The 57671-nt window shown below is 37.7% G+C and carries 53 protein-coding genes, 1 tRNA gene and 1 riboswitch (1 of these 55 running past the window's edge); of the genes, 26 read left to right on the forward strand and 28 right to left on the reverse strand.

Translation table 11 applies throughout. The features are described from left to right. The 3 genes from LX80_RS14465 to LX80_RS14470 form a co-directional block, all read left to right on the forward strand. Positions 1 to 182 (forward strand): hypothetical protein (locus tag LX80_RS14465; protein WP_170120415.1); only part of this gene is annotated, 182 nt, incomplete at its 5' end. Further along, positions 179 to 328 carry a cysteine peptidase family C39 domain-containing protein gene (locus LX80_RS08365; protein WP_111295207.1) on the forward strand — a complete coding sequence of 50 codons (150 nt, stop codon included), beginning with the start codon at positions 179 to 181 and terminating at the stop codon, positions 326 to 328. The genes LX80_RS14465 and LX80_RS08365, both read left to right, overlap by 4 nt. Before the next feature lie 149 nt (positions 329 to 477). Beyond that, on the forward strand, positions 478 to 654 hold the full coding sequence (locus LX80_RS14470; RefSeq protein WP_170120416.1) for a hypothetical protein: 177 nt from the start codon (positions 478 to 480) through the stop codon (positions 652 to 654). Positions 655 to 667: 13 nt separating this feature from the next. Here LX80_RS14470 and LX80_RS08370 read toward each other — a convergent pair whose 3' ends face one another. The 4 genes from LX80_RS08370 to LX80_RS08385 are packed head-to-tail and all read right to left on the reverse strand — an operon-like array spanning position 668 to position 4546. Further along, positions 668 to 1672 (reverse strand): vWA domain-containing protein, encoded by a 1005-nt coding sequence (locus LX80_RS08370; RefSeq protein ID WP_111295209.1) that lies wholly within the window; start codon positions 1670 to 1672, stop codon positions 668 to 670. 2 nt (positions 1673 to 1674) lie between these two features. Next, complete coding sequence (locus tag LX80_RS08375) at positions 1675 to 2649, reverse strand: DUF4381 family protein (RefSeq protein WP_111295211.1); 975 nt, start codon at positions 2647 to 2649, stop codon at positions 1675 to 1677. Next, positions 2646 to 3512 carry a DUF58 domain-containing protein gene (locus tag LX80_RS08380; RefSeq protein WP_111295213.1) on the reverse strand — a complete coding sequence of 289 codons (867 nt, stop codon included), beginning with the start codon at positions 3510 to 3512 and terminating at the stop codon, positions 2646 to 2648. Before LX80_RS08380 ends, LX80_RS08375 begins: the two co-directional genes overlap by 4 nt. Before the next feature lie 35 nt (positions 3513 to 3547). Beyond that, entirely contained in the window at positions 3548 to 4546 is a 999-nt protein-coding gene (locus tag LX80_RS08385) for an AAA family ATPase (protein WP_111295215.1), read from the reverse strand. Between the two features lie 205 nt (positions 4547 to 4751). On the opposite strand from LX80_RS08385, the gene ubiE reads away from it, so the two are divergent. After that, positions 4752 to 5498: a bifunctional demethylmenaquinone methyltransferase/2-methoxy-6-polyprenyl-1,4-benzoquinol methylase UbiE gene (ubiE, locus tag LX80_RS08390; protein WP_111295216.1), complete on the forward strand. Its 747-nt coding sequence runs from the start codon at positions 4752 to 4754 to the stop codon at positions 5496 to 5498. Further along, entirely contained in the window at positions 5471 to 6190 is a 720-nt protein-coding gene (gene porT, locus LX80_RS08395) for a type IX secretion/gliding motility protein PorT/SprT (protein ID WP_111295218.1), read from the forward strand. The genes ubiE and porT overlap by 28 nt, the downstream gene beginning before the upstream one ends. On the opposite strand, the gene LX80_RS08400 is transcribed toward porT, so the two are convergent. After that, on the reverse strand, positions 6187 to 7869 hold the full coding sequence (locus LX80_RS08400) for a hypothetical protein (protein ID WP_146250435.1): 1683 nt from the start codon (positions 7867 to 7869) through the stop codon (positions 6187 to 6189). The two genes, porT and LX80_RS08400, sit on opposite strands and share 4 nt — an antisense overlap. Before the next feature lie 37 nt (positions 7870 to 7906). On the opposite strand from LX80_RS08400, the gene LX80_RS08405 reads away from it, so the two are divergent. The 9 genes from LX80_RS08405 (at position 7907) to LX80_RS08445 (ending at position 18998) form a co-directional block, all read left to right on the forward strand. Further along, entirely contained in the window at positions 7907 to 9286 is a 1380-nt protein-coding gene (locus LX80_RS08405; RefSeq protein ID WP_111295222.1) for a dihydroorotase, read from the forward strand. A gap of 39 nt (positions 9287 to 9325) precedes the next feature. Further along, complete coding sequence (locus LX80_RS08410; RefSeq protein ID WP_111295224.1) at positions 9326 to 10639, forward strand: MutS-related protein; 1314 nt, start codon at positions 9326 to 9328, stop codon at positions 10637 to 10639. Between the two features lie 112 nt (positions 10640 to 10751). Further along, on the forward strand, positions 10752 to 12302 hold the full coding sequence (locus LX80_RS08415) for a YifB family Mg chelatase-like AAA ATPase (RefSeq protein ID WP_111295226.1): 1551 nt from the start codon (positions 10752 to 10754) through the stop codon (positions 12300 to 12302). 85 nt (positions 12303 to 12387) lie between these two features. After that, on the forward strand, positions 12388 to 12756 hold the full coding sequence (locus LX80_RS08420; protein WP_111295228.1) for a hypothetical protein: 369 nt from the start codon (positions 12388 to 12390) through the stop codon (positions 12754 to 12756). Positions 12757 to 12959: 203 nt separating this feature from the next. Then, positions 12960 to 13754 carry an MbnP family protein gene (locus tag LX80_RS08425; protein ID WP_111295230.1) on the forward strand — a complete coding sequence of 265 codons (795 nt, stop codon included), beginning with the start codon at positions 12960 to 12962 and terminating at the stop codon, positions 13752 to 13754. A gap of 5 nt (positions 13755 to 13759) precedes the next feature. Then, the gene (locus tag LX80_RS08430) at positions 13760 to 14782 is read left to right on the forward strand and encodes a cytochrome-c peroxidase (protein ID WP_111295232.1); all 1023 of its coding nucleotides are present in this window, start codon (positions 13760 to 13762) and stop codon (positions 14780 to 14782) included. Positions 14783 to 14793: 11 nt separating this feature from the next. Next, positions 14794 to 15714 carry a transporter family protein gene (locus tag LX80_RS08435; RefSeq protein ID WP_111295234.1) on the forward strand — a complete coding sequence of 307 codons (921 nt, stop codon included), beginning with the start codon at positions 14794 to 14796 and terminating at the stop codon, positions 15712 to 15714. Positions 15715 to 15808: 94 nt separating this feature from the next. Next, positions 15809 to 17098, forward strand: a complete 1290-nt coding sequence (locus tag LX80_RS08440) for a metal-dependent hydrolase family protein (RefSeq protein ID WP_111295236.1) — start codon at positions 15809 to 15811, stop codon at positions 17096 to 17098. A gap of 112 nt (positions 17099 to 17210) precedes the next feature. After that, positions 17211 to 18998, forward strand: coding sequence for an ABC transporter ATP-binding protein (locus tag LX80_RS08445; protein WP_111295238.1), 1788 nt, complete (start codon positions 17211 to 17213; stop codon positions 18996 to 18998). 78 nt (positions 18999 to 19076) lie between these two features. Here the strand turns inward: LX80_RS08445 and LX80_RS08450 are convergent, their stop codons facing one another. Next, complete coding sequence (locus LX80_RS08450) at positions 19077 to 21593, reverse strand: TonB-dependent receptor (protein WP_170120418.1); 2517 nt, start codon at positions 21591 to 21593, stop codon at positions 19077 to 19079. A 53-nt stretch (positions 21594 to 21646) separates the two neighbouring features. Then, positions 21647 to 21991: a hypothetical protein gene (locus tag LX80_RS08455; RefSeq protein ID WP_146250437.1), complete on the reverse strand. Its 345-nt coding sequence runs from the start codon at positions 21989 to 21991 to the stop codon at positions 21647 to 21649. A gap of 216 nt (positions 21992 to 22207) precedes the next feature. On the opposite strand from LX80_RS08455, the gene LX80_RS08460 reads away from it, so the two are divergent. The 4 genes from LX80_RS08460 (at position 22208) to uvrC (ending at position 26702) form a co-directional block, all read left to right on the forward strand. Beyond that, positions 22208 to 22756, forward strand: coding sequence for an RNA polymerase sigma factor (locus LX80_RS08460; protein WP_245898024.1), 549 nt, complete (start codon positions 22208 to 22210; stop codon positions 22754 to 22756). Between the two features lie 11 nt (positions 22757 to 22767). Further along, positions 22768 to 24225, forward strand: coding sequence for an outer membrane beta-barrel protein (locus LX80_RS08465; RefSeq protein WP_111295246.1), 1458 nt, complete (start codon positions 22768 to 22770; stop codon positions 24223 to 24225). Positions 24226 to 24286: 61 nt separating this feature from the next. Then, positions 24287 to 24880 (forward strand): hypothetical protein, encoded by a 594-nt coding sequence (locus tag LX80_RS08470; RefSeq protein WP_111295248.1) that lies wholly within the window; start codon positions 24287 to 24289, stop codon positions 24878 to 24880. Position 24881: 1 nt separating this feature from the next. Then, positions 24882 to 26702 carry an excinuclease ABC subunit UvrC gene (uvrC, locus tag LX80_RS08475; protein ID WP_111295250.1) on the forward strand — a complete coding sequence of 607 codons (1821 nt, stop codon included), beginning with the start codon at positions 24882 to 24884 and terminating at the stop codon, positions 26700 to 26702. A 213-nt stretch (positions 26703 to 26915) separates the two neighbouring features. On the opposite strand, the gene porN is transcribed toward uvrC, so the two are convergent. The 7 genes from porN to LX80_RS08510 all read right to left on the reverse strand — a co-directional run bounded on the left by porN (position 26916) and on the right by LX80_RS08510 (position 36025). Continuing rightward, positions 26916 to 28055, reverse strand: a complete 1140-nt coding sequence (gene porN / locus LX80_RS08480) for a type IX secretion system ring subunit PorN/GldN (protein WP_111295252.1) — start codon at positions 28053 to 28055, stop codon at positions 26916 to 26918. An 11-nt stretch (positions 28056 to 28066) separates the two neighbouring features. Beyond that, positions 28067 to 29602 carry a type IX secretion system motor protein PorM/GldM gene (porM, locus tag LX80_RS08485; protein WP_111295254.1) on the reverse strand — a complete coding sequence of 512 codons (1536 nt, stop codon included), beginning with the start codon at positions 29600 to 29602 and terminating at the stop codon, positions 28067 to 28069. Positions 29603 to 29658: 56 nt separating this feature from the next. Further along, the gene (porL, locus tag LX80_RS08490) at positions 29659 to 30426 is read right to left on the reverse strand and encodes a type IX secretion system motor protein PorL/GldL (RefSeq protein WP_111295256.1); all 768 of its coding nucleotides are present in this window, start codon (positions 30424 to 30426) and stop codon (positions 29659 to 29661) included. Between the two features lie 125 nt (positions 30427 to 30551). Further along, positions 30552 to 31844: a T9SS ring complex lipoprotein PorK/GldK gene (gene porK / locus LX80_RS08495; RefSeq protein WP_111295258.1), complete on the reverse strand. Its 1293-nt coding sequence runs from the start codon at positions 31842 to 31844 to the stop codon at positions 30552 to 30554. Between the two features lie 167 nt (positions 31845 to 32011). Beyond that, complete coding sequence (locus tag LX80_RS08500) at positions 32012 to 34054, reverse strand: thioredoxin domain-containing protein (protein WP_111295260.1); 2043 nt, start codon at positions 34052 to 34054, stop codon at positions 32012 to 32014. Between the two features lie 78 nt (positions 34055 to 34132). Next, positions 34133 to 34936, reverse strand: a complete 804-nt coding sequence (locus tag LX80_RS08505) for a uroporphyrinogen-III synthase (RefSeq protein WP_111295262.1) — start codon at positions 34934 to 34936, stop codon at positions 34133 to 34135. 33 nt (positions 34937 to 34969) lie between these two features. Further along, positions 34970 to 36025 (reverse strand): DUF4271 domain-containing protein, encoded by a 1056-nt coding sequence (locus LX80_RS08510; RefSeq protein ID WP_111295264.1) that lies wholly within the window; start codon positions 36023 to 36025, stop codon positions 34970 to 34972. A gap of 120 nt (positions 36026 to 36145) precedes the next feature. On the opposite strand from LX80_RS08510, the gene hemW reads away from it, so the two are divergent. Continuing rightward, positions 36146 to 37282: a radical SAM family heme chaperone HemW gene (hemW, locus tag LX80_RS08515; RefSeq protein WP_111295266.1), complete on the forward strand. Its 1137-nt coding sequence runs from the start codon at positions 36146 to 36148 to the stop codon at positions 37280 to 37282. Here hemW and LX80_RS08520 read toward each other — a convergent pair whose 3' ends face one another. The 6 genes from LX80_RS08520 to LX80_RS08545 all read right to left on the reverse strand — a co-directional run bounded on the left by LX80_RS08520 (position 37283) and on the right by LX80_RS08545 (position 44621). Beyond that, positions 37283 to 38287, reverse strand: a complete 1005-nt coding sequence (locus tag LX80_RS08520; RefSeq protein WP_111295268.1) for an NAD(P)H-dependent glycerol-3-phosphate dehydrogenase — start codon at positions 38285 to 38287, stop codon at positions 37283 to 37285. Positions 38288 to 38399: 112 nt separating this feature from the next. Further along, positions 38400 to 39746, reverse strand: a complete 1347-nt coding sequence (locus LX80_RS08525) for an efflux RND transporter periplasmic adaptor subunit (RefSeq protein WP_111295269.1) — start codon at positions 39744 to 39746, stop codon at positions 38400 to 38402. A 48-nt stretch (positions 39747 to 39794) separates the two neighbouring features. Next, positions 39795 to 41255 carry a TolC family protein gene (locus LX80_RS08530; RefSeq protein WP_111295271.1) on the reverse strand — a complete coding sequence of 487 codons (1461 nt, stop codon included), beginning with the start codon at positions 41253 to 41255 and terminating at the stop codon, positions 39795 to 39797. A gap of 128 nt (positions 41256 to 41383) precedes the next feature. Beyond that, positions 41384 to 42571: a trans-sulfuration enzyme family protein gene (locus tag LX80_RS08535; RefSeq protein WP_111295273.1), complete on the reverse strand. Its 1188-nt coding sequence runs from the start codon at positions 42569 to 42571 to the stop codon at positions 41384 to 41386. Positions 42572 to 42582: 11 nt separating this feature from the next. Next, positions 42583 to 43923, reverse strand: a complete 1341-nt coding sequence (locus tag LX80_RS08540; protein WP_111295275.1) for an APC family permease — start codon at positions 43921 to 43923, stop codon at positions 42583 to 42585. Positions 43924 to 44024: 101 nt separating this feature from the next. Continuing rightward, the gene (locus tag LX80_RS08545) at positions 44025 to 44621 is read right to left on the reverse strand and encodes a TMEM175 family protein (protein WP_111295673.1); all 597 of its coding nucleotides are present in this window, start codon (positions 44619 to 44621) and stop codon (positions 44025 to 44027) included. 60 nt (positions 44622 to 44681) lie between these two features. After that, positions 44682 to 44880, forward strand: a riboswitch (cobalamin riboswitch). Between the two features lie 132 nt (positions 44881 to 45012). On the opposite strand from LX80_RS08545, the gene LX80_RS08550 reads away from it, so the two are divergent. The 7 genes from LX80_RS08550 (at position 45013) to LX80_RS08585 (ending at position 50359) form a co-directional block, all read left to right on the forward strand. Then, complete coding sequence (locus tag LX80_RS08550; protein WP_111295277.1) at positions 45013 to 46947, forward strand: TonB-dependent receptor plug domain-containing protein; 1935 nt, start codon at positions 45013 to 45015, stop codon at positions 46945 to 46947. 11 nt (positions 46948 to 46958) lie between these two features. Then, positions 46959 to 47567 (forward strand): DUF6580 family putative transport protein, encoded by a 609-nt coding sequence (locus LX80_RS08555; RefSeq protein WP_111295279.1) that lies wholly within the window; start codon positions 46959 to 46961, stop codon positions 47565 to 47567. Positions 47568 to 47616: 49 nt separating this feature from the next. Next, entirely contained in the window at positions 47617 to 48564 is a 948-nt protein-coding gene (locus tag LX80_RS08560; RefSeq protein ID WP_111295281.1) for an ABC transporter substrate-binding protein, read from the forward strand. Further along, entirely contained in the window at positions 48551 to 48766 is a 216-nt protein-coding gene (locus LX80_RS08565; RefSeq protein ID WP_111295283.1) for a cysteine-rich CWC family protein, read from the forward strand. Before LX80_RS08560 ends, LX80_RS08565 begins: the two co-directional genes overlap by 14 nt. A gap of 6 nt (positions 48767 to 48772) precedes the next feature. After that, positions 48773 to 49483: a Dph6-related ATP pyrophosphatase gene (locus LX80_RS08570; protein ID WP_245898025.1), complete on the forward strand. Its 711-nt coding sequence runs from the start codon at positions 48773 to 48775 to the stop codon at positions 49481 to 49483. A 63-nt stretch (positions 49484 to 49546) separates the two neighbouring features. Further along, positions 49547 to 50125, forward strand: a complete 579-nt coding sequence (locus tag LX80_RS08575) for a MarC family protein (protein ID WP_111295285.1) — start codon at positions 49547 to 49549, stop codon at positions 50123 to 50125. A 162-nt stretch (positions 50126 to 50287) separates the two neighbouring features. Continuing rightward, a tRNA-Arg gene (locus LX80_RS08585) sits at positions 50288 to 50359 on the forward strand. A gap of 72 nt (positions 50360 to 50431) precedes the next feature. Here LX80_RS08585 and LX80_RS08590 read toward each other — a convergent pair. The 8 genes from LX80_RS08590 to LX80_RS08625 all read right to left on the reverse strand — a co-directional run. Further along, positions 50432 to 51442: a YncE family protein gene (locus tag LX80_RS08590; RefSeq protein WP_111295289.1), complete on the reverse strand. Its 1011-nt coding sequence runs from the start codon at positions 51440 to 51442 to the stop codon at positions 50432 to 50434. 129 nt (positions 51443 to 51571) lie between these two features. Next, positions 51572 to 52738, reverse strand: a complete 1167-nt coding sequence (locus LX80_RS08595) for a lycopene cyclase family protein (protein ID WP_111295291.1) — start codon at positions 52736 to 52738, stop codon at positions 51572 to 51574. Next, complete coding sequence (locus tag LX80_RS08600) at positions 52735 to 53244, reverse strand: sterol desaturase family protein (RefSeq protein ID WP_111295293.1); 510 nt, start codon at positions 53242 to 53244, stop codon at positions 52735 to 52737. Before LX80_RS08600 ends, LX80_RS08595 begins: the two co-directional genes overlap by 4 nt. Beyond that, positions 53241 to 53927 carry a carotenoid biosynthesis protein gene (locus tag LX80_RS08605; protein WP_111295295.1) on the reverse strand — a complete coding sequence of 229 codons (687 nt, stop codon included), beginning with the start codon at positions 53925 to 53927 and terminating at the stop codon, positions 53241 to 53243. Before LX80_RS08605 ends, LX80_RS08600 begins: the two co-directional genes overlap by 4 nt. A gap of 12 nt (positions 53928 to 53939) precedes the next feature. Further along, positions 53940 to 55439 carry a 1-hydroxycarotenoid 3,4-desaturase CrtD gene (gene crtD, locus LX80_RS08610; protein ID WP_111295297.1) on the reverse strand — a complete coding sequence of 500 codons (1500 nt, stop codon included), beginning with the start codon at positions 55437 to 55439 and terminating at the stop codon, positions 53940 to 53942. Positions 55440 to 55448: 9 nt separating this feature from the next. Further along, entirely contained in the window at positions 55449 to 55979 is a 531-nt protein-coding gene (gene idi, locus LX80_RS08615) for an isopentenyl-diphosphate Delta-isomerase (protein ID WP_111295299.1), read from the reverse strand. Positions 55980 to 56061: 82 nt separating this feature from the next. Further along, the gene (locus tag LX80_RS08620) at positions 56062 to 56898 is read right to left on the reverse strand and encodes a phytoene/squalene synthase family protein (RefSeq protein ID WP_111295301.1); all 837 of its coding nucleotides are present in this window, start codon (positions 56896 to 56898) and stop codon (positions 56062 to 56064) included. 38 nt (positions 56899 to 56936) lie between these two features. Further along, positions 56937 to 57671, reverse strand: partial view of a phytoene desaturase family protein gene (locus tag LX80_RS08625; protein WP_111295303.1) — the 3' end only. Its footprint extends 741 nt past the window's final position; 735 of the gene's 1476 nt are visible here — the last part of the coding sequence; the start codon falls outside the window, past its right edge; the stop codon is at positions 56937 to 56939.

Genomic DNA, 57671 nt, shown 5'->3' on the forward strand with positions numbered 1-57671 from the left:
CTCATTTAATTGCAAACAAAAATTTAATAGATAATCTACAAGAGAAGATATACGGTAAAAATTCATTTGAAATTCCTCGCTATATCATCGTCAACGAAAATGGTCAAATTCTAAATTTAAAGGCAGAACGCCCTTCTTCCGGTGGTAAGCTAATTGCAGAATTGAATAATTATTTTAAATGAAAAAATCATCTTTCCCATTCATTCACCAACTCAATCAAATGGATTGCGGACCAGCTTGTTTAGCTATGATTGCAAAATATTATGGCAGAAATTTAGATGTAAATGAAGTTAGAACCAAAACACAATTAAACAAAGAAAGACTGTAAGATAAAGACAATTAAGAAATTTTTTGACGTGAATGTGTGGACGCTAAAAGAATAGATTAGAAAGTGCTTATTAGAGTGGATGTATGGATTAAAGGGAAAAGAGGAGAAATACAATAATACCAATTATTAAAATTAGGCACTCTTCACATGTGAAAAAACAAGATAGTTTGGACACCTCAAACAAAACAGATATTGAATTGGGTGTACGCAATCTATTCAACAACAACTATTTGGTTAGCACCAATATTAATGCTTACTATACGGTACAATCAGGTATGTTCATGCGTCCCAGGCAAGTTACTGCTGCTATTCGATATACATTTTAAGGCTGGCAATGCATTATGGAAATTTACGTAGTAGTGTTAATCGCAACAATACCTCTAACACCACCAATACCAATGCAGCTAATACAAACCACTGAAATTGCTCGGTATAACGCTTATAGGTAGTAACGGTAATATTGCTTTTTTCTAACCCATCAATACTTTTATAAATATTTTGTAAGGCAGCATTATTGGTAGCGTGATAATATTGTCCACCGGTTTCGGCAGCTAGTTGTTTTAATAATCCTTCATTAAAATCTAACGGACCTGAATTGCTGTTATTAATGATATTATGGTTATCATCTACCCGATTGGCATTACTGCCTACGCCTATTGTATAAACTTTAATGCCATATAACTTTGCCATATTAAGGGCCACATCAGGTGGTATTTGCCCGCCGAAATCCACTCCATCGGTTAATAAAATAATTACCTTGCTTTTGTTGGTGCTATTGCGTAATCTATCAACACTGGTAGCTAATCCCGAACCAATAGCCGTTCCTTCTTCTTGCAAATAACCGTTTTGAATATTGTTAATTTGACTTAATACCGCATTATGATCAACCGTTAATGGGCATAACGTAAAACTTTGACTACTAAAAATTACAACGCCTATTTCATCACCGGGCCTGTTTTCAACAAACTCGGCTGCTACTTTTTTAGCGGCCTCTAATCGGTTAGGTACAAAGTCTTGTTCCGTCATACTACCACTAATATCAATACACAATATTATATCAATACCTTTTCCATTAATTTGTTGTTTGGTAAACTGTTGTCGTGGACGTGCTAAAGCAATAATAATAGCACTGAGCGCTAATAAGCGTAAAACAAAAGGCAGATGTTTTAAATTAGATTTTATACCGGCTGTTCCCTTTAAAAAATGCGTGGTAGTAATACGAACGGCAGGTATTTGACGATGAAAAGTTTTTATATACCAATATATCAAATACGGAATAATGAGTAACAGGGGTAACACCCATGGATAAGCAAATTCAGTATGTTGAAGCCACGATGACAGCATGTTTACTTGGGTTGAAATGAAAATTGTTGTACGGTTTTAGCCATTTGTTTACCGGCATCAATGGCTGCATTCACCTCATTTTCCGCAGGTTTATATTGTGCAAACTTAACGGCATCGGCCAAACGAAGCATTTGAAAATAAGCATTTTGCACCGGCTCGTTACCTATTTTATTTTTAATAACAATCATATACTCATCGGTAGTATAACTTTGGGTGTTTTGCTGATAGCATAAATCGGTAAAACTTCTGCACAATTCAACTAATTCAGTAAATAACAGTCGGGTGTTACCGGATGAATAAGGGTACTTTTCTTTTAACTGCGCTAGGGCTTCCAGTATCTGTTCTTTCGTTTTTGGCGAACTAACGGGAATGGGTTTCTGTTTGCTACGCTTTCGTGCCCATTGTATAATGATCAATACTATAACTACAACGGTAATGGCAGCTGCAATTATCCACCAGGGGAATGGTTTAGGCGGTGGGGTAACTGAAATAATATCCGTAAAGCCATTGTAATCATTCATACCCGATACATTAGCCGGCAAAACCGTTAAAACAGGTGTATTTTTATTGGCTACTGTTTGTTTGTTGAGAAACACAACCGATAATGCAGGTATCTTCCAACTGCCAGAGTCGAATGAGGTAATGGTTATTTTCTGTGAAAAAATAGTATTTCCATCAACAGTAAAAGTATCAATGGGTTCCCGCTTCACCACTTGTATATGTGCAAAGGTATCGGGCAATTGTAACCATTGCTGAATGCCACTAGGGTTTTTTTGAACATTTTCAACTTGAATAGTTAATTGCGTCTGATTGCCGATTAAGATTTTATCGGGGTTCAGCTTTACTGTAATTTGTTGGCTAAATGTTAGTAGGGGCAAACAAAACAGCAGCAAGCCAAACCATTGTTTACGCTTGAACAATGAGATATGGTTAATAACGGTACACAATTGCTGTATATAATAATAAAATTGACTCATGCCCTTTGAATAAAGAATTGCTGCAGAATTTTAACGTAATCTTGTCCGGTAGCTATTTGTAGCAAATCGGCACCGGCGGTTTTGAATACTTTTTTTACATCGTGTTGTATTTTGGAAAATTGTGCGGCATATTGTTGACGCACGGCTTTACTGGCGGTATCTAACCATAATTGTTCGCCTGTTTCGGGATCTTCAACCACTACTAATCCCATATTGGGCAAGGCTACATCCAATGCATCATATACCTGTACCCCAATTACATCGTGCCGGCGGGCAGCTATACGTAAGGCCTCTTCATAACCTTCATCGGCAAAATCGCTTAATAAAAAAACAATGCTTTTATGGCGTGTAATATTGTTTAAATATTGCAAGGCTTTTACAATATTGGTTTGTTTATGCATGGGTTGCAATGACACCAATTCGCGAACCATGAACAATGCATGTTGTCTTCCTTTTTTAGAGGGGATAAACTTTTCAACCCTGTCGGTAAAAAATAATAATCCGGTTTTATCATTGTTGTTCAGTGCACTAAAAGCCAATACAGCAGCCATTTCGGTAATTAAATCTTTTTTAAACTGTTGCTGTGTGCCCATTAAGTTACTGGCACTGGCATCTACCAGAATAAACACTTCCAGTTCGCGTTCTTCTTCAAAAACTTTAGTAAATGTATCATTCATGCGGGCACTAACATTCCAATCAATAAACCGAATATCATCGCCTGCGCTGTATTCTTTCACTTCTTTAAAAGCCATTCCTCTGCCTTTAAATGCCGAATGATATTCACCCGTAAATAAGCGATTGGTTAACCGCTTACTTTTTATTTCCAGTTCACGTACTTTTTTTAATAATTCGGCTGCTTCCATACTCAATATTTAACAAACAGATGAGGGTTTACATACTAGGGTACCTGAATGGTAGCCAACATGGTATCAATAACTGATTCGGTAGTGGTATTTTCAGCTTCAGCCTCGTAAGTTAAACCAATACGGTGACGCAACACATCTTTAGCTATTGCTTTAATATCATCGGGAATAACGTAGCTTCGTTTGTGTAAAAAGGCAACTGCTTTAGCCGCCAATGCTAAATTGATGCTGGCACGTGGCGAACCACCATAACCAATCATGGGTTTTAATTTACTTAAGCCATATTGTTCGGGATAACGGGTTGCAAACACTAAATCGAGAATGTAATTTTCTATTTTTTCATCCATATAAACCTTCCGAACTAAATTACGGGCAGTTAATATTTCTGAAACATCTACCACCGGTTGAATAGTAGGTAATTCCATGCCTTGCACTTGCTGGCGTATAATAAGTTGTTCTTCCTGTTTATCGGGATAACCCACCATTACCTTCAACATAAAACGGTCAACCTGTGCTTCGGGTAAAGCATAGGTACCTTCTTGCTCTAACGGATTTTGAGTAGCCAACACCAAAAAAGGCGATGGCAGTGGATATGTTGTTTCGCCAATGGTTACCTGTTTTTCCTGCATGGCCTCTAACAAAGCACTTTGCACTTTAGCAGGGGCGCGGTTAATTTCATCGGCCAAAATAAAATTGGCAAATATGGGCCCTTTGCGAACCAGGAATTCATTTTTGGGTTGGTTATAAATCATGGTGCCAATAACATCGGCAGGTAAAAGGTCGGGGGTAAATTGTATGCGGCTAAACTGGCCATTTACCGCTTGTGCCAGCGACTTGATGGTAAGGGTTTTGGCCAGGCCGGGAACCCCTTCTAACAACACATGACCATTGCTGAGTAAGCCAATCAATAGTCGGTCAACCATATATTGTTGGCCCACAATCACTTTTGCCAGTTCTACTTTAATACGATCGATAAATTGGGCGTGTAATTCAATTTGCTGATTCATTTCCTGAATGGATTCGGGTGTGTGCATGGGCTATTTTTATGAGGTGAAAATACAAACTGCCCCGCATAAGGGCATGATTCCTATTTTTAATTGTGAATATTTTAGGGCAATACGGTACATTGGCTTCAAATTTAATTGTAAATAGGCATGCATCAAACATAAAAATCATGCCATTTGTTAAGGTTATATCCTATTTCATAAACACATGAATAATTAAATATCTTCGCAGCCTATGCCTACTGAATTTGCGCACGACAAGATTGTTCCCGACCAGCAAAGTACCCTGCATAAAAAAGAACAGGTAGCTGAAATGTTTAACAATATTGCGGGGAAATATGACTTTCTGAACCGTTTTTTAAGTGGTGGAATTGATATTATTTGGCGTAAAAAAGCCATTCAACAATTAAAAGCCCTGCAACCTCAAACTATTTTAGATGTAGCAACCGGCACTGCCGATGTGGCTTTAATGACCTATGCAAGACTGAAACCCCAAAAAATTATAGGGATTGATATAAGTGAGGGAATGTTAAACCTGGGCAAACAAAAAATTGAAAAAGCCGGCCTTTCCAATAACATTATTCTACAACAAGGCGATAGTGAACATATTGATTTTGAAGATAATAGCTTTGATGCCATTACCGTTTCGTTTGGGGTACGCAATTTTGAAAATTTGTTAAAAGGTTTACGGGAAATGCACCGGGTATTAAAACCTGGCGGTAAAATTGTAATACTGGAATTTTCAAAACCCCGGTGGAAACCGTTTCAAATGATTTATAATTTATATCTTAGCATAATAGCACCGGCATTTGCACAATTATTTTCGAAAAATAAAAAAGCGTACAAATACCTGAACAATAGTGTTCGAGCCTTTCCGGAAGGTAAACAATTTTTAACCATTATGCATGAAGCAGGATTTACCCAAACGTATTTAAAACCCCTTAGTTTAGGTATATGCACCATTTATTGCGGTTCAAAATAATTTTTTATTTTCTGCCGGTCTTCTTTGTATTACAGGCTTCGGCCCAAAGGGAAATTTATCGTCCTTACCACGATGATATGCCCTATTATTTTGGTTTAACGTTGGGCTATAATTCCTCTTATCTGCATCAGTTAAAATCAAGCCACTTCATGGCGAATGATAGTGTGTTAACCGCTGAACAAGGTTCAACCGGCGGTATTTCATTGGGCTTGCTGGCCACAGGCCGCCTTAGCGACCACTTTCAAATTCGATTTAACCCAACACTTTTTTTGGGGGGTTCACGTTATTTTTCCTACACATTAGGCAGTACGCAACCTAACGAAGCAAAGGAACAAAAACAAACCTTACCTACTACTATAGTAAGTATGCCCGTACATTTTAAGTTTAACTCTGACCGTATTGATAATTTCAGAACTTATTTATTATTTGGCGTTAAGTTCGACACGGATTTATCGAGCAACTCTGCACTGCGCAATGTGCCAGACATTATTAAACTACGCAAAAACGACTTTGGGCTGGAAGGCGGCTTAGGTTTTAATTTCTTTTTGCCTTTTGTTACCATATCGCCCGAAATAAAATTTAGCTATGGCTTAACCAATTTGCTGATTCCGGACCCCAACTTAAAATACGCCAGCGTTTTTCAACAACTGCAATCACGCATGATTGTTTTCTCCATTCATTTTGAAGATTAAAAATCGAATGTTCGTCGGGCTAAATTCCAACGCATGCCCAGCATTATGATGTTTGAAGTAAAATCGGGTTGGTTCACAACTTTGTACTTTCTAATAGTGCCGGTAACATCAAAAAACAAATTGGGAATTAACTCATATGTAACCGTTGCAGAAACCATAGCAGTTTTGGCCAATAAACCACTACCAATGTGGAAACCATAATCGCTAATACGATTGGAGGTATAAAATTCAAAGGGATTAGCACCAAAGTTATAACCTGCAGAATCCAAGCCCTGTTCAATATACATGGCTTTGGCAGTAAGTTGTAAACGATTAATGGGTTGATATTTAATAACCCCTAAAAACTCACGCAAATTGGCACCTAAAGGATGTGCCAGTGGCTGATTGTAATGTGTAAAAGAACCAACTGAATCGTAATGCGAATACACAAATGGCCTAATTAAATTTACCTCACCCTGTACATCTAAATTTTTTATTCCAAACACATCAATTGATTTAAAGCCTAATTGCAATGCTTGTTTATTGGCATAGTAACCATCCCTATACCTTAACACTTCCTTCATTACAAATTCATTAATAATGATTTGGCTATACAATTGAGTGTTTTTAAATACATTGGCCTTAATGTTTCCACCCAAAGTAACCTTATCGGGGCTACCCAACTGTTGCTCAACAGAACGATAAAAAATAATAGGGTTCAAATAATTCAAATCGAAGCCCGAAGAACGACCAAACATTACATCTTCAAACAACCCAATATTTAACCATTTGGTAGCTTGAAAATCTAAGTAGTGCAAAGTCATATACTTCTGCGGACGCAAATAATCGGGACCACGCTGGTAACTGGAAACAAGTTGTGCAAACAAATTATAGTATTGGAATTTCCAGAAACGGGTATTGATTTTTAAGAATAGCATATCGTTGCTACCATCACTTAAAATTAAACTGCGAATACCATTGCCTATAAATACTTTATCGTATGCAAATTGAAAATCGATGGACTTACCGGCTTTAAACATAATACCCCCACGTGCATCAAAATAATCGAACCCATCGGTTTGATAATTTTTATAATAACCGGCACCGGGCACAGCCTGGTATTTTTGTGCATATTGCTGCACATACAAAGGATCACGTTCCTGATTGGTGGTAAAATAAGAATAATAACCAATACCTTTTGAAAGCGTACCACGCAAATAAAAACCACGCCTATTCATGAATAATGGATGATTTAAATTGTTATCGTGGCCAAGTTCTAAATCTAATAAAGGAGAAATGTATGCAGAAAAATCGCCCCGCTTCACCCCTATATAAGCAGGATTATTTTTAATGGAAGAAGTGAACAAGTTTTTGAGTGGAATTGTTGTATCACCTAAGCCGGGACGCCAATCGAAATTATCTTTTAGTACCAGGTTTAAATTATATTCATCTACCTTAGATAAGTGAATTTTTCCGGCAGCAGCTAACGCTTGAATATAATATAATCTATCGGTAACGGTTTTGCGTTCAAAGGGTTTTACGGCCGAAAAGTTTAAAACTGAATCGGTACGTAATTTTAATTCTAAGCGAGTTAACAAATCGTATTGGCGGCTACCCAAGGGAACATAATCGGATTGCGACCAAGCATTGATAACACACATCAATAGAAGGGGCAGGGCTACATAACGCAAACATTTCATAATCTTGCTGAATTATTTGAAACAAAAATAATGGAACATGCACACATACCTTATTAAAAACGGCTATATTATTAATGAAGGCAGAAAATATTATGCCGATTTATTGATAAAAGACGGAAGAATTGAAAAAATAGCGCCAAACATTGATACGAAGTTTGCCGTAAAAGAAATTAATGCGGAAGGCTTATACGTTTTACCGGGATGCATTGACGACCAGGTACATTTTCGGGAACCGGGATTAACCCATAAAGCGAATATACAAACGGAATCAACCGCTGCTGTGGCCGGTGGTGTTACCAGTTTTATGGAAATGCCGAATACCAATCCCCCTGCATTAACGCAGGAATTGTTAGAAGAAAAATACATGATAGGCAGTCAACATGCATTAGCCAATTACTCTTTTTTCATGGGTACCTCAAACGATAATTATGATGAGGTAATGAAAACCAATGAAAAAAAACAATCTATTTGTGGCATTAAAATTTTTATGGGTTCATCTACCGGTAATTTATTGGTCGATAATCCATTAACGCTTGAAAAAATATTTAGCGGTTGCGAAGTATTAATAGCCACCCATTGCGAAGAAGAAAAAATGATAAAAGAAAACTTACAGGCTTTGCAACAACAAAAAACACTTACGGCAGCCGATCATCCTATCATTCGCAATGATGAAGTTTGTTTTGAATCATCATGGAAAGCCATACAATATGCCCAAAAATTTGGTAGTCGATTACACATCCTACATATTTCAACAGCCAAAGAGTTGCAACTATTTACCAATTTAATTCCGCTTAAAGAAAAGAAAATAACGGCTGAAGTTTGTGTACACCATTTGCATTTTACTGCTGATGATTATGAACAAATGGGCAATTTAATTAAATGCAACCCCGCTATTAAAGCACCTCATAATAAAGCAGCATTATGGGAAGCATTATTAGATAATCGGTTAGATGTGATTGCCACCGACCATGCCCCACACACCTTAGCAGAAAAAGGATTTATGCGCGATGCACAAACCGGAAAGCTGGTTTGCAATAATGCTGATTATTTGCATGCACATGCCGGCTTGCCATTAGTTCAACACAGTTTATTGTTAATGCTATACTATGTTCAGCAAGGAAAAATTAGTATTGAAAAAGTAGTGGAAAAAATGAGTCATGCAGTAGCCGACTGTTTTCAAATTAAAGAACGCGGCTATTTACGGGAAGGATACTTTGCCGATGTTGTATTGGTAAACCCACAACAAGGCATTACCGTTACAAAAGATAATTTGCTGTATAAATGCGGATGGAGTCCACTGGAAGGTACCACTTTCCCAATGCAAATAGATAAAACTTTTGTAAACGGACACTTGGTTTATGCAAATGGCAGCATTGATGCATCTGTAAAAGGTATGCGTTTGGCATTTAACCGTTAACAAACCATGAAAACCTAAAATTTTCCCTAACTTTCACCTATGCAGGTAGATGATATAACTTTACGCGACCTAAGTATTATAGGTAACAATGATACTATTGCCATTTGGCAACAATTGAATTTTACGCACACGGATGGTGGAAGGATTCTATTAAAGAAAATTTTACAACAACCATTAGGCAGTATTGGTGCCATACAGGACACACAAAACACCATACAACAATTGGTTAAAATTAGCGGACAATGGCCAACCACCATTACCAATGGAACAATTATGGTGTTAGAAAAATTTTTTGAAACACCGGTAGATAGTTTTAACCCTAAACCCGATGCCTTTTCTGCCTGGATGTATGCTACTTTTAAAAAGCCTGATTATTCCCTCATAAAATATTCTGTTGAACATAGTATTCATTTTTTGCAGGGGTTGCAACAAATTGTTACCCTGCTATCACCTGCCACCAGCAAGCAACTACAAAAATGGATAGAGAAAATTAACTTGCACCTTAGCAAGCCCATGGCACAAGAAATGTTGCTGTTCAACAATGAAAAGCCATTAGGAAAAGCTACTATATTAAGTTACGGTTACTTTGTGCAACACCATTTTAAAAATGCATTAGATGAGTTAATTGAAATTTATAGTCAGTTAGATGCCTACCTAAGCTTAGCTATAGCCACACAACGTTATCAATTGCACTTTCCTGAATTTAAATCCATGAATGGGCCCTTTATACAGGCTACTGATTTATTTCATATACAATTGCCTACCCCCGTACCTTACAATGTAACCATTACCCCACAAAGCAATTTTGTTTTTTTAACCGGCGCCAATATGGCCGGTAAAAGCACTTTTATTAAAGCAGTGGGTTTATGTGTATATTTAGCACATTTAGGCATGGCAGTGCCTGCCGCGTCAATGCAACTCAGTTTCTTTAATGGATTAATCAGCAATATTAATTTAACAGATAGCCTTACACAAGGTGAAAGTTATTTTTTTAAAGAAGTACAACGCATTAAAAATACCATTGAAAAAATTACAGATGGACACAATTGGTTGGTGTTAATAGATGAATTGTTTAAAGGTACCAACCAGCAAGATGCCGTAAAGTGCAGTATTTCAGTAATAGAAGGCCTTCGAAAAATTAATAATTCACTCTTTATTTTATCCACTCATCTTTATGAAATTGGGGAAGAACTCAAAACCTATCCTAATATACAATTCAAATATTTTGAAACCAGCATAGAAAACGAACAACTGATTTTTAGCTATCAGTTAAAAGACGGCATTAGCAACGACCGATTGGGCTATTTAATTATGCGTAAAGAAGGAGTTGTTGATTTATTGAATAAGTTGTAACAGGTATTGATTTTTGTTTTAAATTAGTTTCCGAAAAATTAACATATATTGAAAATATAGTGTGAAGCAATTAATCATGGTTGCGTAAACCACTACCAATACCCTGTTGTATATGCTGGTAAAAACCTATGGAAGCGCCGTTTATGGTGTTGATGCCATCACCATCACCATTGAAGTAAACATTAGCAGTAGCGGCGAAATAAAATACTTTATTGTGGGGCTACCCGACAATGCCGTAAAAGAAAGCTTACAACGTATTGAAAGTGCTATTAAAACCAACGCATACAGAATGCCCCGTATGCGCTTGGTGGTAAATATGGCCCCCGCCGATATTAAAAAAACAGGTGCAGCATTTGATTTACCTATTGCCATTGGCGTTTTAGGTGCTACGGAACAAATAATTAATCCCGACGCACTTAAAGATTATATCATAATGGGGGAATTAAGTTTGGATGGTACCATTCAACCCATTAAAGGCGCCTTACCCATTGCCATACAAGCCCGCAAAGAAGGATTTAAAGGGTTAATTGTTCCATTAGCCAATGCTCGTGAAGCGGCTATGGTGAATCATTTACAGGTATATGGTGTACAGCATATTAATGAAGTAGTAAATTTTTTTAATGAAAACAGCAATGCAAAACCGTTAGTTGTAAATACCAGAGATGATTTTTTTACGGAACAAAATAATTTTGAATTTGACTTTAGTGATGTAAAAGGCCAGGAAAATATAAAACGGGCATTAGAAATTGCTGCAGCAGGTGGCCACAATGCCATATTAATTGGCCCGCCAGGTGCAGGAAAAACCATGTTGGCTAAACGCTTGCCTACGATACTGCCCCCTTTAACCTTACAAGAAGCTTTAGAAACAACGAAAATACATAGCGTTGCAGGTAAATTACCGGAACATGCATCTTTAATTTCGCAAAGGCCATTCCGTTCACCACACCATACCGTTAGTGATGCTGCCTTGGTGGGTGGTGGTGGAAATCCGCAACCCGGCGAAATTTCATTGGCACACAATGGCGTATTGTTTTTAGATGAGCTGCCCGAATTTAAACGTACGGTTTTAGAAGTAATGCGTCAGCCAATGGAAGAAAGAAAAGTAACGATTTCAAGAGCAAAAATGGCGGTTGACTTTCCTGCAAATTTTATGCTGATAGCCTCTATGAATCCTTGTCCCTGTGGATTCTATAACCATCCCGAAAAAGAATGCACTTGCGCACCCGGAGCAGTACAAAAATATTTAAACAAAGTATCCGGACCTTTATTAGATAGAATTGATTTGCATGTAGAAGTTACACCGGTTGCTTTTAATGAATTAAGCAAACAAAACCACACTTCTGAAAACTCTGCTACTATTCGGCAACGTGTAATAAAAGCAAGAAATATACAAGCTGAACGTTATAAAAGTTTGCCGGGCATTTATGCCAATGCACAAATGAATACCAAAGCATTAAGAACATTTTGCATGTTGAATAGTGCAAGTGAAGCATTAATAAAAAAAGCAATGGAAAAATTAAATTTATCGGCAAGAGCGTATGATAGAATTATTAAAGTTGCTCGCACCATTGCCGATTTGGAAAACAGTGTAAATATAGAAGCACCGCATATTGCAGAAGCTATACAATACCGCAGTTTAGACCGCGAAGGTTGGGCAGGATAACTTGATATTAAATTTTTGAAATGCTGCTTTAAATCATATTTTTTAAATGATTTTAAAATAACTTTGCCAAAAATTAAGTATTTCGTTGAAGCAAATTGGTGCTATATTGCTTTTAATACCCTTCCTGCTGCAAACTTTTAATCGTTTGCTCATTGTTGCCGACTATTATGTAAACACCAACAGTTTTGCTATACACTGCGAAAACAAAGACAAGCCCATGCTGCATTGTAATGGTAAATGCCAAATGATGAAGCAACTATCTAAAGCAGAAAAAAACGAACAAAAAAATCCTGAACAAAAACTCAATAATAAAGAAGAAGTTTCAATTTTCAATCAACATCATTTAACTCTCTCTATTCCAAATACTACTGCAACAAAACAAAATTTTTGTTCCATAACACAAATCGGGCATCCTGTTAAAATGGCCCTTGCAATTTTTCATCCGCCCGGATAAACCTACACACATACTACTTTTTGTATTCAATTGAAAAATTGAGTTAGGCATCTTTTTACTTATCAAAAAGGTTCAAACAAAGATGAATGCTTTGTAATGGCAATGCTTTGCTTAAAAGCCAAGTATTCCAAAGTATAGGTCATGCTATGTAAAAGAATAGCAAAAGCCATTTATTTTAATCAAACAACTTATCGTATTATATTATGAAAAAAATATTATTTCTATTTTCAGCTTTAACACTCATCATTACATCCTGTAAAAAAGAAGTTGCACCGGAATACAATACATCAGCTACAGGACAACTATCCATAGAATTTGATAATGTAGTAGGCAATCAAGATTTACAACTCAATACCGGCACTTACACTAATGCCAGCAATGAAAGTTTTAAAGTAACCTTGTTGAAATACTTTGTCAGCAATTTTGTATTAACTAAATCAGATGGTACAACGGTTACCATACCGCAGGACAGTTGTTATTTTTTAATTGATGAAAGTATTCCCAACTCTACCATTCCCAAATTAAAAGTACCTGAAGGCGAATACACCAAATTAAGTTTTGTGGTTGGTGTGGATAGTTTAAGAAACACTATGGATATTAGTAAAAGAACAGGAGTATTAGACCCGGCGGGAACAGCAGCAGGTATGTATTGGAGTTGGAATAGCGGCTATATATTCTTTAAAATGGAAGGCACTTCCCCTGCTTCTACACAAAACGGAAACATCTTTCAATATCATATAGGTTTATTCGGTGGATACACCACACCCACCATTAATAACTTAAAAACCATTACACTCGATTTAACTGCACGTGGCACGGCTAAAATAAAAAATAATAAGCCCGCTAATATTCATTTATTGGTTGATGTTTTAAAAGTGTTTAATGGAACCACCAACATCAGTATTGCAAAAAATGCGGTAGTAATGGTAAGCCCATTCAGTGCCAACATTGCAAATAACTATGCAAATATGTTTTCACACAATCATACTGAAAACTAAACTGTATGAAATTTAAAATTATTGGGTTAGTATTCTTTCTTGCAGGTATTATTGCCTGCAAGAAAGAAATAACACAGGCATTTACAGGATTTTCATCACCGGATTATTTTCCAACACCGGTTTATAATTTCAATAATAATCCTATAACGGAGGATGGATTTGTGTTAGGAAGAAAATTATTTTATGATGCGTCGCTTTCAGCCAACAATACCATAAGCTGCGGCTTTTGTCATATACAAACTTCTGCTTTCACACAACATGGGCATAGCGTTAGCCATGGCATTTTCGACAGTTTGGGAACACGCAATACACCACCAATTATGAATTTAGCCTGGAGTCCGTCATTCATGTGGGACGGCGGTATTGCTGATTTGGATTTGCAACCCATTGCCCCTATTACCAACCATGTTGAAATGGGTAATACCATGGATAATGTTTTAAAAACATTACGTAATTCCCCTGTATATCCGCAATTATTTCAAAAAGCTTTTGGTACACCTGAAATTACCACAACGCGTTTACTGAAAGCATTATCCCAATTCATGCTAATGTGTATAAGTAATCAATCAAAATATGATAGCGTAATGCGGCATCAGGCAACATTTACAGAAACGGAAAATGCAGGCTATGCTATTTTTAAAAAGAATTGTTCCGGCTGCCACAAAGAACCTTTGTTTACCGATTATTCATTCCGTAACAATGGCTTATCACCCAATAATATAAATGATGTTGGCCGATATGACATTACCTTACAAGATAATGATCGTTATAAATTCAAAGTACCATCACTTCGCAATCTTTATTATACTGCACCATATATGCACGATGGGCGATTTTTAACGTTAGATGGTGTAATTGACTTTTATACCGGCCAGGTTACCGATGCAGCAAACTTAGACCCACTACTTAAACAGAATGGCCATTTGGGTTTCTCTTTATCTAACACGGAAAGGCAACAATTACTGGCTTTTTTACAAACACTTAACGACAAAAATTTTGTTGAAAATAAAATGCTAAGTGAACAATAAACTTTTTAAGAATGAAAAAAATTACCCTTAGCTGTTTATTGATGATACTCAGCTTTTCTTTCAGTTATGGCTGCGATATATGTGGTTGTGGCTTAGGCAATAACTATTTAGGTATTCTGCCGGAATTCCAAAAACATATTATAGGCTTTCGCTTTAGATACAATAGCTTACGTACCCACCTTGGCGTAGGTGGAACTACCAGTTACTTAACCAACACAGAAAGTTATGCAACAGGAGAATTATGGGGAGGATGGAACTTGCATCAAAATTTACGTTTAATGTTTAACCTACCCTATAGTTTTAATACCAGAGAAAATACTACTACGCACATTCAAAAAAATGGATTGGGCGATATGAGTGTACAGTTATATTATGCACTAATACAGCAACGAAAAACCTTACACCATCATTTATTCGTACAAAGCTTGTGGGTTGGTACAGGTATAAAATTACCTACAGGTCAATACAATCCGGCAGATAAAAATAGCAGTACTCAAAGTACTAACTTATTTCAATTAGGAACCGGCAGTACTGATTTTACGATGAATATAATGTATGATGCCCGTTTACAAGATGCCGGCATAAACATCAGCGCCACCTATAAAATAAATACTACCAATACATATGGATATAGGTATGGCAATAAGTTTTCTACAACAGCGCAACTATATTATAAATTTAGAATAGCCAATTCATTAACATTGGCACCCAATACCGGCATTCAATACGAAAACAGCAGCTTAGATACTGATCAAAATTTTTCGGTGGATGTATCGGGTGGTAAATTACTATTGGGAACAGTAGGTGCTGAAGCCAACATAAAAAAAATTGCATTGGGTGCTAACTGGCAAACACCCTTAACACAAAATTTGGCCAATGGTTTTGTAAAAGCAAATAACAGAATAATGGTACACGTAGCTTTTATGTTTTAAAAAACATGACTTATAAAAGTAATTTACAAGGAAGATAAAGGCATACACTTTTTAATATACAGAATTTACTAACTTAGGCAATAAAACCAAATTTATGCTTAAGAAAAACTTGCTGTTGCTAGTGGCATTGCTTTTTACAGGCCTTGCATTTAGTCAAAGAACTACTGCCATACAATGCGGAAAGTTATTAGATGTTAAAACCGGTACCGTTAGTGATAATCAGGTAATTGTAGTTCGAGATAATATTATTCAAAAAATTGTACCTAAAGCAGACTTTAAGGATAAAGTAGACAGCATTATTAATCTTTCCAACTATTTTGTTTTACCCGGACTAATTGATTGCCATACCCATGTATTATTACAAGGCGATATTACCAGCGATGATTATGCTGCGCAATTATTAAAAGAATCTATACCCTACCGCACGCTACGTGCAGCCCGCAGTGCTGCCATTGCTTTGAATAATGGATTTACTACTATTCGCGATTTAGAAACGGAAGGAGCAATGTATGCGGATGTAGATGTGAAAAAAGCCATTAACAATGGGGTAATTCCCGGCCCCAGAATGTTTGTAGCTACACGTGCTATTAATACGGTAGGCCACTATCCCATTAGCCCTAAAGAATATAACTGGGAATTAGACTTACCTAAAGGCATTCAAGAAGTGAATGGTGCAGATGATGCCCGAAAAGCAGTACGTGAACAATTGGCACATGGTGCAGATTGGATTAAAATTTATGCAGACAGAGGTTACTACCAATTACCTGATGGCAGCTTTAGAAGTTTACCCAATTTTACCAAAGAAGAAATAGAAGCCATTGGTGATGAAACTTTAAAGAGCAGAAAAAATTTTGCTGCACATGCTATGACCAGAGATGGCATTTTAGCTGCAATTGCTGCCGGTTGCAGAAGTATAGAACATGGAAGTGGCATGGATGAAGAATGTGCTAAAACAATGGCCGAAAAAGGTGTGTACTGGTGTCCCACCATATTTGTGAATGATTATGTGGCAGATGGAAGAGCCAAGGAAGGAAGTATGATTAATCAACAATTCAGGGCTGCTGCGCCTAAAATATTTCAAACAGCGCTTAAAGCAGGTGTAAAAATTGCCTATGGAACTGATATTGGTGGCTACGATTGGAACTTACCTGAAGCCAAAGACTTTGAATTTATGGTAAAATATGGGCTAACCCCATTACAAGCTATACAAACAGCTACTACCACTGCTGCTGAACTTTTACAACAAGACGGTAAGATTGGCGTAATTGCACCGGGTGCCTATGCTGATATTATTGCCGTAAAGGGAAGTCCACTCAGCAATATTCAATTACTTGAACAAGTACAATGGGTAATGAAAGATGGTAAAATATGGAAATCGCAGTAAGCATTTGCTGACGTTTCGGCATGGCAACTAAATTGCACGGTTATTGTTATTTGAATAGTTATTTACATTCATTAACACACTAACTGTTTTTTATTGCCACAACATCATATTCATGAAATTACTATTACAATATCTTAAACCTTACAAATGGCTAATTGCATTGGCCTTACTGTTGGCTGCCATCAACCAGGTATTTTCCATGTTCGACCCTTTACTGTTTGGTAAATTAATTGACCGATACTCGAACCATCCCCATTTTTTTGACCGTGCCAAAACATTACCACGTACCGAATGGCAATATATTTATGGTGTATTAGGGTTTTTAGGTTTAATGGTAGGTACAGCTATGGTAAGCAGAATTGCCAAATCATTTCAGGATTATGCCGTGAACGTAATTATACAAAAATTTGGTGCAGCATTATTTACCGATGGCTTAAAGCATAGCATGCGCCTGCCTTATCAAGATTTTGAAGACCAGCGCAGTGGTGAAACCCTTTCCATTTTAACAAAAGCAAGAGCTGATTGTGAAAAATTTATAGGGTATTTTATTAATGTATTATTTGGCATATTGGTTGGTGTTATTTTCGTTTCAGTTTATGCCTTTCATATTCATTGGAGCATTATGCCCACATATGTAATTGGCATTGCCGTTTTATCATGGCTAACCAACAAACTAAGTAATAAAATAAAAACCATTCAAAAACGTATTGTTCGCGAAACAACCACCTTGGCTGGTGCTACTACAGAAAGTTTAAGAAATATTGAATTGGTAAAAAGTTTGGGGCTAACCGATCAAGAAATAAAGCGCCTGAACAACAATACCTATAAAATTTTGGGGCTTGAATTAAAAAAAGTAAAAAGCATTCGTACCATTGGTTTTATACAAGGCACATTTGTAAACCTGCTTCGGCAAATTATTATGTTGGTATTAATGTGGTTGATCTTTAAAGATATACTAACTACCGGCCAGCAAATAACTTTACAGTTTTACAGCTTTTTTATTTTTGGCCCATTACAAGAAATTGGCAATATTCTTTTAAGCTATAGGGAAGCTGAAGCATCCATTAATAACTTTCATCATTTAATGAGCAAAGCCCCCGATCATATTCCTGCCAGCCCTCAACAAATAGGCGATATTGAATCACTAACTTTTGAACAGGTAAGTTTTCAACACCAAACAGCCAATTATAAGGCCATTGACGGTATTTCATTTAAAGTACGTCAAGGAGAAACCGTTGCTTTTGTAGGACCAAGTGGAGCAGGAAAAAGTACGTTGGTAAAACTTTTAACCGGTTTATATAGGCCGAGGGAAGGCAACATTTATTACAACGGCATTAATGGAAACGAACTAAATTTTGATGACTTACGCAATCAAATTGGTATTGTTACACAAGATACCCAACTATTTGCGGGCACCATTAAAGAAAACTTGTTATTTGTAAAACCCAATGCTACCGATGATGAAATTATTGAAGCATTACAAAAAGCCAGTTGTAACCAATTATTGGCAAAAGCCGACAATGGTATTGATACATTGATTGGTGAAAGTGGGCTAAAATTAAGCGGTGGTGAAAAACAACGCATTTCTATTGCACGTGCATTAATAAGGAAACCCCATTTATTATTATTTGATGAAGCTACCAGTGCATTAGACTCTATAACAGAGGAAGAAATTACAAACACTATTAAACAAGTATCCAACGAGAAAGCACAAATAACTGTTTTAATTGCACACCGTTTAAGTACCATTATGCATGCTGATAGAATTTATGTATTGGAAAAAGGACAGATTGTAGAAACCGGCACCCATGAAAGTTTAGTAGCGTTAAAAGGCTTATACTATGCCATGTGGCGACAGCAAATTGGCGAAAGAAAACTTTCTACCATTCACCAATTATAGCAAAGAAAAAACTTTACACAAATACAAAGGCCCCTCCGTAATGGAATAGGGCCTTTTTTTCTACCAAAACCAAACCTCTTAACTGCTTTTCTTTAAATTATAACTCAAAGGAAAATATATTTTTATGGATATATTTCTACCCATATTATAAATACCATGTTCACGTGGATTATCATTAGGGCCGGGATTCTTATAGTCGCCATAAAAATATTTTAATCGACTCAGATGATCCCAATAGGCTAAATTCAACAAGTTATTACCTAATACGTATAAATTAAATAACACTTCACCCTTTTTATTCATCACACTTCCACCAATACCACCGTTTAATAAAGCATATCCGGGTGTTGGTGTTTCTGTTCCATAAGCACTGAAAATTCTATTTTGTGTTGCATAATATTCCAATTGCACTTTTACAAACGCATTTTTTATATTCATTTTAGGCAAAGAAAAATTATAGCGTAACTCCGATATACCATGAGCAGGTGGAATTAAAGGCAAATACTTTTCAGAATCAGCAACTGCTTTACCATCCACCCCTTTATTAATGGCATTTACTACGGATAAACTATTTTCAAAATGAAGTTGTTTAATGGGATGCAAATCAACACTCAATTCGCCGCCCCACAAATTAGCTTTTGATGCCACAAATTTAAATGTTTGATTACCCTGTACTATGACAGAATCACCACCGTTAACGCTTAACAACTTTTGGTTATAAATATAATTGTTAATAACATTATTGAACAAGCTTACTTGTATAACGGCATATTTTGAACTATAAACCAAACCAACATCTTGTTGTAAACTAAATTCAGGTTTTAATTGATCACTGCCAATTTGGTAAATATTGGTACCGGGGTGTACACCATTGGCCGATAGCTCAGCAATATTAGGCGCTCTGTATCCTCGTGATAAATTGGCTTTTACCGAAAGTTTCTCTGTAAAATTATATGTGGCACCTATGCTACCTGAAAAGCCGGAAAAATTGTGTTTGTAAGCTGAAAATACTTTTTGAGCACCAACAGTATCGGCACCATAAACAGGCATATCAAAACCTGTAACCGGGTTAGCATCGGTATATAGTGCTTGATTATTAAATGAACGCCCATCTAATCTTGCTCCACCGGCAATATCTAATTTTCCGAATGTTTTCTTACCTAAAATAAATCCACCAACATCAAATTGATGATAATTAGGTATCACAAATTCGGTACCGTTAGTAACAGTATTATTTTGATACATGCCATTTACTCCTGCAGTTATATCCCAATTATTCAATGAAGGGAAATGATACTTCACATCATAAGTATAAGTTTGTAATTGCAAGTCAAGCCCGGGAATAGTAAATAATTCCGGATGGCTATATTCTCTTCTTCGGCTGTTTTGAAAACCAAGATTTACATCTAAACGGCTTTCACCTAAAATAAAATTATTGCTCCAATACACACGGGCATGTTGCACATGTTGGTGTAACTTTTCAATAGTATAACTGTTTAAATCATGCTCAGAAACAATTTGTCTTACCGTATCAATTTCAGTTATTTGTCGGGTAAATTTCCAGGTAGCACTATCTCGGCTTCCGTCGGGTATTTCTTGCAAATCATCGAATAAAACTACGTTAAGATGTGAGTACCCCCATTTGCGATGTAAGCCCAAGGATGCATTAGCATCTGTTTCGCGAAAAGCAGTACCAAACACACGACCATCTACTTTATTTTGGTAATCAACTGCTTGCTTGTGCGATACACGAGCCATCCATTCAAAGCCATTTTTGGTAGCACCCAACATAGCCGACCCACCAATAAACTTATTGTTGGTTTGATAGTTCAATAAAACATCACCAATCATTTTACCTTCAGGAGCAGGTTGGGTTGGTATAAGGTTTACCACACCGGCCAAAGCATCAGAGCCATAAGATAAACTGGCAGGGCCTTTAATTACTTCTACCCTATCAACACTAAATTGATCAATTTCAATACCATGTTCATCGCCCCATTGCTGGCCTTCTTGCCTTACACCATCGTACAAAGTAAGTATTCTGTTATAGCCCAATCCACGAATAATGGGTTTTGAAACATTAGGGCCTGTTGTTACAGTTTGCACACCCGGAATTTTTGCAATAGCATCAATAGCATTGGTAGCTGTATTCGACAATAAATAACTATGATTCACAGTAACCACCGGTACAGGACTACGTTTTATTTGTGTGGCTTTAGAAGTACCTGTTACAACCACTTCACCAATTTCAGCGGCACTTTCGTTTAAAGAAAAATTAACTGTTACATTACCTTTTAGTGCCACATTTTTTGTTACGGTAGCATAACCAACAAATTTTACTTCTACCAAAAAATTACCAATAGGCAATCCTTTTATTTCATAATCACCATTATCATTTGTAATGACACCCAACTTTAAATCGGGTATGGTTACGGTAGCACCGACTAAAGGTTTATGGGTATTGGCATCAACTACTTTTCCGGTTAATACAGAGGGGTTGGGATTATCAACATGATTAGCCAACAAAATTTGAGGTATTAATAAAACAGCAAACACATAAATCGGCAAAGCCAATATTTTCATTTTTAGCATCATATTTAATTCATTAAAACAATAAAACATTCATTTAACTGCAAGCAGCATTAATATTAGAATGTTTTAACCGGGGGGCCTCGGGAAGTAGCAACTTTTACCGTGCTACTGACAATAGATTCGTTGAATGTGTTTTGATAAGGAGTATGAGAAAATACAGTAAGAATAGAGGGTGAGGTTACCGCAGGAAGGTAAGGCATTACCACTACCACATTATTTACATCGCAACTATACCCTACAGTATGCACAATAGCACCATTTTTGGGCATAGCTACTGCTGCAGGCATATCGGTATGCTTAGCCAGCCAATAATGCAACCATTGCTTGGGAGTATTAGCCAGCAATAGAAGCAAGACGAAGAAAGAGGCCGTAAAAAAAGATATGTATTTTTTTTGCCGCAAGTAATTTTTGTTACAATGTTGCAAATGTAGCGTGTAAAGAACAAAAATTGCTCATAACCCATGTTTTTTTAAAAAAAATAGGATGAACGGTTTGGCAGAATTAACCAACCGGGCAAAAAAAATACAACAAGCAGCATTTACCATTTCAAAATGTCCTATATTTAAGGGTAACTATTTATCCCCGCAATGACAGAACAGGCAATAATACAAGGATGTATGCAAAACGATCCTATTGCACAGCGCGAGTTGTACAACAGATATAGCCCCAAAATGTTATCTGTATGTTACCGTTTTGCACATAATAAACAGGATGCGGAGGATATGTTGCAAGAAGGCTTTATTAAAATATTTACCCAAATTCATTCATTTCAAAACAGAGGTGCTTTTGAGGGCTGGATTAGAAGAATAATGGTACACACTTGCATTAATTTTTTAAAGAAGAATAAGAAATTTAATGAAAGTGTTGAATTGGATTATGCTACGCATCTTTCAGCACGTGAGGAAACCATTCCTTCTGTTTTGCAAGGGAAACAAATTATAGAATGTATCAGGCAATTGCCTATTGGCTATAGAACGGTTTTAAACTTATATGCGATAGAAGGGTATAGCCATAAAGAAATTGCTGATATGCTAGACATTGAAGAAAGTACGAGCCGAAGCCAATACACCAGAGCCAAAACTATGCTGGAAAATATATTAATAAAACGAAAAATTGTGGACAGCCCGAAACCGGAATACAACTGGCTGGCAGTTTTTAGTAAATAAGTGCGGGTATAATGGAAAGCAATTTTCGTAAATATGATGAATTTGAACAATTCTTGCAAGACGAGGTGAAAAACCATCGTATGTATCCCTCTGAGCAAGTATGGGATAAAATACGTACTGAACTTCATGGAAAAGGTTCATGGAAAGCACTTACTTTTATTGCCATCTTCATTATTCTGTCACTCACCATTACTACCATATACAATTACCCGCCCAAAAATATTTTCACCAAAACATATACCCCTATTTCAATTGCCAGTCTTAATTCGGTAAATGGTAAAGTGGGTACTGATGAAAAAACTACTTTATTGGAACAAAGTATCAATCCTTCTGCCTTAACAAATAAAACCATTAATAAAATTAACCAAAACCTTTACACCACTTCATATAGCGAAAATCATGCCACTGCTTTGCATCAATTGAAAGTAGAAGATAAAAACATGATTATTTCAGCTAATTCACTCAATCATACTTTACAAAATGTTTCCATTATAAGTAAACATATCAATGCAAACAATGATTTACCGGAATTAATACCTACAGAAAGTTTTAAAAACAATAGTTATCCTTCTGGCAATACCCAAACAATGACAGGATCAGGTTTTGTATTGTATCCGAACTTTAATTTGCTCAATCAGAAAAACAGAGAAGTGGGGTATAAAAAAAGTATAACAACTACTGCATATAACAATAGCAAACGCATTAACAATGAATGGAAGCTTTCTAAATTTTCCTATCAGTTATATATCACACCGTCAATCAGCTACCGTAATCTGGAAGACAATCAAGAGCGTTTAAACTATGCGCAACTTAGCACTTTTGCACTGAATAGTCCTGTCAATTCTAATAACCTTGTCAATAATAATGTGAATGCCGTGGTACACCACAAGCCGGCATTAGGAATGGAGGCAGGTGGTGCTATTTTATACCGACTCAATAAAAATTTACAAATTAAAACCGGGCTGCAATTCAATATTCGTCAATATTACATTGATGCCTATTGGGCACCGTTCAATATAGCTACCATAGCTTATGTACGCAATCATCAGTTAGATTCTGTAAATATGCTATCGGCCTATAGCAATACAAGTGGTTATCAAAATGCCAAATTAGATAACAAGTTGTACCAAATATCAATGCCTATTGGATTACAATGGAGTTTCTTACCCAATAGCAAAATTGGCGTTGATGCAGGTATTACCTTCCAACCTACACTTACTTTAAACAAAAATGTTTACCTGCTTTCAACCGATTATAAATATTATACCAATGGCGCATCCTTTTTTAGAAAATGGAATGCTAATACCGGTGTAGATTTAAATATTACCTACAAAACAGCCAACCGTACTTGGTTCATTGGTCCGCAAATTCGCTATCAACACTTCCCTACGTATAACGACTTATATCCCATTAAAGAATTTAGATGGGATTATGGCATAAAAGTGGGCTTTACACAACCTATTCGTTAAAATAATACGCGCACAATCACAACTTTGCACATTTTAGTAGGGTTTCGAATAATTTTGCAGCATGAAAAAAATATTACTGCTTTGTACTGTATTGGTTTTTATTGAGATGATAAATGGTTGTCATCAAAAGCAGAACAACAATAAATCAACTTCCAATAATGATACAACTGCTTTTTACCCCCTACATGAAATATTGTTAGAGGAATTGAAGGATGTAAAAAACACACCTTATTTTATGTATCAAATTAAAACTGGCAGTGCACATACAAAAAAGGATTCTTCTGTTGTAAATCCTCAACAGTTCGAATATTTAGCACAGCCATTTTTATCCATTAATTTAAACAGTGATACTTTAAAACCCTATTTAAACGAATCTGTATTTCACGACTTATCAACCAATAGTTACAGCTTTACTTATACCCCAAAATCTAATAATGACACACTTCCAATTAAATCAATCATTGTTTTATTGAATGATGACAACAATAATTCATTAAAAGATATTTTTATTCACAAAACGCTACACAATTCCGATACCGTTATTGATGAAGCACTGCACTGGAAGCCGGCCAAGTATTTTACCATTGATAAAAAATATCTTTTAAAAGATTCTGTAATCAACAAAAGCAAATTGCTGGTAAACTGGCAACATTAATATGAACGCGGCAACATTTCAACAAATTGCACCTACTATTCCACATAAACCCGGTATATATAAATATTATGATGCCGAACAGCAATTACTGTACGTTGGGAAAGCAAAAGATTTAAGAAAACGCGTAAGTTCCTACTTCAATAAAAACTTTACCGGATACAAAACCTTTGAATTAGTAAAACGCATTGAGCATATTGAATTTACAATAGTTGATTCGGAACAAGATGCACTTTTGTTAGAAAACGCACTAATTAAGCAATACCAACCAAAATATAATATTAATCTAAAGGATGATAAAACTTACCCATATATAGTCATTAAACATGAACCTTTCCCAAGAATATTTTTAACCCGTCAGAAAATAAATGATGGGTCAGAATATTTAGGCCCTTTCAGCTCGGTTGGCAGTGTGCGTGAATTATTGCATTTTATCAAGCAATATATTCCATTACGCACCTGTAAGCTTGCTTTAAATAACCAAAATATTCAAAAGCATAAATTCAAAGTTTGCCTTGAATATCATTTAGGTAATTGCAAAGGCCCTTGCGAAGGGTTACAATCAGAGCAAGATTATAATCAGGGAATTCAACAAATTAAAGAAATTTTAAAAGGGAATTTAAGCCCTGTAATTCAAAGACTTAAAAATGAAATGCAGGAATACGCCAATGCTTTACAATTTGAAAAGGCTGCTGCCATCAAAAACAAATTGGCCTATTTAGAAAATTATCAAGCCAAGTCGGTTATTGTAAGTAAACAAGTAAATAACGTAGATGTATTTGCGATAGAGCAAGAAGGCGATACTGCTTTTGTTAGCTATTTAATGGTAAACAACGGCACCATTGTACAAACGCATACCCGAAAAGTAGAAATGCAATTAGATGAAACCCCATCTGAAATTTTACCCTTACTGATTGTTGACATCAGAAAAACATTTAACAGCACCTCTACAGAAATAATTGTTCCATTTGAAATAGATTATTCTGAAACGAATATCACCATTACCATACCAAAAGCAGGTGACAAAAAGAAATTACTGGATTTGGCCACTAAAAATGTTCAGTACTTTAAAGAAGAGCTAAGAAGAAAGAAAACACTGCATTTAACTAGTAAAACCAATGAAGAAATGCTGTTGGTATTGGAAGAAATGAAGCAGTTGTTGCACTTGCCTCAAACGCCTTTACACATAGAATGTTTTGATAATTCTAATTTTCAAGGAAGTTATCCTGTTTCAGCCATGGTATGCTTTAAGAATGGATTACCCAGCAAAAAAGATTACCGCCATTTTAATGTAAAGACAGTAAAAGGCATTAACGATTTTGCTACCATGTATGAAGTGGTTTATAGACGTTACAAACGTTTACAGGAAGAAAAGCAACCACTTCCTCAATTAGTAATCATTGATGGCGGTAAAGGACAATTAAACGCTGCTATTGAAGCCCTTAATGCCCTACAATTATTAGGCGAATTGACCGTTGTAGGATTGGCAAAAAATGAAGAGGAAATTTTTTTTCCTGGAGACAGTGAGTCATTAAAACTACCTTGGAATACAGAAAGTTTGTTATTAATTAGAAGAATAAGAGATGAAGTACACCGGTTTGGCATCACCTTTCATAGAAACAAGCGTTCGTTAGGCACTTTTAAAAACGAGCTGGAAAACATTAGCGGAATTGGGAAAGCTACTGCTGAAAAATTATTAAAACATTTCAAATCGGTAAAGAATTTAAAAACTGCTTCGAAGGATGCATTAGTTCCCATAGTGGGCGAAAAAAAAGCAGCAACAATACTCGATTATTTCCAATCATTACCTTCCAATGAAAACTGATAAAGATACTTAAGAAAGGAAAATGGATTGATTATAAGCATAAAAAAAGGGCCAGGATAAAAATCCAGCCCCGTCTTTAAAATCCAATATCCTATGAAAAACCGAGATAAAATTACTAATTAGTTTTTAAATAACAATAATTTTTTAAAAAAATATTTTCAAATAATTTATACAAATTTAATGCCTGACTTTTTGGGAAGCAGGCACAAATTGTTAATAAGCCCATAAATCCTGCTCATAGTTAAAGATTTTTTCCTTCACTTTTTCACCGGCCAATAAGCGGAATAACGGATCTTTAATATAATCTTTGAAATACTGATTTTTGTAATTATCCATTGTAGTTTTTACTATATAGCTACTGTACATATGGCTTTCAAACAAATCATCCCAACTCATTCTGGCACCATTGTTTTTTGGATTATACACTTGAACTTTGGCAAAAGTGGGTCTAATATCAGGATAATAAATCCAAAACAATGGGTATAAATCATCACCAACAGCAGTACCATCGGACAAATAACGCTTCATCATAGGGGCAATACCGATAATTCTACGTACTAACCTGGAAGCTTCTTTATCAAAAATATAATCTTCTTTAATGCGGAATTTGTAAATAGAGTCCGGTGAAATGTCCCGAGGTGTAATGTTACAAATGCCGGTTGCATTCCCATCAATATCACGAGTCATCACAGTATCTACCCCACCACCCAAGGTTTTAACAAATTCTTCTTTTGATAGTGGTGTTGTAAAGCGATCATCATCAGCATTAAAAGCAGTTACATCGCCATTCATTACTGCCTGAACAATGATAGAGATGAGGCGTTGATTGCCATTATCTTCGTTAGACATGTAACCAAAAACCTGGTTCATCTTTTCACGGATATCAATTTCACTCCAAACTCTTTCTTTAAAAACAGCATCATCTTCTCTAATAAAATCGTACGCTAAAGGTGTTTTATCGCGTACCATTTCATAGTTGCGTGTAGGATCATCAGGGCGCAATGAAACTTTTACCGTGTCGAACAAACCCCCACCGGCACTTTTTTGCTGCTTATATTCTCTACAGCCTGTTTTAGGTTGATTATTGGCTGCAGACTGAGTATTAGCACCTGATGCATTTGTTTGATTACCTGATGACAAATAAGGGTTATTTGAGTTGCTATTGCTACCTGATCCGCTGCCGCTATTTTGCAAATAAGGATTATCTGCATTATTCGATGTTTTGGCAGGTGAAGTATTCGTATTTCTTTGCGCAGTGCGCTTTTTAGCCTGCGCTATAGCAGCATTGCTTTCAAGTAGCAGTAAACCTGCTGCAACCATACACACAACAAATAGAATGCTGATTTTCTTCATAATTAAAATTTTTAGTATAAATAGAAAGAAATAGGTGGCAATGTAGTTACACCATTTGGACCTTCTACTTTAATCATATCAATTAAAACGGTTGAATTAGGACCTAATTTATCAATCAATGCACGTGTTTCACTATTAAATACAGCTCCATTGTTTACAGAAATACCGGGTCTTTCAGAAAATGCCTTACCTGTTGCTATAAAGGTATAACTAAGAACGTTGTATTTTAAATTTTCAAAAATAAAGTTTTCTAAATCTGCTCTAACACCTGCCATAGCCTTAAACTCATTCAATGGCATTCTGCCTCCTTTACTGTTACCCACTTTAGCAACGGGATCGGGAATAGTTTTTACCCTAAACTTAAATGGTGTTACATTTTTACCATCATTTACAGTAATTGTAGCTTCACCGGGCGTGGTAACTTGTGCTTCATAATGACCGGGGCCGGTTTTAGTTAATGAACCCTGACTAATTGAAACACTTACTTTTTCATCTCCAACCCCACTTCCACCAATAACGGTTAAGGGGTTAGCAACACCAATATATAACACTCTGGTGGCATCGGCACTAACATTTGCACCTGTTGGCGATCCCACTGTATATTTAATGTCAATATCTTTTGATTCTTCTTTACCGGTTGCCTGATTGAAGTAACTTATATGCAATTTTTTAACATAAGAACCTGGCCCGCCAACAGTAGTCTTATATAAACCGGTTCCATCCGGTTGCAATGGTACAGCAGCACCATCAATGGTAATAGTTGGACGAGATTCTTTATTGAAAGCACCAATACCTGCAGTAACATCTAACTCTTGCCCAGGCATTAGATACTGTGCGCTTTGTCCTATTAAGGGTACATAGGTATCAAATACCATTTTAACAGCACCAACTTGCGTATGGAAATATTCAACAGCACGAGCTTCAGAGTTCTTTACATCATTTTGAAACTTACTTAATATAGTAATACCTGCAATAGTTGGCGTCATATTAAAATACGCATAAGCCCAATCCTTTTTTGCTGCATCCGAAGTAGCAGATTTTGGTATTGACAAATCTAGTGGAAGAGTGGTAGCATATTGTTCTGCAAAACTCGTATCAATGGCTAATAAATCCTTTTTAAATTGCTCTAATTTTTGACGTAACTCATTGCCTTTTTTCTCTTCAACCATTAACCTGGAAGTGGCTTCCAAATCATCTTCCTTAAAAGTAGTGTCTTTAGGTGGATTATAGCCCGAAGCTTTTTTCAATTCTTCCTTTAATGTTTCAATATAATTGTACATGTTATCGGCCAACTCTTTAGCCTTTTGAGCTTTAGGCCACCATATTGCTGCTTTATCTTTCGTATCAGCCTGATTCAGCTTTTCTTGAAATGATTTAAAAAGGGTTTGATTTTTCTGGTCAATCATTTGATTGGAAGTATCTAAGCTATTGTTTACCGTCTTAAAGGCATTTAATATTTCAGCCGATACATTCAGTGCCAACAATGCCGTTAGCACCAAATACATCAGGTTAATCATCTTCTGCCGTGGCTCCTTAGGTAATGCCATAGTCTATGTGCAGTTTATTTTTTTACAATTAGGGTTGAAAGTTTGTATCTATTTTTTTATGAACGGCCCTGCATAGCAGTTAACATATTGCCATAAACTTGATTTAATTTGCCTAAATTACTGGCTAATAAAGCAATTTGTTCTTTTGCTTTTAATGCATCGCCGGCAGAATTATTCATGGCTTCAGAGGTTTGAGCCAACTTGCCATAAAACTGATTCAACACCTTTAAATGATTATTGCTTTCCTGTAACTCTAATTCGTAAATAGTATTTAAAGAAGTTAAGTTTTTGGTTAATACCTGCACCTGAGTGTGGAATTGTTTGGTATTTTCTGCAGCGGCATTGAATGATGATAAAGAAGCAGTTGTTTGCGTTACAGCTCCGGCAACTGTTCCTAAAGCACCGGCAGCCTCTTTGGCTTTAGCACTGAAATCGCCGGTTGATTTTACAACATCGCCAATTTCTCCCATTTTTTCAACAGTAGAACCTAACTTTTGAAAACCTGCACTTAACTTACTCAAGTTGGCAGGTGTAATGTCGGCATCTAATAACATTTTTTCCATGGTTTGCAAAGCAGGATTTCCGGCAGGTATTTTTTGACCGGGAAGATGTACTTCATGATCATCCATATAAGGATAAATAATATATAAAATACCATAACCTAAGAAAATTATCGCTTCAGTAGTTAATCCTACCTTCAACATGAAATCTGCAATGGGTGTATGCAAAATCTTCTGCAATGCACCGAAAATAACAACTGCTGCTGCTACAGATACACCAACATCAAACCATTTACTAACTTTTGGAGGAATTTTTGCTGCCATAAATACGTAAGTTTAAATTTTTACTGGGTTTAGGTTAATAGAATACTCCCTTGCGAAGGTATCGCCGGTAGTATTCGTAAAATTTATTAAAGTTTTAATCAATGAAATTCGCAGGTTTAGGTTTTCTATTTTTTCATTCGAGGGGCTAAATCAATGACACATCTGAATCCAATGTAAGATTTTGCACTATCCTGATATTCAAATGTACGAGTGCTTGTTTGCAAGAAATAACCTACATCTTTCCAACTACCACCGCGTACCACTTTTCTGCGCATTAAGGGTGGATCAGAATCTTTGGCTTCATAGCGAACATCTGGATTCATATCGGACATAAAATTGTAGGCACTTTCATTGAAGTAGGAATTCGTCCACTCAGCCACATTACCGGACATATTATACAATCCATAATCATTGGGCCAATATGCATCTACGCGAACAGTGTAGAAACCTCCATCTTCCGCATAATTTCCGCGACCGGGTTTAAAATTGGCCAACAGACACCCTTTTTTGTTACGAATATAATAGTTACCCCAGGGATACATTGAATTGGTTCTTCCACCTCTTGCAGCATATTCCCATTCCGCCTCACTTGGCAAGCGGAAATCACTTTCAATTGCCATTTTCTTTCTTTCTAAAGCTGCATTTTGAATATGAGTGCGCCAGTGACAAAAGGCTACAGCTTGCTTCCAATTTACGCCTACTACCGGATAATTACCAAAAGCAGGATGTGCAAAATAGCGCTTGGTCATTGGTTCGTTATATGAATAAGAAAAATCACGCATCCAAACTAATGTATCGGGATAAATAGGAACCTGGTAACGCACAATGAACTTACTGCGAGGCTGACCTGCATTTTCGCGTTTAGCCGCTTCAAATAAATTAAATGTTTCTACTTGATATAATAATTTATTGGGATCAATATCGGGCTTCCCATACAACCGATTATCAGGCGCCAATATTAATTTATTACCTAACTTTTCTAAGTTAGAAGCATCATATTTAATAGTACGAGCTTTATTCCAATCAATAGCAATGGCTGAATCACCACCTGTTGCTCCGGCTGATGACTTGTAATATCCCAATTCCTTGGCAGCCAAAGAATCACGCACCCAATAAACAAACTGTCGATAATCGTTATTGGTAATTTCAGTAGCATCCATCCAAAAGCCGGCAATAGATACCTGACGATTACGGGCGGTATAGTTATAATTTATGTCTTCATCACTCGGACCCATGTGGAAAGTTCCGGGAGGAATATACACCATGCCGCGAGGTTTTCCCATGCTTTTACCGCCACCGGGAGCCACACCGTGTAACTGGCCATCATCTAATGGGTTTTTGCTTTTTCCTTTAAAACAAGCTGTAAAACCCACGGTAACCAGCGACACCAACAAGATACTATAATGGTACTTCTTCATAATTGCTCAATAGAATTTGACAAATATATAGCATTCAATAGCTATCATGCTACTTTGTTAAATTAGTTTTACTTTAAATTTTTTTTGAGTAAAGTTCAACGATGCATTTACTTAACGTTCTTTTTACTAATTTATTTTCCAGGAGGGATAAACAGGGAACACGCAAATTAATGGTTTAATTGAAATTGAGAAAAAAAATTTCCAAAATTTATCTCAGGTTTTTGACAACTGTAATTTTCGCAAACATAAAAGGTTGATTTACAATTGAAATCTTTCCCTTCTAACAATGGAAAACCTTCCTTAAAATTTTGAGAAACCTGAAAAATTTTGTCCGGAATATAGTTTTTTAGAAAAGGAGTGATAAAGTTTTGAGCCTCCTCGCCTGTAAAAACTACTTCTTTTATGGGAAAACTTTGTTGCAAAACAACGAGTGCCCAATAGCCAAATGACGTGGGATAATTGACAATGGGCTTCATCAATGAAGCGGTCATTTTTCTGCTCCGCCGTGCCCACTCAGGCTTATCTAATATTGAAGCTAAATATAGCAAATTAGCCGCCATTACAGCATTTCCACTTGGTGTGGCACCATCATATAGTTCTTTTTTACGAACAAGTACATTCTGTTGCAGTTTGGAAGTAAAATAAAAGAACAAATTTTCTTCATCTGAATAATCTTGCATTACTTGTTCACTCAATAATTCTGCCTTATTTAAATATGATGCATCTCCCGTAATTTCCTGTAATGCAATGTAGGCCTGAATGACAAAGGCCATATCATCTAAAAAGGCCGGTAAAGCCTGGCGTTGGGTATTGGGTTGATGCAGCCATTGTTGTTCGTGTTTAAACTTATTTTCCAATACTTGCATGGTTTCAATTGCCCTGTTTTTGAAGGCCTCAATACCTGTTGCGGCATAGGCTTTTGCCAAAGCCTGTATCATTAAAGCATTCCAGCCCGGTAATATTTTATTGTCTAAGCCCGGCTTCACCCTTTTAGAACGAGCAGCTAATAATTTTTGCTTCCCTTTTTCCAATATTTGAGCTAACAACTCAACCGATAAGTTATTTTTTTCTGCAAATACTTCAAGGGGTTCTTTTATCCATAAAATATTATGGCCATATTCCCAGTTTCCGGACTGTGTTACACCATAAAATTGACAGAAAATGGGTGCATCTTCTCCCAATAAGGCTTCTATTTCCGCTTTTTTCCAAACATAATATTTACCCTCAACCCCTTCACTGTCTGCATCCCAGGCACTATAAAAACCGCCTTTGGCATCCATTAAATTTTCTTCCATCCATTCAATGGTATTGACCATTGCCTGCCGATAGATTGATTTATGGGTAATTTGATAAGCTTCTGCCAGCAATTCAACCAACAAAGCGTTATCGTATAACATTTTTTCAAAATGGGGCACTAACCATTCCGTATCAGTACTATATCGGGCAAAGCCACCCGCAATTTGATCGTAAATACCGCCTTGCACCATTTTATCAATACTCAATAAAGCCTGCTTCAAAGCCTTTTCTGAATGGGTATGGTAATAAATGCGTAATAGTGTACGAATGACCATTGTTTGTGGAAACTTTGGCGCCCTGCCAAAACCACCCCATTTTGTATCTGCTGTTTGCAAAATATTGGCTTCAATTGCTTGGATGGTTTCGTTTGTTTCTGCACTAACTGATTCCGTTGAAAGGCCAAAATCATTAGCTGCTTTAATGTGTTGTGTTAATTGTTGTGCTTGCTGCTCAACCGCATCGCGTTGTTCGGTAAAAGCTTTGTGCACAGCCAACAATACTTCTTTCCAGCTCATTCGGTTATGGGCTCGTTCCGGTGGGAAATAGGTACCACCAAAAAAAGGTTTGGTATCCGGCGTTAAAAATACATTGAGAGGCCAGCCGCCACTGCCTGTAAGGGTTTGTACCGCATCCATATAAATGTGATCCAAATCAGGCCTTTCTTCTCTATCCACTTTTATATTCACGAAATACGCATTCATTATAGCAGCGATATCGGCACTTTCAAAACTTTCTTTTTCCATTACATGGCACCAATGGCAAGAAGAATAGCCAATGCTGACCAATATGGGAAGATTTTTTTCTTTGGCCAATTGCAAAGCTTCTTCGCCCCAAGGATACCAGTTTACCGGGTTGTGTGCGTGCTGCAATAAGTAAGGACTGCTCTCGTGTATTAAGCGATTGGTATGTTGCATGTTATTAAATGTAAGGCAAGTTACATAAAAAGAAAAAGCCCTTTTACAAGGGCTTGAATTATATGCTGAAAAGTGAAGCTACTTTACAGGTTGGTTATTGTTTAGAAAGTGCTCAATGGCAGCAGTCATACTGGGAATATGCACATCGGGTGCTTTTAAATTAAGGGTTAAACCAGCTTCTTCAACAGCTTTAGCTGTATTGTTACCAAAAGCACCTATTAAGGTACCGTTTTGGTGGAAATTTGGAAAATTGTCGAAAATAGAACGTACAGCACTTGGCGTAAACAAACAAACCATATCAACATCATTGTTTGCAAACAATGGCTTAATATCATTACTTATGCTGCGATACATGAATCCTAACTGAAACTCACATTGATTGGCTTTAAGCCAGTTCACAATTTCATTATCCTGCTGGTTTTCGCTACACACATATAAAAAGTTTTCGTTCTCTTTGTGTTTATTAATTACAGAAAACAAACTTTTATTAGTACCATCAGCACCATAAAATACTTTGCGCTTTCTATACAAAATAAACTTTTGCAAATACAAAGCAACAGCCTCTGTAATGCAGAAATATTTGGTATCCTGACTAATGGATACTTTCATTTCCTCGCAAATGCGAAAAAAATGATCAATTGCGTGCCTACTGGTAAAAATAATGGCAGTAAAAGTTGCAATATCAATTTTTTGTTTACGGAACTCTTTTGCAGTGATAGGTTCTAACCGAATGAAAGGTTCAAACACAAATTGAACATGATATTTTTTTTCAATATCAAAGTAGGGTGATTTTTCACTTTCCGGCCTGGGCTGAGCAATGATAATTTTTTTTACCGGTTTAAAGTCTACAACATTTGAATTTTTAGTTGCTTTTTTTGCCATGCGAATCTTCTAAAATGTCTACAAAGTTAAACACTATTTCTGTAAATACAGGAACATTAACCTGTACAAACACAACACTGGTATAATTTCAACGGCGCAAATGTACAGGAAAAAATGCAAGCCATTCATTTTCAGCTCCCGACGAAAAGCTGACAGGCTGATAAAAAAACGATACAACCATAAAAAAGCTAATAGTCCAAAACTAACTTGTAATGCAATAGCAGCAATAGTATGGGTGGAAAATGCCAATAACCAAATTATTGGTATAAGAAATATGGCAGCCACTTTATTAATTAACAAAACAATAAAAATATACTGGTTTGCTGCTTGTTTTATGCCAAAAATCCATCCGGCAGATTGCAATAAAACAAATTTTCCACCATAAATAACGACTAAAAGAATACTGCTGTAAAGCACAATCCACCAAAATGAAGCAATGCTTATTCCATAAAATTGTGCAACCAATGCCGCATACAATCCACCATTAACAATAAACAAAATATTGAATAACAGGGCAGACAATTGCCCTTGTGCCATTTGCTCTCGCATTTGTTTCTGCCGATAACTGGTTTGAAAAAAATAAGCAAATAAACTGTTGAAATATTTTGAGAACAGTTGTCTTAATAAAGCCAAATAAAATAAAACACCACACAACACATAAAACAAATCATCCTTATCAATAATTTTTTTGTAGGCTGTTATTTGATAAAACGGCGGTTGATTAAAAGGCAGGAATGGCGCAGGCATCCATTTAGCATAAGTGCCGGTATCAATTTGTTTAACAGCCGGCGTTTGAGTAGTAAGTTGTGCAATACTATCCTTTACTACTGCATTATTTTGAGACGTATTGATGGTATCAATCGTTTTTTTGTTGTTGGTATCAACCTTTGAAAATTTTACGCTGTCTGCAATAATGGTGCGTTTCGTTTTTTTGGCGGCTGGTTTCACCATGGTGCTTTCCAAAGCAGGCCTGTGTGAATTTAATTGTTGAATAACAGGCAATTGTTTATCCGTATCGGTTTGTGCTTGAGCATTCACCCATACTAACAGTACATAAATACAGCAAAACAAAATGGCCTTCCGTTGCATGAAGCGCAAAAATAGGGATAAGCCTTATGGCATCACCCATTTTTTGGTATCTAAATTATTTTAAAACAGCCTTACAAAAATAGCCCTGTAAATTTGCAAGCTTAATATTATTCGAATAATATGGCCGGTATTTATTTACATATTCCATTTTGTAAACAGGCATGTAATTACTGCAACTTCCATTTTTCAGTAAACAAAAAATACATGCCCCAAATGGTGAAGGCCATTGCGAATGAAATGCATATTCAACAAGCATTTTTATCCAACTCTACCATTCATACCATTTACTTTGGTGGTGGCACACCTTCATTATTAAGCTTGGAACAAATCAGCTTTTTACTCAATAACATCCATCAACATTTTACCATAGCATCTGATGCAGAAATTACCCTGGAGGTGAATCCCGATGATTGCACACCTGAAAAACTGCAAGCATGGCGAAATGCCGGTATTAATCGTTTAAGTATCGGAACGCAATCATTTAGAGAAGAAGATTTAAAATGGATGAACCGATCGCACAATGCACTTTCGGCTATAAGGGCAATTGAACAGGCACACCAAGCTTCATTTCAAAATATTAGCATTGACCTTATATACGGTATACCGGGGTTAACAACTGAAGCATGGCTACAAAATGTACAACAAGCTACTCAACTTCCCATTCAGCATTTATCATGCTATGCACTAACGGTTGAACCAAAGACTGCCTTAAGTAATGCCATTCAAAAAAAACTTTTACCTGATATTAATACCGATGAACAGGCCTTACAATTTGAATTACTCATGCAATGGCTTCCGGATGCAGGATTTCAACAGTATGAGGTTTCTAATTTCGCCAAACCCGGTTTTGAAAGTAAGCACAATAGTAGTTATTGGAAAGGTATTCCTTATTTGGGACTGGGGCCTTCCGCTCATTCCTACAATGGACAATGGCGCCAATGGAACATTGCCAACAATAGTTTATACCTGCAAAGCATTGAAAAAGGAATAATTCCTGCCGAAATAGAAGAACTAACCCCTTCACAAAAAAGGAATGAACAAATTATGATTGCATTGCGCATGAAAGAAGGAATTTATTTCAATCAGTTATCTAACCTTTTTTCTTCAGAACACAAAGCAGCATTGTTGAGTAATGCAGATAAGTGGATAAACCGGAAGCTTATGGAATGGTTACCAGAAGTGCAACAATTACGATTAACTACAAAAGGTATGCTTTACGCCGATGGCATTGCTGCCGATTTGTTTGAAACTACTTAGTTACACCAATAAAGCTTCTATTTTTTGGAAGCCTTCATCCGCGGGGAAATGCTCCCACAATATTTCATAAATAGTTTGTACAATAGGAAGTGCTGTATGGTATTGTTGATTAATGAATACCATGCATTTGGATGCATTATACCCTTCGGCTACCATGTTTAATTCTAACTGTGCCGCCTTTACGCTGTATCCTTTGCCAATCATATTGCCGAAAGTTCGGTTACGACTAAAAAGGGAATAACAGGTAACCAACAAATCGCCTAAATATACCGAAGCTGCATAATCATTATCATCCGTTTTATCGGTTTCTTTATGGGTAATTGCTTTTAAAAAACGGTTCATTTCTAATGCGCAGTTAGCAATATACACGCTTAAAAAATTATCGCCATACTCTAAACCATGTGCTATACCAGCGCCTAATGCATAAATATTTTTAAGTACTGCAGCATATTGCACGCCTATTACATCTGTATTTGTTTCCGTATTGATGTAAGGTGTTTTAAAATATGAGGCTAATTGCTGTGTAACATTTTTATCCATACCGGAAAATGTTAAATACGATAACTTTTCTGCAGCTACTTCTTCAGCATGGCAGGGACCTAATAAAGTAAAATATTGTTGTAAAGGAAATTGAAAATGTTCTTGCAAATATTCATGAAATAAATATTTGTGATGCGGCAAAATACCTTTTATGGCTGAAATAATGTATTTGTTTTTAAAAATGGTTTTAGGCAAATGATGAAAAGCATCGGCTACGTATGCAGAAGGTATGGCTACAACAATTACATCACTGTCTTCAATTACAGTTTGAATGGAGGCCGACATATTTAATAACTGCGTATTAAAATAGGCATTGCTTAAATAATGCGGATTGTGTTTCCTTTGTTGGATGTATGGAATGGTTTTTTCATTTCGTATCCACCAGTTAATGTGATGTTCATTATCCGTTAAAATTTTGGCAATTGCAGTTGCCCAACTTCCACTTCCTATAATACCAATTTGCATAGCAATTCGTTTGAGTATGACAAACATACAGAAAGGCAATGGGTATTACAATTTCTGCACAAAAAAACCGGCCAATGAATAAGGCCGGTTTATGTTGAATAAATTAATTGTTTTAATTAGATGGTTTTACTTCGTACAACTTATCCTTTGGAGTTACTAGCACCTTATCTTTATTTTTCAGTAACTTACTTACTGTTGAATAAGGGCCTGTAACAACCTCATCGCCTGCTTGAAGCCCACTGGTAACTTGTATATAATTCAAATCCTGAATACCTGTTTTAACAGGTGTCATTTTAACGGTACCGTCTTTCTGTATTACAAATACCACTTCTTGGGTACTATCGGAATTGCCGGCCTTCTGCATATCTTTATTACCGGCAGCATTGGCAGTGGAATCTGCATTCATGTCTCTTGTTGTAACGGCATTTAAAGGAACACTCAATACATTTGGCGCAGTGCGGGTTTGTATGTCGGCGCTGGCACTCATACCGGGCCTAAAAGGAAAACGGCCTTTTACTATTAAGTCCTGATAGCTTTCCGGCAACAAGCGAATATGTACTTTATAATTGGTAACATCGGTTGAGGTAGTGGTTGTAGTTGCAGAAGCATTAGTAGCAGGATTGGCAATTTTATATACCACGCCTTTAAATTTTCTATCGTTATACGCATCAACTTCTACCAAAGCAGTATCACCAATTTTTATTTTTGGAATATCATTTTCGCCTACATCAACTTGCGCAACTATGCTGCTTAGGTCAGCAATGCGCATCATTTCAGTTCCTACATTAAAACTGTTACCGGCTACTCTTTCTCCTTTTTTAATACTTAACAAGCTTACAACGCCACTAATGGGTGCAGTAATAATGGTGCGTGATAAATCTTCATTTGCTTTTGCCAACTGTGCCTGCGCATTTTTTATATTCGCTTTATTGGCATTAATATTTTGAATGGCAGCATTATAATTAGCTTCTGCTGAACGATAAGCTTGTTCAGCTGTTTCAAACTCCTGACGGCTGATTACTTTATCGTCTAATAATTTTTTTTGCCTTTTATAGTTGGCTTCTGTTTGGTCAACCGTAGCTTTTAATCCAACCAAACTAGCTTGTAAATTGGCCAGTTGTGCCTGCGCTTGTGTAACAATTGCCGCCACTTGGTCACGTTGTGTTACATAAATGTCGGCATATATTTTCGCCAACTCTTGTCCCTTTTTAACCGTATCGCCTTCGTTTACATTTAAGGCAACTACCTCACCACTAATATCCGGACTAATTTTTACTTCTACTTCAGGATAAATTTTACCGCTGGCATTTACACTTTCAATAATGGTTCTTACTTGTGCTTTTTCGGCAGAAACCTTAATCCCTTCATCTTTACCAATAACACCGGCTGCCTTTAAACCCCATAAGGCACCTAACAAAATAATTAGAATAATGATGGTCCAAAGCAGTTTTTTATTCATACAGTTATTTTTATATAAGTAAGTTGAATGATGTTTATGGTAAGTGAATTACAACTTTAAGCCCATGCCTTTATAAAACTCCAGCAATTTCATTTTAAAAATATAATCATATTCATTGGCTACCTGCTGCAGTTTTGCTTTCAACAAGTTGTTTTGATTGGTAATTAAATCAATGGTTCCAAGCATACCAATTTCATAACGCTTTAAAGCAAAATCGTATGCTTTCTGAGCACTCATTACACTCTTCTTACCGGCATTAAACTTTTCGGCAGCTAATACCGCATTGGTATAGGCAGTGTAAATATTGTTTTTTAAAGTAAAGTCTGCCAACTCATTTTGCAATTGGGTATTCTTGATATTTAATTTAGCTTGTTGGTAAGCTATGCGACTTTGCCCGTTATTAAATACAGGAATACTTAAGTTAATTCCTAAGCCTTGACCAAAGTTGTTGGTAATTTGATTGGACCATCCCTGCCACAATTGTCCGAAATTCTTTTTGGATTGTGTTACAGAAAAAACAGGATTTTGAACATAATAATTGGCACTGCCAATTTTCACGATGGGTTCAGCGCCGGTAATAGGCGCATAACCATTAAAAGTATAACCATCAATTTGATTAAATGAATTGTAAAAGTTGGTACCCAAGCTAATACCAAATCCTAAGGTAGGATAAAGCGCAGCTTTAGCAACCTGCATATTTTTTTGTGCTGCTTTTAAACGAAATGCATTTCCTTTTTGCAAAGGCTGATTATTCAATGCTAAAGCATAAACCACTTCGGGTTGTAAATCGGCAAAGGATTCTAAAGGTATGGTGGATACATCAGGCGTATCCACTTCGAAAGGGGTGGCAGCATCTAAATTCAAAACTGCTTTCAGTTGTAATACACTTTGTTGAAATGTAGTTTTAGCGGCAATATAATTGCTGCTGTCATTGGCCAATTGGGCTTCTAACTCAATTTGGTTTAACTCGGGCAAGGCTCCCGCTTCCACTTGTTTCTTAGTAATATCAAGTTGTGTTTGTGTTTGTTGAATTTGTACTTTGCTAATATTAATTTGTTCATTGGCGCTTAATACCTGCAAATAATAAGTAGCTACATTTAAAGCTGCATCGTTGCTGGCTTTTTCAACATCGGCCAAAGCAGCTTCTGCACTGAATTGTGCAGCATTCACATTATTTTTTAACCGATTCCAATTGTATAAGGTTACATTACTGTTGGCTTGAATGTTTTGATACAATGCTTGTGTGTTTGTATAAATGTTGGTGGTACGGTCAATAGATCGACCAAATTGCACACCTACACCTGTACCTAATGATAAAGTGGGAATTTGATAATATTTAGCTTGTTGCACTTGTAAGGCAGCCAGCCTTGCCTGTACATCGGCCTGCTTAACCGAAATATTGTTTTTTAGGGCATATTCTACACAGCGCTGCAACGTCCACTTTTCAGTGGTTTGTCCATAACCCAGCACTGTTAAGGAAACAAAAATGAACAAAAACACATATTTCATGCAGTCATTATTTTATTTTTTGAACAATACAACTTCAAATAGCCACGCAAAACGGTTAACCATCCATCCTCTATTCTATACAAAAATAACAGAATAGAAATGGCAACACGAAATTTTAGATAAATGGTTTAATGAACAGGAGCAGCGGCTTTTTTAAAGGCTTGTTGTAAATCGGCTATTAAATAATCAGGGTCTTCAAGCCCCACATATAAACGCAACATTCTATGCTCGGCATTTTGCTCATCGTATTCTGCCTCTGCAAAACCTGCACAACGGGGTACTACTAAACTTTCATGTCCACCCCAACTTACCGCCATGCGAATGTGCTGTAAAGCATTACAGAATGTTTCAATGGATTGTATGGGCAATGGCTTTAATACAATGGTACACAATCCGCAGGCGCCTTTCATTTGTTTTTTAGCCAATGATAATTGCGGGAAATTGGGCTCAAATGGGAAAATGACCTTTTCCACCAACGATTCTGTTTTTAAATAATCAATCACCCGTTGTGTAGTTTTGGTAATATGTGCCAACCGCATTGGCAAGGTTCGTAACCCGCGAATGAGTAACCAAGCATTAAAGGGCTGAATGCCACTGCCTATATTTAAGTATTCACTGTTAAAAATACGTTCAATCATAACTTTGTTGCTGCTTAATACCCCTGCTACCACATCGCTATGACCACCTATGTATTTTGTGGCAGATTGAATACTAATATCAATACCCATTTGAATGGGTTGCTGATATAAAGGGGTACAATAACTGTTATCAATAACTGAAACAATTTGGTGTTGTTTGGCCAATGCAGCCACCGCAGCTAAATCCTGAAGTTCATAGGTCCAGCTATTGGGCGATTCTAAATAAAACAAGCGGGTATTGGGTTGAATGGCCTTTTGCCAGTTTTCAATGGCACTGCCATCAATATAAGTATGGGTTACGCCAAAACGCGGCAATATTTCTTCAAACATTTTCCTGGCCCAAGTGTAAACGCCTGCAACACTTACAATATGATCGCCCGATTTTACATTGGCCAAAACGGCCGCAAATATGGCTGCTGCACCACTATTCAATACCAGGCAATCTTCGGCACTATCTAATGCTGCCAGCTTTTGCGATAATATTTTCACCGTTGGATTTAACCCTCTGCTATACAACCAGGTACTATATTCATTAGCAAAAGCTTTACGCAAATCGGCCACCGTTTTAAAAGAGAAATTAGAGGTTTGAACAATGGGTGGTGTAACAGCCCTAAAATACTGGTCGTTCTCTTCTCCCAATTCATTCAATATGTAGGAAATATCCTGTTCGTTATTCATACAAAATTTTTTTATGAGGTAAACGTGCTGCTATCATGCTGCTTTTTATGAAAAATAAAATACAAGATTATAAACGCCGCTAATACCAATACACCCACCAATGCCGTTAATGGGGTGCGAATAATAATACTGACACACACAAACACATAAGCGGCAATAAAAATGATGGGCAGCAATGGATACAATTTCATTTTATAAATGCCGGTATTGTCTAAATGCTTGGTTTTACGTCGCAAAATAAAAATAGTGGCACTCGAGCCCACCATTCCAAACGAATCGAGGAAAATGGTAAAATTCAAAATCTTTTCAAATGTTTGTGCAAACACAAGAATAATGATACACATAGCGGTAAACACGGTTAAAGAAACCGTTAACACCTGATTCTTACTGCTTTGCTTGCCAAATATTTTTGGCAATGAACCTTCATCACTCATGGCATACATTACCCTGGGGTTGCTTAACAGCAATGCATTTACGTAAGAAAGCACGCCTACAAATAAAAAGAAGGAAAAAATTTCTGCACCACGAACGCCAAACACATTGTGAATTAATACGTAAGCAATTTCTGTTTCCTGCTTCATTTGATGAAATCCGATAATTTTATAATAACTGTAATTCACCAGCAGATATAAAATAATGATAATGGCTATACCCATGAATATACCACGAGGCATATTTTTAGCCGGCTCATTAATTTCATTTCCGAAATTAATGGTTTGCTGATAGCCCCCATACGTAAAAGAAACTGCAATTAAGCTTATGCCTAAACTTTGAATCCAACTCATATTTGTGGTAACGTCATTGGCTTGCTGTACAGCAGCCGGTTGCGTAACGGGAAAAAACAAGGCCGCTATTAACACTACAATCATCCCAATCTTAATGAGCATGAGTATATTTTGCGCCTTAGCACTCATTCTTAATCCCATTAAATTAATACCATAAAACACCACAATGGCTATAGCACTAATAATGGCTTTATCTACATCATTCCAATGATTGCCCGGTAATAGTTTAACAATATACCCGCTGCCTATTAATGCTACCCCGCTTAATGAAGCTGCATTGCTGATAAGAATAATACAATTAATGGCAAATGCAATACTGGGATGATAGGCTACCGAAAAAATTTTATAATATCCCCCGGTTACCGGATAACGGCTACCTATTTCCGCATAGGTTAATGCACCACAAAACGCAACAAAGCCGCCTAACAACCAGGCTATGAAATATACAGAAGGATTAATAGCATCTTTTGCTGAAGTAGCAGCTGTTCTAAAAATACCCATTCCTATTACAAGGCCCACCACTATCATGGTAAAGCTGAATAGGTTTAATTGTTGTTTTCCGCGCATAAGGTGTTAGTAAAAAACATTCAATATAATAAACAATTGCATGCAACTAATCAACAATGTCATTTTATTCTTCATTCTATTCTCAAAAAAGGTTCCTCTTTTCATGCCTCTTCATTCAACTCATTATGTACTAAATTTTTTTCAATTCGCTTATCCGGCACTATCCATATTACTGCAACAACGCCATATAAAAACAAAGCCGGCCAGGCATTCCATAGGCCCAATAACATTGCGGCAACATAAATGACCACCGAAATTTTTCCTTTTGCATCGTTACCTATAGCGGTAGCTAAAGTTGTTTTCTTACCATGTAATTTGATTAATGCCCGCACCAATATGTAATAGGCAATAGCACTCATCAATAACACAAATCCATAAACAATTACCGGCAACTGAGCAAAATGATTTTCGCCCATCCAACCGGATGCAAAGGGCACCAATGACAACCAAAACAACAGGTGCAAGTTTGCCCACAATACTTTTCCATTTACCTGCAACACCGCTTGTAATAAGTGGTGATGGTTATTCCAATAAATGCCGAGATATATAAAGCTTAATACATAACTTAAAAATACCGGCCATATTTCCAACAAAGCCTCCCAACTTACCATATGTGGCACTTTTAATTCTAATACCATAATGGTAATGATGATAGCCAATACGCCATCACTAAATGCTTCTAGTCGCCCCTTACGCATGCATAAAAGTATTTGTTGCAAGGGAAGATAAATAAAAAAATGGCTTATCAATTCATTTCCTATTTTTGCCTTGTATTTGGTTCAGTATAGGGTTTTCGTTCCTTATACTGATTAAAAGGGAAACCGGTGTAATTCCGGTGCTATCCCCGTAGCTGTAAAGGCCTCTGTAAAAAGAGAAAGCAAAACAACCACTGTTCTGTAAAGAATGGGAAGGTGCTTAAGCCTAAGCCAGAAGACCTGCCAATACACACTCATTGAAAAATGAGTATTTCATTCACGGCTTTCGGGTGAAAAGCATGGAATGTAAAAGACTGACTGCAGCGGTCGTTTATATTTCTCCGTTTGTTCATTTTCCTGAAAGCTCATTGTTCACTTTTAAAAACAAACAACAATGAGCAAATCATTCATGCTCCTTTTAACGGCATCAACACTATGCCTTTCTACTTTCGCACAAATTGACACCATGGCCACCCGCCAACTAAACGAGGTGGTAGTAACTGCCAACAAAATGCCCATGAAAGCGGCCGAAACCGGTAAAATTATTACCGTAATTGACCACAAAACCATTGAAAACAATGCCGGCAGCAGCTTAGCTACTTTACTCAATACCCAGGCAGGCTTTTTTATTAATGGCAGTAACAATGCGTTGGGTACCAATCTCGATTTATATTTTCGTGGTTCTACAGCCGGCAATATGCTTATTGTAATTGATGGCGTTCCGGTGTACGACCCTTCGCAAATCAACAATTCATTCGACCTTAATTCCATTCCGCTTGACCAGGTTGAAAGAATTGAAATTTTAAAAGGAGGCCAAAGTACCCTTTGGGGCAGCAATGCCGTAGCCGGCGTTATTCAAATTTTCTTGAAAAAAGAATCCAAAAAGAAAATAGCTTTTAATGCCAATGCTGCGTATGGCACTTATAATACGTTGAATGGCGGCGCCGGCATCAGCGGCTCACTCAAAAAATGGGATTATTTGGTTCAATACAATTACATCAACAGCGGTGGATTTCCGGCTGCTTATGATAGTACCGGTAAACAAAACTTTAAAAATGATGGCTTTAAGCAAAACACTGTTATTGCCGAAACCCGTTACCATTTTTCACCTCACCTAACGGCTAAGGCTTTCGGTAACTTCAGTAATTATTTTACCGACTTGCCGGCAGGTGCTTTTACCGACGAAAAAGATTATACCTTACGCAGTATAAATAACTTAGGCGGTGCCTCACTGATTTATCAACACAATAAAATGAATTGGACATTACAAGCCAGTTATCAACAAAATAGTCGCCACTACGTCAACGACAGCACGTATGTTTCAAGCCCTTACTTCAATTATTCCAACGAGCAATATACCGGCCATACCACTACTTTGGAAACTTTTGGCAATGTGCAATTGCAACAGCATTTACGCTTAGTGGCAGGCGTGCAATACCAACACCAAAATACCGCTCAAAGCTATTTTAGCACAGGCCCCTATGGCCCTTACAGCTCGGAATTGGGACAAGACAGTGCTCATGTTAGTCAAATATCAGCTTATGCTTCCTTATTGTTGCTGAACTTGCATGGCTTTAATTTTGAATTAGGCAGCCGCATTAACCACCATTCCATTTATGGTAATAATGCTACTTATACCATAAACCCTTCATTCATTATTGATGAAAACACCAAATTATTCATCAACATTTCTTCAGGGTATAATATTCCATCGCTTTATCAACTCTACAGCGCTTATGGCAATAAAAATTTAAAACCCGAAAGCAGCGTTACCTACGAAATGGGTTTACAAACCCAAAGCACCGATAAAAAAATGAGCCTGCGTTTGGCCGCCTTTAAACGCGACACCAAAAACCTCATTATTTTTTATACCGATGCCAACTATAACAGCTATTACATTAATCGCGATGCGCAACACGACTATGGCTTTGAGGTAGAAAGCAATACACAAGTGGGCCGTTTTGGTACCTGGACCAACAACCTTACTTACATTGATGGACATGGTATTCAAAATGGGGTTAGCGTTAACAACTTATTCCGCCGTCCTAACTTTACCATGAACAGCATTCTTACCCTATCACCATTTAAAGGCTTTACACTGGCACCCGCATTTAAATATGTCGGTACCCGACTAAAAGGTCCTTACGATGTGGGGCCCGATTTAATGCCTGCTTATTATACGCTTAACTGCTTCATCAGTTACCAAATCAATCAACGTATCCGCTTGTTTACTTCGCTCAACAATATCACCAATCAGCAATATTTTGATATTGTAGGCTATAACAGCAAACGCTTTAACATGATGAGCGGTGCTTATTTTAACTTTTAAAACACAGGGCTATGACATTACAAAAATTCAATCCCGCAACTGCTGTCATTTTATGCATTGTGTTATTGGCAGCCGCATTACGTATTGGCAATGCAGGCAGCACGTTATCACCTTTGGCTAATTTTTCACCTATTGGTGCCATGGGTTTATTTGGCGGCACTTACTTCAACCGCTACTGGAAAAAATTTGTTTTCCCGCTTGGCGCATTATTCCTTAGCGATGTAATTCTAATGCACACCATTTATTCCGGTTACGGCAACGGATTGCTGTACAGCCACTGGTATTACAACTATCTGGCTTTTGCGGCAATTGTATGTATTGGCATGGCTATTCAAAAAGTAAAAATTGCCACAGTGTTATGGGCAGCCATTGCAGCAGCTTTTGCTCACTGGATTATTACCGATATACCTGTTTGGTGGTATGGCGGTTTAGATATTAGAAATGGCCAGCCCTTAAAACGTAATTTAGACGGCTTTATTCAATGTTACGTACAGGCATTGCCGTTTTTAAAAAATATGCTCATTGCCAATATACTTTATGGTGCTGTATTTTATGGAAGTTATGAGTGGTTACAAAAAAAATACCCTCGTTTAAACAGCACAAGCATACACCATTCCTAAACAATGATTGGGGCGGCAAAAGGCTGCCCCAATTTTTAAAATCAGGTTTATGCCATCAGTTGTTTCATTTTTGCCGGCAGCCACCCAAATGATATATGATATGGGTTTGCAAACGCATTTAATGGGTGTTACATTTGAATGCCCCGAACAAGCATTGCAACAAAAGCCTAAAATAGTTCGCTGTGTGTTAGAAGGGAAAACACTCAGCAGCACTGAAATTGACACTGTTTTCTCTGCCGCAAAAGCTTCGGGAAAAAGTCTGTATTATGTAGATGAACCCATTCTCCAAAACATTGCACCCGATATAATTTTTACGCAAGATGTTTGTGAGGTATGCCAAATAGATACAGCTTGCACCGCTGCTGCAGTTAGTCGCCTACCCAAACAACCGCAGCTTATTCCCTTAACCCCACAAACTTTAACCGATGTGTTTACCACTGCCATTACCATAGCAAAAGCCATGGGGCACGAAGAAGCAGCTTACAGTTATTTGGCACAATTGCAACAAACTACCCAACACATTCTAAACCAACTGCGCTTGCACAACATGCCCTTAAAAACCGTTGCACTGTTAGAATGGATGGCCCCTGTTTACAATTGCGGTCATTGGATTCCCTATCAAATTGCACAAGCCGGCGGTATTGATTTAATCAGTCATCCGGGTGGCGATTCTATTGTTACCCCCTGGCAAAAAATTGTAAAATACAACCCCGAAGTTATTGTAATTGCTCCCTGTGGTTTTACCATTCAGCGCACACTTACCGAAATGCATTTGCTTACCCAACTGCCGGAATGGCCTTCTTTAAAAGCGGTTCAAAACAAACAGGTATTCATTGCCGACTATGATTTATTCACCCAACCCAGCGCCTCTACACTGGTTAACGGTATTGCCTTGCTGGCAGGGTTAATACATCCGCAATTATTTTCCATTCCAACACACCTGCAACACAAGTACCAACCCCTTTATTCAAATACTCACCGCTATGCCACAACATGAAACCAAATTTTGCGCCCGTTGCCAAGAACCCTTTCAATGTAAAGTGGGCGATATTGCCCATTGCCATTGCAACGAAATTATCCTTACGCCGGAAGAGCGCAACTTTATTGAACAACGCTATAGCGATTGCCTATGCCACAACTGCCTGTTGCAACTCAAAAACAAATACATCCTGTTTAAAGAAAAATTTCATTTACCTTAACCGTTTATGATGCCTCACCGTACAATTTTTAACTGGAGTGGCGGTAAAGACAGTGCTCTTGCCTTATACCACATTTTGCAACAACCGCAACAATGGCAGGTTGGCAGCTTATTAACTTCTGTTAATCAAGCCTATAATCGTGTTTCCATGCATGGTGTTCGGTTACAGTTAATGCAGCAACAAGCCAACGCAATGGCATTACCGTTAGTACCGCTATTTTTGCCCGAACAACCCGATATGGACACCTATAATCAGCTAATGGGTCATACCATGCAACAGTTCAAAGCACAAGGCTATACCCATGCCGTATTCGGCGATATTTTTTTAGAAGACCTGCGCCGCTATCGCGAAGAAAAATTAGCCGCAGCCGGCTTTCAAGCCTATTTCCCTTTGTGGCAATGCAACACCACCCGGCTGGTGCATGAATTTATCGACCTGGGCTTCCAAGCCATTATTGTTTGCACCAAGGCCGAACTGTTAGACAGCAGTTTTGTAGGCCGCATCATCGATCATCAATTTGTAAAAGATCTTCCCCCAACAGTTGATCCCTGTGGCGAAAACGGCGAGTTCCACAGCTTTGTTTTCAACGGCCCCATATTCCGCCAACCCGTTCCCTTTACCATAGGCGAAAAAGTGTACCGCACCTATACAGCGCCCAATAACAACGAACAAACCATGGGCTTTTGGTTTTGCGATTTATTACCCGCATCGGTTTGATAGCTTGCACATATTGTAATATATTTAACCTGTTTTTATTCAGCAGCTAAACCAACCAACCCAATGAATATTCATTTCGACCAACTGATTACCGTAACCTTTACCCTGTTCGCCGTTATTGATATTGTGGGATCCATACCCCTGCTCATTTCATTAAAAGATAAAATGGGCGATATCCGCTCTTCTAAAGCCACCTTGGTTTCCGGCGGACTCATGATTTTATTTTTATTGGTCGGCCAACAATTCCTCAGCATCTTAGGGTTAGATATTCGCTCCTTTGCCGTTGGTGGTTCTATCGTCATTTTTTTGTTGGGATTAGAAATGGTTTTAGGCCACGAAATTTTTAAAGGTGATTCCGATGCTGCTTCCGGAACCGTTGTGCCCATTGCATTTCCCATCATTGCCGGCAGTGGCACCCTCACCACCATCATGTCGCTAAAAGCCAACTTTCAACAAGTGTACATTCTGGCAGGCATCATCATCAACTTAATCATTGTGTACATCGTATTAAAATCATTACGATTTATTGAACATGCTTTAGGCAAAGCCGGGTTATTGGCCGTACGCAAATTCTTCGGCGTTATTTTATTGGCAATTGCCGTTAAAATATTCAGCAGCAATATTGCTGCTTTTGGAAAATAAATTGTTGGGTAATCAGCTGTTGAACAACGATAGGGCTTCCGTTGCGTCGCACACTTGTACGTTCGGTTCGCTGTGCGGCAGTAATATTATTAAATAACAGTTTACCCGAAATAATGTTCATGCAATGGCCGAAACAATTATTTTTGCGGCCTAATGCCATCCGGCCTCGTAGTACAATGGATAGTATAAGAGTTTCCGAAGCTCCAGATCCAGGTTCGATTCCTGGCGAGGCCACATTACAGCTGCTTCAATTGCCATCACTTGCATTGCTTTTCACAAGCCATTGTATCAAAAGCACTGAATATCCTATTCGTGCACAAGCTTCAACACCTGAAAGGTTCCGGGCTTTATTTTAGGCCTACCCTTTTCGCCCGGTTGCAGTGGCTCAAATGCTGCGGTAGGCATATAAATGGTATGTGTACGCTCATCTATACAACTGGTTCGGGCACCACGCAGGGTTGGTACATTTTCAACTACTTCAAATTGGTCTTTATTCATTTCCTTCACTACCGTCATGTTACCCACCCCATTCGATGTACAGATATAATGCAAAGCAGGGTCTATCACCACTCCATCACAACCCGCACCAATGGGTAAATCGGCCACAACGCTTCCATTATCCGCATCTATTACCATCAAATGCTCATCACAGCCGGCAAATAAACGGTGCGTATTATTGTCTATGACCAAACCCGTGGGCGACTGTCCGGGTGCAATTGACCAATGGGCCACTACTTCCATTTTGTTCATATCTACCACCGCAATTTCATTTTTGTCTTCAATGTTCACATACACTTTTCCTTTTCCATTGCTCACCGCTGTTTCCGGCTTACCGCCAACGGCAATGGTATGCACTACTTTGTGTGCAACAGGATCAATGATGGACAAATCTTTGCTGCGTCCATTGCAAGTAATAATTTTTTTTGAATAGGTTTCGTAAAAGATGGCATCGGGATTTTCACCGGCGGCAATTTGGTCAATCACTGCATGATTATCTAACCGAAATACAGTCACCGTATTACTGCCGCCATTGCTGGTAAAACCTTTCCCCAATGCAGGTACAAAAGCAATACCATGCACACCAATGGTATTGGGAATAATCCCTAATGAATCGCCCGACTGTTTATCAATAATATTGACCTGTGTACCATGCGCTATATACAATTGGTTCGTTCCTGGCTGAAGGTTAATATAATCCCAACCGCCATTTCCGCTTACCGGAAAATGAGCAACCACCTTATAGCCCGATTGTGCAACAGCAGTTTGCAACAGGCATAGGCTCAATAACCAACAGGCTATCGTGTACAATAATTTCATGATCGTTTATTTTTTGTAATGAATGAAACAAATGGAAACAAGCACAACCCTACCGGCGCCACATCAAAACTATGATGGAATGTTGAAGCAATTCTGAAGTTATCCGTTCCTTTTGCCCCCACAATCCTTTTATCGAAATAAAGCCGTATGCAGTGCAGCAGGTAAAAACAAATGCATGGGTACACTGCGCATAATGTGCCAATCTTCTGCCAAACTACTTTCATTGTTTAAAAAACGCAAAATGGTAGCAGGCTTATTTTTTTTAAAAATAGCGGTAAATATATCCGCACCGGGCATGAATTGTTTATCCAACACACGTAACAACACTTTATCGTACCATTGAAACCGGCGTTGCAACCAAGCCACCGACACTGCAGGATGTTGGTGCTGAACCAACCGTTGTACAATGCCGGCCGTTTGCTGCTGAATAAAATAAAAGGCATAACCGCTACTCCCCTTCGCTTGCCCGGCGGCAATGCCAATAGGAATGATGTTTCCATCGGGTTGTGCAAACCGATAGTTGGTCATGGGTATTTTACCCCATTCATCGTGTAAGGTTGTAAACTCAGCAATGCCATATTTTTCCTGCATGTAGCGCTGTATGGCAGCATCATATGCTTCCGGTGGCAATAACTGTTTGGTAAATAAAGTATATTCTACCAAAGCAGTATTGGCTGAAAAAGGCAATACATACATAAAGGTAGTACCGTTATGCTGAGACACCGTAAAATCCATGAATGTAGCTTCCGTTGCGTTGAATACGGGCTGAGGCGTTTCAATGATTTTCCCCTTAAAATGTTGCCACAGAAAATAGCCTTTAAAATTGGGCGGCGGCAATTCTTTGGCTACTATACTGTTAAACACATAATCGGCTGTAAAGCTGCCCTTATCTGTTTCCACCAAAGCTCCCGTATCTGTATTACGACAACCCATTACCGTTGCTTGCAAAAATGTTACCCGCGGAAATGCAGCACTGTGGTTCAATACATACCGGTAAAAATCAATTCCCCGAATCATTTTGTACGTATAAGGGGCAATAGAAAATCCAATATCGGTATGGGAAGCAGCAAAGCGCAATTGCTGCCAACGATGGTGCACAATGGGTTCAAACAATCCTGTTCCGGCCTCCCAAAAACACCAGGTGCGGTCGTTGCTGTTTTTGGTTTGTTGATCAATAATTAAAACAGATTGTTGTTGCAAAGCAGGTGCTTGTAACAGGCGCATTAATAAACTTAAACCCGCTGCACCGGCTCCGGCAATAATATAGTTGTAATGGTTGGGCGGTATTGTATTCATGATTGTTGATGAGAAGCCCAATATTGATTTTGTTGCTTTTGCAACTTTTCATCCTTATGCACTTTGTCCCAATATTTTTTGGCCACAAACAACATTCCAAAACTTTCCCCATCTTCTTTTCCCAAGTGCTTGTGGTGCATTTTATGTGCCCAACGAATCGCTTTAATGTATGTATTATTGCTGCGGGTAAACCATTTAAAACGTTGGTGTATAATTACTTCGTGCACCAAAAAATAAGCAAAGCCATACAAAGCAATACCAAAGCCAATAGATGCTACATAGTAATAACCGTTTTGTAAACCCAACATAATGCATAACCAACTGGGTATGGCAAAAATCAGGAAGAACGCATCATTTTTTTCAAAGAAGCCTTTGCCTTTTTGGTGATGGTCTTCATGCAAATACCACAAAAAACCATGCATCACATATTTATGCGTTAACCAGGTAATGCCCTCCATTACCACAAATGTGGCCAGTGTTACCAATATGTAAATTACCAACATCATAAGTAAAAGCTTAAGGCTAAAAAAAACAATAACTGAATGATTAACAAATGTACCGCGAAATAGTTGTTTTTCTGAAATGGCAGCTTTACCATTACCACTAATAACAATAAGCTAATGATAAACCAGCACAAGTAATTGAACCAGGGCACCACCAATCCGTCCCAATGCCAAAACCCCAGTTTAATAGCTGTGGGCTCCATTAAAAAATCGAAACATGTGGCTAAAATGGCCCCATCGAACACAATGACAAAACGGGTTGATTTTTTCTCAAAAAAACCGGGCACCTCCGAAAATGGCCTGAATAATTTTTGCATCAGCAAGTACATTAAATTACCACTGCCATAAACAATCACAAACCAATACAAACCAATTAACCAGGGCACTCCTGCCAATTTAGGACCCAAAATATGGCCATAACCATAATGGCCGAATAACCAACCGGTTTGCACACCAATAATTTCAGCCAGCATACCGGTTACAAAACAAATGGCCGCCAATAGCCAAAACCATTGGCTTCGCTTGGGCTGATTGATGAGCAACAAAACAAACATCAGCAACAGGTTCAACGGCGTAAACGCTACAAACCAATCGCGGTAAGGCGTGAATAAAATACCAATGACACCGCTAACATGAATGAGTACTGCAATGAATACCGAAATATTTTCTACTTTTTTTGACTGCATGTATGCTGTTACTTAATGTGGGTTCATTTTTTTTAAATAAGGAATAGCCAGGCCACTCATAATTTTGGCACTGCGCAAACATAAGGGTATCCCTCCGCCCGGATGCACACTTCCACCCACAAAATACAAACCTTTTATCTTGCTGCTAAAGTTGGGATGCCTTAAAAAAGCCGCCCATTTGCTGTTGCTGCTGGTGCCATACAAAGCTCCTTTATATGAACCGGTATTCAACTCAATTTTCAAGGGGTCTAATACCGCTTCTACCTCTATTAAAGAAGCAATGTCGCGCTTCAACAGGCGATTTAACTTGGCTAAGATAGCTGCCTTAGCCTGTTGTTGCATGGCAGCCATATCTACTTCCGTAACCGATGGCACATTGATCATCACAAACCAGTTTTCTTTTCCTGGTGGCGCTTGTATTCCGGGTTCACACTTTGCCGTAATGTTAATGTACACAGTAGGGTCAGCGTACAATGTTTTCTTTTTAAAAATAGCCTCAAACTCTGCCGCATAATTGCTGCTGAAAAAAATATTGTGCAGGTCTAACTCCGGAAAACTTTCCTTTATGCCCCAATAAAAAATCAGGGCACTGCTGCTGCGCTCCTGCCGATTTATTTTTTGTGCTGTTTTGGCATCATTCAACAAGCGTTGATACGTAAAATAAGCATCTACATTACTCACTACCACGTTTGATGCATACGGCACCCCCTTGCTGTAAATACCTTTTACCCTACCCTTGTCCGTTATAATTTTTTCTACCGGCGCATTAAAATGAAACTGTACGCCTTTTTTAAGCGCCAATTGGTATAAGGCATTGGTAATAGCTATCATGCCTCCTTTGGGATAAAAAGTCCCTTCATTCAATTCCAAATGCGGGATGACACTGAGCATACCGGGTGCCTGATAAGGATTGCTGCCGTTATAGGTAGCATAACGATTAAACAAATGCACTGTTTTTTCCTGTTGAAAATAGCTGCGGTTTAAAGCGTTCAAACTTTTAAACAAATGCTTATACCGTATGGTAGCCAGTGCGGGTATAATTTTTTTTTGAAATAATACACCGGGTTTATGCAATGAATGATTCAAAAACAACGTACCCACCTTGTTGTACAATTGCTTTGAATCATTTAAATACCGCAACAGGTTACTGCCCGATTCCCCTAACTGACTTTCTGCCGCTTGGGCCAATTGATCATGTTGGGTATAGGCCGTAAAACGAGTACCATCTTCGTAAAAATATTGACAGGCTATGGGTACTTGCCGGTATTCAAAATAATCTTGTATCGGCTCATTGGCTTCTGCAAACAATGCTTCAATGTTGGCGGGTTGCGTAAATAAGCTGGGCCCTGCATCAAAGCAATAGCCGTTTATTTCAAAATAACTGAGTTTACCGCCGGGATAACTATTTTGCTCAAACACCTGCACGGAATACCCCGCAGCAGCCAAACGAATAGCCGATGCCAATCCGGCCACACCTGCCCCTATAATTATAACGGATGACTGTTGCTGCATGTTACAGTTTTAATGAATAAATGCAGGTTGCTTTTGCCACCAATTGTACACTTTGGCAAAGGCAATTTGAAACCATACCGTAAACTGTTCGGGTTGTTGTTGTAATTCTTCCTGAAGAATATCCATGGCTACAAAACGATAAGCTGCCACTTCCTGGTGACAGGGATGAATGCTATCATTATAATATCCCACCAACACATGGTCAAACTCATGTTCGGTTAAGCCATTTTCCAAAGGTGCCTGATAAATAAAATCGAATATTTTATGCAAGGGTGTTGTAAACCCCATTTCCTCCTGCAATCGGCGTTCGGCGGCGGCTATCACGGTTTCCTGTTCCCGCGGATGGCTGCAACAAGTATTGGTCCATAAGCCGGCACTATGGTATTTATTGGAAGCCCTTTTTTGCAACAACAACTCGCCCCTGCTATTAAAGATGAATACACTGAATGCCCTGTGTAAAAGGCCCTTGCGATGCGCTTCCATTTTTTCCATTAATCCCTGCGGCTCGTCGTTTGTATTCACCAATATTACTTGTTCCATTACCTGTACTTAATGTGAGAAAAAGTGGTTGTGATGCACAATATAATTCCTACTGCACAAAAGCCCTACCGTTATTCAATAATTATAATAAATTTAACTGGCTTCTTACGCCTGCTTTGGCTAATATAAACATTTTACCATAATCGGGAATCCGAATGCGTTGTTGCAAAATGCGATGCGGGGCGGTTTTCTTTATCTTTTTAAACAACGACAAATAATATTTATAAGCCACATAAACTCCAAAACGGGCTTTCATGGGCAGTTGTAGAATGCCTGCATAAGCGGCATCAAAATCGGCTTGTATGTCGGCTTCAATAGCGGCTTTTTGTGCTGCGGTAAAATTGCGGAAATCACATCCCGGAAAATACATCCTATCCAATCCTTCATAATCTGCTTTTACATCGCGTAAAAAATTCACTTTCTGAAAAGCAGCTCCCAGCTTACGTGCTGCGGGTTTCAATTGTTCGCACAAGGCTTTATTGCCATCACAAAATACATGTAAACACATTAAACCCACTACTTCAGCACTGCCATAAATGTATTCTTCATAACCGGCATTGTCATAACAACGACGCGTTAAATCCATTTCCATACTATGCAAAAAGGCGTCAATTAAATGCATTTCAATATGATACTGATGCACGGTTAACTGAAAACTATTCAGAATTGGATTTAAGCTTATGCGCCGCTCAATGGCTTCATAAGTTTGTTGCTTAAATTCAGCCAATAAGGCAGGCTTATCATAAGCATGAAAAGTATCCACTATTTCATCGGCAAAGCGCACAAAGCCATATATGTTGTAAATGGGTGCACGCAAATCCTTATGCAACAAGTGTATGGCACTGGAAAACGATGTGCTGTATTGTTCCGTTGTAATGCGGCTGCATTGTTGACTCACCGAATGAAACAGTTGCATCATAAGTAAAAATTTTTGTTAATATAATTTTTTTACGAATACTAACCTAATTTTTTTAATACTTCTTTGACCACCACTTCACCGCTAATCAATGCGGGTGGTACACCCGGACCGGGCACCGTTAGTTGCCCCGTATAAAACAGATTAGCTACCTTTTTACTGTAACAGGCCGGTTTTAAAACAGCAGTTTGGCGTAAAGTGTTCGCTAAACCATACGCATTTCCTTTAAAAGCATGGTATTGTTCAATAAAATCGCTTTGTGCGAAAGTTTCCTTAAACAAAACCGATGATAAAAGCGGTTCACCAAAATGTTGTTCCATGCGTTGCATTACTTGTTGAAAATATCTTTCGCGTAATGCTTCCGTATCGCCTTCCAAACCGGTGGCTACCGGAATTAATATAAATAAATTTTCGCATCCTTCCGGTGCAACGGTCGTATCAGTAACAGAAGGGGCACACACATAAAACAAAGGATTGCTCGGCCATTGTTTGGTAGTGTAAATTTCTTGGCCATGCACCGAAAAATCCGTGTCGAAAAACAACGTATGGTGGGTAATGCCTTTAATCTTTTTATTCAACCCTACATAGTACAACAAGGCACTGGGTGCCATGGTGCGTTTTTCCCAATAAGCATCAGAATACGAACGATACTCCTTGGGCAACAGCTTTGTTTCCACATGGTGATAATCGGCGCCGGCTATCACCACATTGGCGGTATAGTTGGCTTTATTTGTTGTTACACCGGCAATTTTTCCGGCCTGTATATCCAAACCCGT

This window comes from Hydrotalea sandarakina (genome assembly GCF_003254115.1).
Lineage (GTDB): Bacteria > Bacteroidota > Bacteroidia > Chitinophagales > Chitinophagaceae > Hydrotalea > Hydrotalea sandarakina.

Bases quoted from the DNA above. Each gene is read 5' to 3' on its own strand.
- LX80_RS08365 (WP_111295207.1), top strand. From the start codon at position 179: ATGAAAAAATCATCTTTCCCATTCATTCACCAACTCAATCAAATGGAT.
- LX80_RS08370 (WP_111295209.1), bottom strand. From the start codon at position 1,672: ATGCTGTCATCGTGGCTTCAACATACTGAATTTGCTTATCCATGGGTG.
- LX80_RS08375 (WP_111295211.1), bottom strand. From the start codon at position 2,649: ATGAGTCAATTTTATTATTATATACAGCAATTGTGTACCGTTATTAAC.
- LX80_RS08380 (WP_111295213.1), bottom strand. From the start codon at position 3,512: ATGGAAGCAGCCGAATTATTAAAAAAAGTACGTGAACTGGAAATAAAA.
- LX80_RS08385 (WP_111295215.1), bottom strand. From the start codon at position 4,546: ATGCACACACCCGAATCCATTCAGGAAATGAATCAGCAAATTGAATTA.
- ubiE (WP_111295216.1), top strand. From the start codon at position 4,752: ATGCCTACTGAATTTGCGCACGACAAGATTGTTCCCGACCAGCAAAGT.
- porT (WP_111295218.1), top strand. From the start codon at position 5,471: ATGCACCATTTATTGCGGTTCAAAATAATTTTTTATTTTCTGCCGGTC.
- LX80_RS08400 (WP_146250435.1), bottom strand. From the start codon at position 7,869: ATGAAATGTTTGCGTTATGTAGCCCTGCCCCTTCTATTGATGTGTGTT.
- LX80_RS08405 (WP_111295222.1), top strand. From the start codon at position 7,907: ATGCACACATACCTTATTAAAAACGGCTATATTATTAATGAAGGCAGA.
- LX80_RS08410 (WP_111295224.1), top strand. From the start codon at position 9,326: ATGCAGGTAGATGATATAACTTTACGCGACCTAAGTATTATAGGTAAC.
- LX80_RS08415 (WP_111295226.1), top strand. From the start codon at position 10,752: ATGCTGGTAAAAACCTATGGAAGCGCCGTTTATGGTGTTGATGCCATC.
- LX80_RS08425 (WP_111295230.1), top strand. From the start codon at position 12,960: ATGAAAAAAATATTATTTCTATTTTCAGCTTTAACACTCATCATTACA.
- LX80_RS08430 (WP_111295232.1), top strand. From the start codon at position 13,760: ATGAAATTTAAAATTATTGGGTTAGTATTCTTTCTTGCAGGTATTATT.
- LX80_RS08435 (WP_111295234.1), top strand. From the start codon at position 14,794: ATGAAAAAAATTACCCTTAGCTGTTTATTGATGATACTCAGCTTTTCT.
- LX80_RS08440 (WP_111295236.1), top strand. From the start codon at position 15,809: ATGCTTAAGAAAAACTTGCTGTTGCTAGTGGCATTGCTTTTTACAGGC.
- LX80_RS08445 (WP_111295238.1), top strand. From the start codon at position 17,211: ATGAAATTACTATTACAATATCTTAAACCTTACAAATGGCTAATTGCA.
- LX80_RS08450 (WP_170120418.1), bottom strand. From the start codon at position 21,593: ATGATGCTAAAAATGAAAATATTGGCTTTGCCGATTTATGTGTTTGCT.
- LX80_RS08460 (WP_245898024.1), top strand. From the start codon at position 22,208: ATGCAAAACGATCCTATTGCACAGCGCGAGTTGTACAACAGATATAGC.
- LX80_RS08465 (WP_111295246.1), top strand. From the start codon at position 22,768: ATGGAAAGCAATTTTCGTAAATATGATGAATTTGAACAATTCTTGCAA.
- LX80_RS08470 (WP_111295248.1), top strand. From the start codon at position 24,287: ATGAAAAAAATATTACTGCTTTGTACTGTATTGGTTTTTATTGAGATG.
- uvrC (WP_111295250.1), top strand. From the start codon at position 24,882: ATGAACGCGGCAACATTTCAACAAATTGCACCTACTATTCCACATAAA.
- porN (WP_111295252.1), bottom strand. From the start codon at position 28,055: ATGAAGAAAATCAGCATTCTATTTGTTGTGTGTATGGTTGCAGCAGGT.
- porM (WP_111295254.1), bottom strand. From the start codon at position 29,602: ATGGCATTACCTAAGGAGCCACGGCAGAAGATGATTAACCTGATGTAT.
- porL (WP_111295256.1), bottom strand. From the start codon at position 30,426: ATGGCAGCAAAAATTCCTCCAAAAGTTAGTAAATGGTTTGATGTTGGT.
- porK (WP_111295258.1), bottom strand. From the start codon at position 31,844: ATGAAGAAGTACCATTATAGTATCTTGTTGGTGTCGCTGGTTACCGTG.
- LX80_RS08500 (WP_111295260.1), bottom strand. From the start codon at position 34,054: ATGCAACATACCAATCGCTTAATACACGAGAGCAGTCCTTACTTATTG.
- LX80_RS08505 (WP_111295262.1), bottom strand. From the start codon at position 34,936: ATGGCAAAAAAAGCAACTAAAAATTCAAATGTTGTAGACTTTAAACCG.
- LX80_RS08510 (WP_111295264.1), bottom strand. From the start codon at position 36,025: ATGCAACGGAAGGCCATTTTGTTTTGCTGTATTTATGTACTGTTAGTA.
- hemW (WP_111295266.1), top strand. From the start codon at position 36,146: ATGGCCGGTATTTATTTACATATTCCATTTTGTAAACAGGCATGTAAT.
- LX80_RS08520 (WP_111295268.1), bottom strand. From the start codon at position 38,287: ATGCAAATTGGTATTATAGGAAGTGGAAGTTGGGCAACTGCAATTGCC.
- LX80_RS08525 (WP_111295269.1), bottom strand. From the start codon at position 39,746: ATGAATAAAAAACTGCTTTGGACCATCATTATTCTAATTATTTTGTTA.
- LX80_RS08530 (WP_111295271.1), bottom strand. From the start codon at position 41,255: ATGAAATATGTGTTTTTGTTCATTTTTGTTTCCTTAACAGTGCTGGGT.
- LX80_RS08535 (WP_111295273.1), bottom strand. From the start codon at position 42,571: ATGAATAACGAACAGGATATTTCCTACATATTGAATGAATTGGGAGAA.
- LX80_RS08540 (WP_111295275.1), bottom strand. From the start codon at position 43,923: ATGCGCGGAAAACAACAATTAAACCTATTCAGCTTTACCATGATAGTG.
- LX80_RS08545 (WP_111295673.1), bottom strand. From the start codon at position 44,621: ATGCGTAAGGGGCGACTAGAAGCATTTAGTGATGGCGTATTGGCTATC.
- LX80_RS08550 (WP_111295277.1), top strand. From the start codon at position 45,013: ATGAGCAAATCATTCATGCTCCTTTTAACGGCATCAACACTATGCCTT.
- LX80_RS08555 (WP_111295279.1), top strand. From the start codon at position 46,959: ATGACATTACAAAAATTCAATCCCGCAACTGCTGTCATTTTATGCATT.
- LX80_RS08560 (WP_111295281.1), top strand. From the start codon at position 47,617: ATGCCATCAGTTGTTTCATTTTTGCCGGCAGCCACCCAAATGATATAT.
- LX80_RS08565 (WP_111295283.1), top strand. From the start codon at position 48,551: ATGCCACAACATGAAACCAAATTTTGCGCCCGTTGCCAAGAACCCTTT.
- LX80_RS08570 (WP_245898025.1), top strand. From the start codon at position 48,773: ATGATGCCTCACCGTACAATTTTTAACTGGAGTGGCGGTAAAGACAGT.
- LX80_RS08575 (WP_111295285.1), top strand. From the start codon at position 49,547: ATGAATATTCATTTCGACCAACTGATTACCGTAACCTTTACCCTGTTC.
- LX80_RS08590 (WP_111295289.1), bottom strand. From the start codon at position 51,442: ATGAAATTATTGTACACGATAGCCTGTTGGTTATTGAGCCTATGCCTG.
- LX80_RS08595 (WP_111295291.1), bottom strand. From the start codon at position 52,738: ATGAATACAATACCGCCCAACCATTACAACTATATTATTGCCGGAGCC.
- LX80_RS08600 (WP_111295293.1), bottom strand. From the start codon at position 53,244: ATGATGTTGGTAATTTACATATTGGTAACACTGGCCACATTTGTGGTA.
- LX80_RS08605 (WP_111295295.1), bottom strand. From the start codon at position 53,927: ATGCAGTCAAAAAAAGTAGAAAATATTTCGGTATTCATTGCAGTACTC.
- crtD (WP_111295297.1), bottom strand. From the start codon at position 55,439: ATGCAGCAACAGTCATCCGTTATAATTATAGGGGCAGGTGTGGCCGGA.
- idi (WP_111295299.1), bottom strand. From the start codon at position 55,979: ATGGAACAAGTAATATTGGTGAATACAAACGACGAGCCGCAGGGATTA.
- LX80_RS08620 (WP_111295301.1), bottom strand. From the start codon at position 56,898: ATGATGCAACTGTTTCATTCGGTGAGTCAACAATGCAGCCGCATTACA.